This is a genomic window from Bradyrhizobium sp. U531, assembly GCF_051710265.1.
Classification (GTDB): Bacteria; Pseudomonadota; Alphaproteobacteria; order Rhizobiales; family Xanthobacteraceae; genus Bradyrhizobium.
On the sequence record NZ_JASVEN010000005.1, the window covers coordinates 57,672 to 113,653 of the forward strand.

A 55,982-nucleotide genomic window follows, 5' to 3' on the forward strand; every position below is an offset into this window, starting at 1 on the left:
AACAGATTGGCACCCGCGACCGTCACCGTCGGCCCTTCCAGGAACGGCCTGCCGGGATGCTCGGCCGAGGCGGTCGCCACATTCTTCGCACCGCCCTTGCGGCCGCGCAGCTGATCGAGCAGATCGGAGGTCTGCGCCAGCGCCTGGCGGTGGGCGATGACGTCCGCAATCGACAGGCCCGCCATCAGCAACAGCCCGCCGGTCACCGCGACGTAGAGCACGACGGCGATCAGCGGCGAAGCCGCCAGCGCCCGCGACACCGCATTGCCGCTGCCGATCCCCGCACGGCTCATCGTGCTGCTCATGGCGCGTTCCTCGGCTCGATCTGTGCCTCAATATGGAAGCGCTCGCCGGGATCGGACGAACTTCGCGTCGTCGGCGCATAGAAGGTCGCGCGGGTGAAATGCTGCGACTGCTCGATCAAGGGGATCAGCGACGGTGCATCGCGCGTGATGCCGCCAATCTGGATCTTGTTGCCGGCCAGATGCAGCTCGGTGACATAGGTATGATCGGGCAAGATCCGGCTGAGCGATTCCAGTACGATCACGCTCGCCGCCGTCTCGTATTTGCGCCGCTCCAGCAGCGCCAGTGGCGAGCGCTCGCCGCTGTCGCTGCCGCGAAGCGCGGCGCGGCGCTGGGTGATCTGCCGATCGAGCTCGCTCTCCTGCGCGCTGAGACTGTCGGCCAGATAGCCGGCCGCGACTGACCCGACCACCGCAGCGACCGCGGCGAGCGCCAGCACCGCCTGCAGCGTCCGGCTCAGCCGCGCCGGATCGACGGCGCCGCGCGACTTCTGCTCGAACACCTTGATGTGGGCGCCCTCGGGCCCGTCGGTCGCGATCGCGATCGCCGCCGGATGGAAGCCCGACAACGCCTCGACATAGCCCATCGCCAGCCGGCGCGGTGCCGCGGCGATCTGCGTGGTGATGCTCTCGCTGCCCTGCGCCGACGGCCGGCTGCAACCGAACACCGCCTCGCTTGCGCTCCACGGCGTCAGCCGGTCGATCTGCGCCCGCACGATGCCGTCGAGGAAATCCGCGGCGCGGGCCGGCAGCTCCAGTGGACGGAACAGGAAGCGCTGTGGCCGCAGCACGATCTCGACACGGCTGCCGCGGACGATCTGCGCGAGATCGGGACCGGCAAACCGGCCGTCCGCGAACGCGATCTCCCGCGGAATGTTCTCCGACTTCGCAGCCTCCAGCGCGAACGCACCGCTCTCCCCCTCGACCAGCCGCACCACGCGCGGCGACACCACCCGCTCGAAGGCGGCCACGGCCGAGCCGGCCACGGTGCCGGTCCAGGCGTCGAGAATGGCGCGAAGGGAACTGAGCGAGCTCATCTCACAGAGGCTTTCCGGCGGAGCCGTCGAAGGCGTTGTGCCACGACAATACACGATAGGGCTCATCGCCGCTTTCGAGAAGCAGGATGACGACCTCGGCCGAACTCAGCCGGTGCGAGGGCGCCTCGACAGCGACCGTGAGCCGGTAGGCCTTCGAGCCCTCGACCGTCGCGGCGGTGCCGCCGGCGAGCCCGATCAGGGACCGCGGATCGATGTTGGGATCGGCGCGATTGCGCAAAACCTGCTGCAGGATCTGCGGCGTCATGCCCGGCAGCGCCGCCACGACCTGCGGCGCGGCGTCGAGCACGTTCACCGTCGGCATGTTGCTGAACACGGTGACGAAGGGCAGCACACGCTCGACGACGGCAGGCGGGATTCCGCGCACCAGCCAGAGCTCGTCGCTGTGCGGAAACGGCGCATGACGCGGCAGATAGGGCGCACCGAGCGTGCGGTAATAGGAGTCTTCCGGATTTTCCAGGCCGGCCTCCATCGACGAGCGCCAGGCCAGGATCCGGTCGGCGTAGACGGGTGCATTGTCGGCGGAAACGCCCAGCGCGGTCATCAACCCCGCGAGCACTGCCTTCGGCGCCCTGTTGAGATCGATCCGTGCAGCCTCGGAGCGGAATGTGACATTGACCCGGCCCGCCCCGACACGGGCATTGAAGGTGCCGCTGGTCGGGCGTGCCGCCTCGTCGCGCGCCGTCAGCCGGTAGGCAGCGAGCTCGATGCCGGCCTTCATCAGCGCATCGGCCTGCAACCGGTCGGCGTTGACCGCGACCGTGACCGCCGTGTTGGTGACGTAGGTCAGGTAGATCAGCGCGAGCGCAGCCAGCGCCGCCAGCATCCACAACACCACGACGACGATGAAGCCGCGTCCATCGCGAAGTCCGCCGATACCGTGCGTCTCGCCGCTCACAGCTGCTGCTCCTCTTTCTCGGCCTGTTGCGGCCGGCCTCGCGCCACGCAGGTCGCCGGGTTCTTGGCGCGCGCGCATTCCGCCGGCGCCGTGATGTGCGGGACCGCGGCGGCCGAGACCGCCAGCACCTGCCCGCTGGCCCCGTCGCGCACGGTGATGCGGATCCGATCCGGCAGTTCCCGCTGGCCGCGCCAGATCGGCTGCCACTGCCCGTCGGGGCCGGCATAGGCGAAGCTGACGCGGAACGGCGTACGGATCAGCACAACCTGGTCGGCGAAGCGGATCTGCCCGTCGCTGGGCATCGGCTGGAACGGCGCGCGCTCGCGCACCAGCGCCAGCCCCTGCGCATCGGCCTTCTCGACGAAACGGATGAATTCGAGCCCGGGTCGTGCACTCGGGCCGAGCGCGGTGCGCAGAAAGGTCACCGACAATTCGGCGCCGTCGAACAGCGGCACCTTGGCGTCGCCGTTGACCGCGATCTGCTCGGCGACCGAGAGATCGGCGACAATGCGGTCCAACCCCGTCGCGAGGCGCTCGGCCCGCTGCACGCGGGCGATGCCGCGATTCCAGTTCGGCAGCCATTGCGCCGTCACCGTCGCCAGCGCGCCCAGGATGACTGTCATGAGCAGCGTCGCCAGCAGCACCTCGAGCAAGGTGAAGCCGGCCTCGCTGGCGAGCGCACGGCGCAGGCGTTGTCGCGCCGGGCCCTTCATTGCGTCGCCCTCGGCACCAGCTTCACGGTCGTGACCTGGATCGCAGCTCCGTCGGCGCGCTGCAGGCGCAGATTGACCGCCAGCGGCACGAAGCGATCGGTGGCGGGATTGCCGCCCGCGACATTCATGGGCGCGACGTCGATGCGCCATCGGCTGCCGGCGAGTTCGCCGCTCTGCCGGCCGGGCTTCAACAGCCCGCGCGCCGGCAAGTCCGCCAGCAACCGCTCGGCGGTGCCCGCCAGCGCCAGATGCTGGTCGATCGAACGCGTGCCCTTTGCCGTCGTGGCGATGACCGATCCGATCGTGCCGAGCACGACCGCGATGATCGCGAGCGCGACCAGCGCCTCGATCAGGGTAAAGCCGGCGGCGTCAGAGCAGCTTCTGCGAGACAATCTCGACGCCTCCGGTCAGCCAGTTGACGCGCACCTCGTAGCCCATGCCGGGCCGCGCCAGCGCGATGGTCCCGCCGCACGACATGCCCGACGGAAAAAAATCGATCGACCGCCCGGTCGCGCGATCGGCGCAGCGCGCGGCCAGCGTCGCCCGCATGACCACGTCGCCCGGCAGGCGGATGGTCCGCCCGGTGACGCCGGAGCGGATCGCGCGCGCCTCGGCATCGATCTGCGTCACCACGCGCACTTGCCGCCGCAGCGCCGCGTTGCGGTCGGCCTTGAGCAGTGCCGCGGTCTCGACCGCATAGGCCTCCAGCCTGGCGCGCGTCGTCGAGCGCGGGATCGCCGGCAGGATGATCGCCGCGAGCAGCCCGATGATCGCGAGCACGCACAGGATCTCGATCAGCGCGAAGCCGTGTGCCTCGCGAAGAGCCTCAGCGCCCGCCGCTGACGATGTCGGCTGCCGTTCCACTGCCGCCTTCCTGGCCGTCCGATCCGAGCGAGATGATCTCGTAGGGCGCGCTCGCGCCCGGCGAACGATAGACATAGACATGCCCCCAGGGATCGTTCGGCACCACGCCGCCGCGCAAATACGGCCCGTTCCAGCCGGCCTGGTTGTTGGTGCGCGTCAGTCCCGTCAGACCCTCATTGGAGGTCGGATAGCGGCCGACGTCGAGATAATAGAGGTCGAGCGCGCTCGAAAAGCTCTCGATCTGGATCTTCGCCGCCTTGGCCTTGGACTCGCTGAGATAGTTCAGCACCCGCGGGCCCACCAGCGCCATGATCATGCCGATGATGGTGATGACGACCAGCATCTCGACCAGGGTGAAGCCGGCCTCCCCTCGCCGCGCCCGCCGCCGGCCGCGCCTGAGCGATCGCTTCTTGCTCACCTCAAAATTCCTCCCTACCCGACAATCTGGCTCACCGACATCAACGCCGTCATCACCGAGGTGATGAGGCCGCCGACGACGAGAGAAATCGCAATGATCGCTGCCGGTCCCGCAATACCGACCGCACGGTCGAGCGTGCGCTGCAATTTGGCTTCATAAAATTCCGCGACACGTCCGGACAGCATCGGCAATTGCCCGGTCTCGTCGCCGAGGCGAAGCATGCGCACGGCCATCGGCGGCAGCGCTTCGGTCTCGGCCAGCGCGTCGGACAGTTTCGAGCCATGGCGGACGCGGTCGGCGGCATCGCTCCAGACCGCGGACGGGCCGGTCGTCGCCATCATGTCGATCAGGATGCGCAGCGTCGTGGTGAGATTGACGCCGCTGCCGAGCAGCAGGCCGAGATTGCGGCAGAACAGCGCCGTGCGATACGCCCGCATCACGTCGCGGATCACGGGCAGCCGCACGATCGCGTTGGCGATGCCGCGGCGAATGCGCTCCTGCCGAAGCAGCAGCCAGACGGCGGCGATGGTCGCGGCAAGTCCGCCCAGCACAGTATCGGAATTGCCGCGCAGGAAGGTCGAGATGTTGAGGAAGATCCCGACGATCGGATCGACCTTGGCATTGAAGTCCTGCAGCACGGATGCGAACTGCGGCAGCACGAAGGTGAGGAAGAACAGCAGCACGCAGCCGGCCGCGCCGAGCACGAACAAGGGATAGCGGATCGCATCCGACAGCCGGCGCCGCAGCGCCTCGCTGCGGGCGCGCTCCCCGGCCAGCACCTCCAGCACCTGGTCCAGCGAGCCCGAGGCCTCGCCGACTCGCACCAATGCGATATACATCGGCGGAAACAGGCCTTCGTGCCGCGCCAGCGCTTCGGCAAAGCTCTCGCCCGAGACGACGCGCGAACGGATGTCGGCCACGACCGGACGCAGCCGGCCGAAATCGGGATCGGCCGCGAGCAGTTCCAGCCCGTCATTGATGCGCGCTCCCGCGCGCAGCAGCAGCGCCAGATCGCGGGTGAAGATGGTGACGTCTTCCGGCTTCGGCCGGTTGAACATGCCGAGCACGCTGCCGGTCGCGCCGCCCTCTTCCGGCGTGACGTTGTCGACCAGCACGAGGCCCAACTGCTCGATCCGCTGCGCGACGTCGCCGGGCGCGGGCGCGGCGATGGCCCCGGAGACCAGTTCGCCGTTGGCATTGAGTGCGCGGTAGCGATAGTTCGGCATGCGTTAGCGCACCGTCGTGACGCGGAAGACCTCGGGCACGGTGGTCAGGCCGGCCCGGCATTTGGCGACCGCGTCCTCCAGCATCGTCGTCATGCCGCCGCGGATCGCGGCAGCATCGATCGAGTGGGAGTCCGTCTGCGGGCCGACCAGCGTGCGCACCTCCTCGGACATTTCTAGGATCTCGAACACGCCGTTGCGGCCGCGATAGCCGGTGCCGCCGCAGCGTTCGCAGCCGCCGGCCTCGTGCACGACCTCGCCGCACTTGAAGCCGATCACGGCAAAGCGCGGGTCCTTGGCGAGATCGGCCTCGGTCAGCGTGTGCGGCACCTTGCAGCGGTCGCAGAGCATGCGCACCAGGCGCTGGGCGACCACCGCTCGCAGCGTGGATTTCAGCAGAAAGCCCTCGATGCCGAGATCGATCAGGCGCGGCACGGCGGCCGCGGCCGTCTCGGTGTGCAGCGTCGTCAGCACGAGATGGCCGGTCAGCGCGGCATGGATCGCGATGTGCGCGGTCTCGGCGTCGCGGACCTCGCCGACCATGATCACGTCGGGGTCCTGGCGCACGAAGGCGCGCATGGCGGAGGCGAAGGTCAGTCCGATCGACGGCTTGACCTGGGACTGATTGATGCCGGGAATCTCGTATTCGACGGGATCCTCGATCGTGAGAATTTTTCGCGTGGGCTCGTTGAGAATCGACAGCATGGTCGCGAGCGTCGTGGTCTTGCCGCTGCCGGTCGGGCCCGTCACGACGATCATGCCGTGCGGCATCGCCAGCAGCCGCGTCATCGCGCTCTCGTCGCGCGCAGCAAGGCCAAGCTTGCTCATCTCGAGCAGGCCGCGGTCGCGCGGCAGCAGGCGGATGACGGCGCTCTCGCCGTGTTGCGTCGGCATGGTCGCGACGCGCACGTCGATCTCGTTGCGCCCGACGCGGACGCGCGCGGCGCCGTCCTGCGGCAGCCGCCGCTCGGCGATGTTGAGGCTGGCGAGAATCTTGATGCGCGAGATCAGCGCCTGCGGCGGGATGCCGTGCGGCGACGGCAGCGCGCGGAGCAGACCGTCGATACGCATCCGCACGGTGAGACCGGCGCGAAACGGCTCGACATGGATGTCGCTGGCGCGCAGGTCCACCGCGCGCTCGAGGAGATCGTTGAGTGCGCGGACCACGGGTGCGCCGCTGGCGAGATCGCGCAGGCTCTCGATGTCGTCGTCGGACTGCTGTGCGATCGTCCGCACGCCATCCTCGGCCTTTGCATCGCTGGTGTCAGTGCGCTGATCGAGCACCGTCGTGATGTCCTCGAACGAGGCGACGACGACCTCGACGCTCTCGCCGAACACGATCTCGGCGGCGCGGACCGCAGCGGTGTCGGAAGGATCGGCGATCGCCAGCCGATAGCCGCCGTTCGGCGCACGAAACGGAAAGATGGTGGACTCGCGCAGGAAGCGGCGGGAGAAGCCGTCGAGGCACGGCGTCGTTGTGAGCAGTTGCGGCAGACCGAGCCGCGCAAGGCCGAAATAGTCGGAGACCTCGTCGGCGAATTCGGCGGCCGACAGATCGGTCGCCTCCCACAATTCCAGCAGCGGGCGGGTCAGCGCCGGATTGGCCGAATTATCCACATGGGCGCGCGCCCTCGGCGGCAAGGAATATTTTTCGAGGAGATGTTGCCGGAAGCTCTCTGCGGATAGGTCTCGCATCGCACTCACAGCTTGCATTGTTACCTGAAAGCAACAGCTCCCGCAGTTGACGGAAGGCCTTTACCCTTGACTTATTTATTAGCAAAAACATAATCGTGGCGCAAATTATTGAGCGTCCGAACCAAGGGGGATCGGATGCAATTTCCAGTCACATCCAGCGTTGGTAGGCGTATTTTGTTTGAAGTGGTCCAGCCGCTTTTGCGCCGCCGCTCAGCGTTGACTGGAACGCTCGTTCTATTGTCTTCCGCCTTCCTGCTTGCGGCCTGCATCGTCACCGCCGATCAGTCGATCGAGGCCGATCCAAAGGACCCGCGCGCGCAGGACATCGCCGACAAGATCCGCTCGCTCGATCTCCAGCCGCGGCAACCGGCGGATACCGGATCGGGCGGCATCGCCCAGGCGAAGTCGTCGAAGCCGGCCATCTATCTGAGCGATGGTGCAACGCCGCAAGGCGGCGCGCTGGCCGAGCGCGACGATTCCGGCGGCAGCGGTTACGACCTCAATTTCGAGAACGCGCCGGTCGCCACCGTCGCAAAGGTCATCCTTGGTGACGTATTGAACCTCGGCTACACGATCGACCCGCGCGTGCAGGGAACCGTCACCCTCGCCTCGGTGCGGCCCGTGCCCAGGGCCGACGCGCTCTACGTGCTCGAGAACGCGCTGCGCATGTCGGGCGTCGCATTGGTCCGCGACCGCACCGGCTATCGCCTGCTGCCGGCGCCGGAGGCCGGTCCCGGCGGCATCGACCGTTCGCTCAACGCGGCGGCCGGCCAGGGCGTCACGGTCGTGCCGCTGCGCTACGTCTCGGCCCAGAACATCTTCAAGCTGCTCGACGCGTTCGGCGTCAGGGCCTCGACCGTGCGGCCCGACACCGCGCGCAACACGCTGCTCGTCAGCGGCAGCGGCACCGACCGCGCCGCCGCGGTCGACACCATCCTCTCCTTCGACGCCGACTGGATGCGCGGACAATCCGTCGGCATCTTCCCGGTGCGCAATTCCTCGCCCGAGCCCGTGATCACCGAGATCGAGAAGATCATGGATTCCGGTGAAGGCGGCCTGAGCCAGAACGTCATCAAATTCCAGCCGATCTCGCGGCTCAACGCCATCCTCGTGGTGAGCCAGAAGCCGGAGCATCTCAAGCGCGCGCAGACCTGGATCGCGCGGCTCGACCGCTCCGACACCGAGGGCGTGAATCTGAAATCCTATCCGCTGCGTTACGGCAATTCCAAGCTGGTCGTGGCGATGCTGAACGACATGCTGTTCGGCCAGGGCGCGGCGGGCGGCTCGACGCTCGACAGCGCGTCGAGCCAGGTCGCCCCCGGCGCCGGCATTTCGAGTTCCTCGTCGGGCAACCCCGTCGCCGCGCTCAGCGGGCTGCCGACCGCCGCCGCCGGCGCCGCAACCCCGGTTTCGGGGCCGGCCGGATCGGCGCTCGGTGCCCGTCCGGCTGCGGCCGCCTCGGCAACGCCGGCGCAGGACAACAGCGCGACCGGCATTTTCAGCGGCGGGGCGCGGCCCGGCATCAACGGCATCCTCCAGAACGTGCGGATCACCGCCGACGTCACCAACAACGCCGTGCTCGTCTACGCCAACCAGGAAGCGCAGCGCATCGTCGAGCAGACCATCCGGCAGATCGACCGGCCGCAGCGCCAGATCGCGATCGAGGCGACGATCGCCGAGGTGACGCTGAACGACCAGCTGAACTACGGCGTGCAGTTCTTCCTCGCCAGCAAGAAGGGCTCGATCTCCAACACCTATTCGGGCGTCAGCAATTCGAGCACGATCGGCAGCAACATCGAGGGGACGAGCAACGCGGTCAACGCCGCGGCGGGGGCGCTGCTCGGCCGCGCGCTGCCGGGCTTCAACTTCCTGATCGGCGCCGAGAACTCGCCGCGCGTCGTGCTCGACGCGCTGCACGGCGTCACCAACGTCAAGGTGCTGTCGAACCCGTCTCTGGTGGTGCTGGACAACCAACCGGCAACGTTGCAGGTCGGCGACCAGGTACCGTTCTCGACGGGTACTGCGACCGTGCTGACCGCCAACAACACCGTAGTCAACACCATCGACTACAAGAATACCGGCATCATCCTGCGGGTGCTGCCGCGCGCCAATGCCAACGGCAACGTCGTGCTCGACATCGAGCAGGAGATCTCGAACATCGCCGCCGGCAGCGCCAATACGCTGACCCCGACGATCTCGCAGCGCCGGGTCAAGAGCTCGATCGCTGTCACCAGCGGCCAGACCGTGCTGCTCGCGGGCCTGATCAGCGAGACCGAGAACCGGCAGCGCCAGGGCTTGCCTATCCTCGATTCCATTCCGGGCGTCGGCGATGCCTTCTCGCACCAGACCAACACCCGTGCCCGCACCGAGTTGATCCTGTTCATCCGCCCGACCGTCATCAAGGACGGCGTCGATGCCCATGTCATCGCCGAGGAGATGCGCAGCAAGATGAACAACCGCCTGGTCGGGACCAGCAACCCCGTCGTCACCGTGTCCCCGCCGAAGGCGGCGCGCTGACGGCGTGACGGATGCGGATGTGAACGAGGGAACGGGCCCCGCGCTCGCACTCAGCGTTGCCCTGCTGCTGGGCGTGTTCGCGAGCCTGGTCACCGCGCCGGGTGCCGAAGGCCTGTATGGCGCCTTCCTCGCCGCCCTGATGGTCGCGGTCGCCGCCAACGATGCCCGCCACTATCTGATCCCGAACGAGCTGACGGCCGTGGCCTTCGCGCTCGCTTTGCTCCGGGCCGGCGCGTTCGTGCCGGACATCGGCATCGAGGCGCTGCTGTGGCCGGTCGTCCGCGCGGCCGCCGTCGCGGTCCCGCTGCTGCTGCTGATGGCGTTCTACCGGCGCTGGCGCGGCCGTGACGGACTGGGCATGGGCGACGTCAAGCTGGGAGCGGTCTGCGGCGCCTGGCTGGACCTGGCGACCGTGGTCGCGGTGATCGAGCTTGCCGCGCTCGCGGCGATCGCGGCCTATCTCGCCAGTGCTGCGCTGCGAAGACAGCGCGTCCGCGGCACAGCCTTTCTGCCGTTCGGGCTGTTCCTGGCGCCTTCGATCTGGATCGGCTGGCTGGGCGAAACCTGGTACGCGAACTGGTTCGGCGGCTGGCCGGGCTAAGGCAATGTGGGGCCTCCCCACAAAATCGCGAAAACAACCTCATGCACAGTAGCCAAGGCCAGCTGGATCAATGGCTTAATGGCGAGCGCGCGGCCGTGTTGGGGCGACTTGACGTGTCGGGCAAAACACCGGCGCGGCGTCGCCATGGCGGTCAAGCCTTCAGCGCCTTCCCATCCTCGACATCTGATCGGCTTCCGAGGCGCGTTCGGTTAGTGTTCGCGGCTCGGCGCCCATTCCAAGGCCCGCAGGCGGGCCTGCGCGATCTCGCCACGTGTCATCTTGGTGGTGACGGCATCGCGGATCCGGGCCCGCGACTCGCGCACCGGCGGCGGCGCCGCGGCCGTCGACAGGTTGAGCCATTTGGAGGCCTCGACGATGTCCCGCGGCACGCCTTGGCCGCGGTCGTAGAGCAGCCCCAGCGAATATTGGGCGCGGCTGTCGCCCTGCTCCGCCGCGCGGCGGTACCACATCGCCGCTTCCGTGTAGTTTAGCGGCACGCCGCGGCCGGTCTCGAACAGTAAGCCGAGATAGGTTTGCGCCGACCGGTCGCCGCGCTCCGCCAGTGTAATGAATATCGCCGAGGCCTGCTGATAGTTCTGCCGATTGAAAGCAGCGATGCCCTGGTGCAGAGATTGTGCTGTGGCGGGCGCCACCGTCGCAAGAAGCAGCATGGCGATGAGCGCAGAGCGAACCGCTCGCAATACATAGCCCGACGGTGGCCGACGCGCGCGAACCGTACAGCGCCGCTCCAGATCGCGGCTGTCTTCGTTCCTCATCGAGGCCCTATATCGTTGTGATGACCGTCCTTCCCCCGCAAGACTAGTGCCGCGTCGACGAAGAATCCATCCCTTGGAGTTACCCTAATTAGACGCCGGCACCTGGGCTGGACGCTAAACGCTCAAGATGCAAGCAAGGCTTGGACGGCGGATGCCGTCGAGCCTTGCTTAATTCTGCCGCGGCGCCTCGCGCCCGGTGGAATGTTCCGGCTATTTCAGTGCCGGAGAAAGCAGCGTCACCGCTTCACCAGAACCATTGCCAAGAATCTGGTTGGTTCCGAAGGAAGACACGGTGCCGCTGATGCCGACCGAATTGGCGTTGATCTCGGTCTGGCCAATCCGGGCGAAGGTATTGGCGCCTGCACTTATACCAGTACCGTTGCCGACAATCGCCGATTTGCTTATCATGGCAACCAGCGCCGCACCGCCCGTGGCCAACGAAACCCCGGCCCCGGTGTTGTTGCCGAAGTTGCTGTTGCGAATCGTGGCATTGACGGAACTGCCGCCGTTTCCATCGATCACGATACCGGCGCCGTTCTTGTAGGCGACGAGATTTTCAAGCAAGCCCGTGAGCAGCGCGCTGGCGGCACTGGGCCTGAGTTGTACGCCACCGAGGGCGTTGTTGGTAACGGTAACGCGCGAGATCATGATGGTCGAGGCCGCACCGTTGTTGATCTGGATCCCGAACTGGCTGGTGTTTTGGATAATACAATCCTGGACTGTCACCGCTCCCGCCGACAGCACCCGAATGCCATTTAGGCCGGTATTGACGCCGTTGATATCGAGGCCCTTCAGGACGATCTCATCGGTGGCTAAAGCATTTATGATTACGCCGTTGGTACCGGCCGACAGAATGCCGCCGATCACGCCTTCACAGATGATGCTGATGGATTTGGTAATAGTGACGGCGCCGAAGCCGGCTGAATCAAGGCAGTTGATCTCGCCGGAGGCGGCGGTCTTGGAGATCGCACCTGCGAAGGTCTTGCATGGTGCGGTGCGGCTACAGGGGTTGACGTCATCACCGACACCGGAAACCCAGGTTCGGGTCGCTTGGGCGTGGGCGGGCGCCGACGCGAGGACAGGCAGGAATAATCCGACGGCCAAAGCCATAAAACCAATGCGACGCATGCTATGTCTCCTCAATGGTGAGATTTGCTCAGTAATGCAGTCTTTCCGCGAGCAGGTACTCGTAGCTCGAGGAGGCACGGGAAAACGGAAGCGTTTTAAGAAACTGGGCAGGCCCCTGTCGAAATTTGCGCGATCCGTTTGCGGTCGGCTTCTTGTTGTTCGCAGGCACTATATCAGGTTGGCATTGGAGCAATACGACAGTCGTGGGCATTTGTCCGCGTTGCCCACAATCGTCCGGCGTAAACGAACCGCACGCAGCAACCTCCTTCGATTTGTGCTTGCAACCTGAGGGAGGTTCAAGACCCGGACTGCTTTTTTGCGCCGTTTTGGGACGGCGAGGTGAGCACCAAAAAAGGGCGGCAGCCGTCATCCGCACTCTAACTATTGAAATCCCTTTGGCTTTTGCGCAAGTGTTCACTTTCGCACAATCGGACTGACGATTTTCTTCAATCGGCACAACTGCGCGGAACAAGGGTATCGCGCAATTCCGAGCTGTGAAGGAAGCCATGAAGATACTTCGACTGCCAGCCTGTATGCTCGGCGCGTTGCTCACTATCGCCTGCTCCGGAGGACCAGCCATTATGCATTCCAAAGCGAAGGCGGCTGAAGGCACAAGCGGGATGCGCGCGCCGACGGTTCCACCCGCGCGCGATCCAGCCGTCGCCGTGGCGGAGGAATACGACGCGGCGCGCCGCAAGGACACGGTGGAAGCCTACGAGCTTTTCATCGCGCGCCATGGTGACGACCCGCTGGCCGCAAAGGCGCGGGACGATCTCAGGCGCCTGTCGCGCTAGGGTCCGGACTCAATTGAGCCAATAGGTAACGGCGGCGGCGATGAAGGCTGCGCTGAGGTAGTTCCTGGCGAGTTTGTCGTATCGAGTTGCGATGCGACGCCAGTCCTTGAGTCTGCACCACATGCGCTCGACGCGGTTTCGTTGCTTGTAGGCGCGTTTGTCGTAGGGGATCGGGCTGCGCCTTGATGCGGTCGAGGGGATGACCGGTTCTGCCCTGCAGCTTTTGATCAGGTTGCGCAGGTGGTCGGCGTCGTATCCGCGGTCGGCAATCAGGCGGCGGAAAGGACCGATAGCGCGGACCAGATCGGCAGCAACGGTGATGTCGTTGACGTTGCCGGCAGTGAGCAGCAGCACCCGAGGGCGCCTTTCGCGTCGGTCAGGCCGTGGAGCTTCGTCGTGCGCCCGCCGCGCGAGCGGCCGATCCCTTGCGCGAAGTCCCCCCTTTTGCGCCAGCGGCGGACCGGTGGGCTTTGACGTGGGTGCTGTCGATGGCGACGGTGCCGAAGATGCCACTATGACCGGTCAGAGCCTTAAAGATGTCGTGCCAAATCCCCTGACGGCTCCAGCGGTTATAGCGATTGTAGACCGTCGTGTAGGGACCATACCCCGTCGGGCAATCGCGCCAACGACCACCCGAGCGTAGCATATAAACGATCCCGCTGATCACCCGGCGGTCGTCCACCCGATGCGCCCCACGCCGACCACGGGGTAACAACGGCTCGATCCGACGCCATTCCGCATCGTTCAAAAGGAAGAGCGCCTTCGCCATTCCGGCCTCCAAATCATCTTTAGAGGACCTTGAATCACAAACCGCGCTCTGCCGGAATCCTTATTGAGTACAGACCCTAGGCGGCACCACCGGTCGAAGGCCACGCATGCGGCTGACCTGCAGCTCCTCAACGGCGCGCATCGCGATTTTCAACCCCGGCGCATAGCTGGCTGCGCGGGGCCGGACTTGCTGCCCGATCTTTCGCCACTATGGTAGGCCCGCCACTGTCCCGGAGCCTTTCACGATGCCTTTTCCGCATGCCTCGGAAGCCCTGTCGCGCTTCACCGTGCTCGATCTGACCCGGGTCCGTTCCGGCCCCACCTGCGTGCGGCAGCTTGCGGACTGGGGCGCCAACGTCATCAAGATCGACGCGCTGCTCGAGGATGCCGGCGGCGAGCAGATGGGCGGGCCACGGCAGGGCGCGGACTTCCAGAATTTGCACCGCAACAAACGGGCGATGACGCTGAACCTCAAGGACGAGCGCGGCCTTGCCGTGTTCAAGCGCCTTGCCGCCAAGGCCGACGTCGTGGTCGAGAACTTCCGCCCCGACGTGAAGAAGAAGCTCGGCATCGACTATGACAGCCTTGCCGCGATCAATCCGGGCCTCGTCTATGGCAGCATCTCCGGCTTCGGCCAGGACGGCCCCTATCACAAGCGGCCCGGCTTCGATCAGATCGCCCAGGGCATGGGCGGGCTGATGTCCATCACCGGTGCGCCGGGCGAAGGCCCGATGCGGGTCGGCATTCCCGTGGCCGACCTCACCGCGGGCCTGTTCTGCGCCATGGGCATCCTGACCGCGCTGCTCGAGCGCGAGGTGTCGGGCAAGGGCCAGTGGGTGCAGACCTCGCTGTTGCAGGCCCAGATCTTCATGCTCGACTTCCAGGCCGCCCGCTGGCTGATGGAAAAGGACGTGGCCAAGCAGGCCGGCAACAACCATCCGACCAGCATTCCGACCGGCGTGTTCAAGACCTCTGACGGCTACATCAACATTGCCGCGACCGGCGGCCGGATCTGGGAGCGCTGTGCTCAGGCGATCGGCGCGCCGGAGCTCTACAGCCATCCCGACTACGCGACAGCCCCGGCCCGCTCCAAGAACCGCGACGCGCTCAATGCCGAGATCGAGAAGCGCACGGTGACGAAGTCCACCGAGACCTGGGTCCGCGAGTTCAACGACGCCGGCGTGCCGTGCGGGCCGATCTACGCCATCGACCAGATGTTCGACGACGCGCAGGTCCGGCATCTCGGCATCGCGCAGGACGTGCCGAATGACGAGAACCGCCACATCCGCCTGGTCGGCCAGCCCGTGACGCTGTCGCGCACGCCGAGCAAGATGGTGGCGCGGCCGCCGGAATTCGGCGAGCAGACCGAGGAAGTGCTGAAGGAGTTCGGCCTCAGCGCGGACGAGATCGCGAAGCTCCGCGACGCCAAGGTGGTGTGAGCGCCTCGACCCGACGTCGCGGACGAAAAAGCCCGGCGATTGTGCCGGGCTTTTTGATTCCGGGATGAGCGGCCCCGGTCAGGTGCCGCTGAAGCGATAGTTCACGCCGAAGCGCAGGATGTTGTCGGTGATGTGCGAGCGATAGCCGACGACCAGAGGCGCGCCGCTGAGCGCGATCACGGGCGTTGCGAGCGAGCCCGAGACGGTTCCGAGATCGACATAGAGATATTCGAGCCTGGCGCTCCAATTGTCGGCGAAGGCGCCTTCGATACCCGCGCCCGCGCTCCAGCCGACCTTGGTCGTGCTGTTGCTGAAGCTTGCCGATACCGGCGTGAACGTTCCACCGTCGGCACCCGGAGTGCCGCCGACATTGATCGCGCTCACACTGCCCGAGGTCGAGACCCGGCCATAGGCGAGACCGCCGGTGCCGTAGAACAGCACGCGCGGCGTCACCGCGACGCCGAGCCGCCCGCGGACGGTGCCGAACCAGTCGAGCTTCTGGATCAGGCTGAGCGTGACGGGCAGCGCCGGATCGAACGTGTTGTCGCCGCGGTGGCCGAGCGTGCAGACGCCGTCCTGCAAGCCGGCAGGCGCGCCGGCGCACAGCGCCTCCAGGCTGCCCTTCTGGCCGCTCCCCTGGAAATCGGCTTCAAGACCGACAACGAACATGTCGCGCTGCCAGTTGTAGCCGATCTGTCCGCCGCCGGTGACGCCGTTGAGATCGAGCGTACCGGCGCTCGTGCTCAGCCGCGCACCATTTGCGCTGTCGATGAAATCAGCCGTCGTGGACGAGCGGCCCCAGCCGTAGCCGACGTTGAGGCCGGCATAGAAGCCGCTCCAATTATAGCCGGGATCCACGGCCACAGGCGGCGCCTTGGTGTAGATGCGCGGCACCGCAAGATCGGCGGCGAAGGCACCTGGTGCCAGCAGCATTGCGATCGCGGCCAGCAGAGTTCGTATCATCAGTTCTTCCCTCGAGTGACGGCGTTGCCAGTTCGCCTCCGCGCAAAGACGCGGGCGATTCAGTGCCGCGACACTAGGAAAGCGCGGATCGCTCCGCGTCCTGCGTTCGAAGGTCAGCCGTTTGCACGATGGCGGCAGCGCGCGGCGCGTGCACGGCATGCGCCGGCCAGCGCGGCGAAGCGCGGAATCGCTGCTATTTCAGCGTAGTTTGATGATCGGGATGTTCTTCCCGGAACGCCGTGATGGCGTCAGATGCCACCCGACACGCACGATGTCCGGAGTTCGCGTCGCGCAGATCAGGCTGCGGATGTGGCGCGATCGCAACAAAACGATCGGTGCGTCCGTTCGGCGGTGCTGCTGCATTGTCCTGAAGTCAGGACAGGAACGACAAAGCCCGGCGCGAGGCCGGGCTTTGCTTGTTGTTGACGCCCTTTTTGATTCAGTACTTCGCGATCACCGGGCTGTCGAACTGGTAGTTGATGCCAGCGCGCAGAATGTGGTCGGTGAAGTGGGTCGAAACATTGGCGCTGATCGGAAGCACGGGCGCCAGCGTGAATGTGCCGGTCGTGTAGCGACCCAGATCCATGTAGAGATATTCGAGCTTGGCGCTCCAGTTCCGGGTGATCTTGCCCTCGACGCCTGCGCCGGCGGTCCAGCCGACACGCGTCGTCGAGCTCGAGCCGACCGACGAGATCGGGCCGAAGGGCGCGACGGTGCTGAAGCTCGACATCGTGCCGGTGGTCTTGATCTCGCCGAAGGCCACGCCGCCGGTGCCGTAGAACAGCACCTTCGGGGTCGCGAGGATACCGACGCGACCGCGAACCGTGCCGAACCACTGGAGCTTCTGGTCGATCGCCAGGGTGGTGCCGGCAAGGCCGCCGGGCGGAAGGAAGGTGAAGGTGGGAAGACAGGGGCCGGCGACCGGAGCTGCGGCGGTGCCGACGCAAGAGAAGCCGGCACGGCCCTTCTCGTCCGACCATTGCAGGTCACCCTCGACGCCAAACACCCAGTTGGCGCGCTGCCAGTTATAACCGGCCTGGCCACCGGCAATGGCGCCATTCATGTCGAACGATGCACTGGTGATGGAGCCGGCGGGCGGTGCGATCGGCGCACCAGTCCCAGAGTCGAAGAAGGAAGCGTTGGAGCGCGAGCGACCCCAGCTGTAGCCGGCATTGCCGCCGACGTACCAGCCGGTCCAGCTCCAGCCCGGATCGACCATGACCGGCGCCTTGACGTAGGGCTTTGCCCCGAGATCAGCAGCCACGGCACCCGTCGCGAACAGCGACATCGCCGCCGCCATTCCAATCACAATCCGCCTCATGGAGACTCCCCCTGTCGCACGATTTCGTGATGAAAATATACGTCGGAGGCTGCCCGAGGGCTGTGCCGGACCAGCAACAATGGGAAACAATCGGGGCGTGTAGCGAACCGGACTGGGACGACACCAGCCCGTTATGCCGTTGAATCGGCGAATTATTCGGGTTTATGGCGATGTCGCTTTGGTCCTCTGCGACAATCCGACACGGGTAAGCACACCGTCGATCACCGGCCAGAACAACAGAACAATCGCCAGGGTTGTAATCGACCCCACCAGCCCATTCGACCAGAACACCCCGAGGTTTCCGCCGGAGCCGATCATCGAGAGGCGAAAGGCATCCTCGGCCCGGTTGCCCAGCACCAGCGCCAGCGTGAACGGCGCCAGCGGAATGCCGATCTTCTTGAAGACGTAGCCGACGATGCCGAAGCCGAGCATCAACCAGATGTCGAACATCGCATTCTGGATCGCGTAGGCACCGATCGCGCAGGACACCACGATCATCGGTGCCACCGCGGCGAACGGCACGCGCAGGATCGAAGCGAAGATCGGCACCGTCGTCAGCACCAGCACGAGGCCGACGACATTGCCGAGATACATCGAGGCGATCAGGCCCCAGACGAAATCCTTGTGCTCGACGAACAGCAGCGGACCGGGATTGAGCCCCCACACCATGAGACCGCCGAGCAGGATCGCAGCGGTGCCGGAGCCGGGAATGCCGAGCGCCAGCATCGGCAGCAGCGCCGAGGTGCCCGAGGCATGCGCCGCGGTCTCCGGCGCGAACACGCCTTCGATGCGGCCCTTGCCGAAGCTCTCGGGCTCCTTGGCGAAACGCTTGGCGAGATTGTAGCCCATGAAGGACGCCGCGATCGCGCCGCCCGGCGTGATGCCGAGCCAGCAGCCGATGAAGGAGGAGCGCAGCAGTGTCACCCAGTATTTCGGCAGGTCCTTCCAGACGCTGAGCACGACGCGCAGCGAAATGCTCGCGGCGTGACCGCGCAGCGCCAGCCGCTCCTCCATCGTCAGCAGAATCTCGCTGATGCCGAACAGGCCGATGACGGCGACGAGGAAGTTGATGCCGCGCAAAAGCTCGGACGAGCCGAAGGTCATGCGCAGATTGCCCGACACGGTGTCCATGCCGATGCCGGCGAGCAGAAGTCCGAGCGACATCGAGATGACGGTCTTGTGCTTGGCCTCGCGGCCGAGACCGACGAAGGAGCAGAAGGTCAGCAGATAGACCGCGAAGAATTCCGGCGGACCGAACTTCAGCGCAAAGGACGAGATCATCGGCGCGAGGAAGGTGATGAGAAGCACCGCAACGAGCGATCCGATGAAGGATGAGGTGAACGCCGCGGTCAGCGCTTCGGCCGCCCTGCCCTGCTGCGCCATCGGATAGCCGTCGAAGGTGGTCGCGACCGACCAGGCCTCGCCGGGGATGTTGAACAGGATCGAGGTGATGGCGCCGCCGAACAGCGCGCCCCAGTAGATGCAGGACAGCATCACGATGGCCGAGGTCGGATCCATCGTGAAGGTCAGCGGCAGCAGGATCGCCACGCCGTTGGGTCCGCCGAGGCCAGGGAGCACGCCGACGAAGATGCCGAGCACGAGCCCGACCATCATCAGCACGAGCGTCTTCCAGGTCAAAAGGACGGCGAAGCCGTGAAGGAGGAGACCGAGAGCTTCCATCGCGGCCTCGCCTAGCGACCGAGGGCCGCTTCAAGCGGTCCCTTCGGCATGATGACATCGAAGGCGACGTCGAAAGTGACGAACATGACCGCCGTGAACACAAAGGCGGTGAGCAGCGACTTCCACAGCGCGATCTTGCCGACGAGGCGCATGAAGCCGGCGATCAGGAGGAAGCTCGCGACATAGAGGCCGAGGAACTGCATCGCGAGGCAGAACAGCAGCGTCGGCACGAACACCGCCAGCACACGGCGCGCCTGCGCGCGCGTGACGAAGGTCTCGGCCGCCTTGCGGTGTGCGACCAGCGCCGCGACCAGACCGTAGAGGCTGCCGCCGCCGAGGATGATGGAGAGATAGAACGGGAAATAGCCGGGCTCCGGCCCGGTCGAATCCCAGGAGGCGCCGGTGCGCCAATTGTCGTAGCCGAGCGTGACGGCCAGGGCGAGCAACAGGAGGCAGACGAATATCTCGATGGTTCCGGACGAGACGACGGCGGGCGAGTCGTCTTCAGGCGCGGTCGGATCGTCGACGACGATTTCAAGATCGGTTTGGGACATGCTTTGTCAGGTACGGAGTGCGATCAATTCCCCCTCTCCCCGCTTGCGGGGAAAGGGTTGGGGTGAAGTGAAGTCTCCACGGAGACGGTGAAAGCTGAACTCGCGGAGAGTCCCCCTCACCCGCATCGCATCTTCGATGCGATGCGGCCTCTCCCCGCAAGCGGGGAGAGGCGAAGAAGACGGCTACTTCGCGACGAAACCGGCTTCCGTCATCAGCGCCTTGTTGGTGGCATCGTCCTCCTCGAGGAACTGCACCATGTCCTTGCCGGTGAGGAAGATCGGCTTCAGCGCCTGCTTTTCCATGTATTCCTTGTACTCGGCGGTCTGCGTCACCTTGTGGAAGAGGTCGACATAGAACGCTTGCTGCTCCGGCGTGACCTTGCCGGGCAGGAACATCGCGCGCAGCATCAGATACTGGACGTCGACGCCCTCTTCCTTGCAGGTCGGGATGTCGGCCCAGGACTGCGTGTCCGTCACCTTGGTGGTGTAGGAGATCCGCTCCTTGTCGAACACGCAGAGCGGACGCACCTGGCCCGCGCGCCAGACCTCGAGGTTTTCGCTGGGATTGTTGACGTTGGCCTCGGTGTGGTTGCCGACGAGCTGGGTCGCGGCCTCGCCGCCTGACTTGTAGGGCAGATAGGAGAACTTCGCGCCGGTCTTCTGCTCGAGGAAAACGGTCAGCACGTGGTCCTCGCGTTTGGAGCCGGTGCCGCCCATCTTGAACGGCGCGCTCGCCGCCTTCGCGGCCACGACGAACTCCTTCACCGTCTTGGGGCCGGCGCTGTTGTCCCAGAGCACGAACTGGTCGAGCGCGATCACCGAGACCGGGGTCAGCTCACGCCAGTTGAACGGGATCTTCGCCGACAGCGGCAGCATGTAGATCAGCGAATAGGCGATCAGCACCTTGTTCGGATCGCCCTCGCTGGACTTCATGTACATCAGCGCTTCCGCACCCGAGGCGCCGCCCTTGAGCGAGACGACGATCGGCTGCTTCATCAGATTGTTCTTCTGGATCGCGGCCTGCATCATCCGCGCCATCTGATCCGAGGCCCCGCCCGCGCCAGCGGCGACCACGATCTCGACCGGCTTTGCCGGCTCCCAGCCGGCGAATGCCGGCGTGCCGGACAGCGCCATTGTCAGCGTAATCGCGGCCTTCATTCCATGTCCCACGCGCGTCTTCCCTATGGTCTTGTTTCGATTGGAAATTCAGAGATGAATTCAGGACCATTGTGCGGGCGAATTGGGCTGAGTTCAAGCCATCCCAGGTCATTCCCGTTATGACTTTGGAATGAGATGCGCAATGAGACAGGACCTGCGCAACTAAGCTACAAGCGCCCGTCGGCTCAGAGGCGCGGAGAAAGAACTGAAGGGCATACCCGGGGCCAGCAAGTTACCAATGGACGGGGATCAATTCCGTTATTTGGAATTTCAATTAGAAGCTGAGAGTGATGAAGCGATGCCGCGCCTGCTCTACATCAACGAGAAGTTTGGTCACGACGCAACGATCATCTTGGACAGCGGTGACGCTTGCTGGGTCTCCGTCGGCAAGAGGGGCGTCTCAGTACGTTCTCACAAGCCCAGCTTCTGGGGCGGATTGCTGGGGAGTCTCTTTGGTCCGAAGCTTTATCAGGAGCGGAATATCTACCAGGCACTAACCGTCGCTCAGGCTCTCACGGCCACGTTTCGGCCGGTTCCACAAATCAAATGTAAGGACATGATGCTGAGGGCGTTTTGCACAGCCGTTTGGCAGTGCTCTTCACCTGAACATGTCAGGGCCATACTGAATGATCCGGAGTTGCTCGCGGCCTAGACTGTTTCATGTCCAAGCTCATTTTGCTTCCATACCGCGCTTGCAATTTTCTTATCTGACCATATTCGTGAAAGTATGAATACGCGTAGAAAAGTAAGCTTAGACCTCGACCACGAGCGGCGGAGAACGCGGTGGAAAGTCCAGTGGGGAGTTCCCGCCCGTGCTGCGGGCGGCACCGCAAGGGCAGCTGCGCTATCAAGTGACGAGCGACGGGAGATTGCTCGGAAGGCGGCCAAGGCGCGTTGGGCGAGGAACTTGCCGCAGGCGACGCATCAAGGCGCCCTTCGGTTTGGAGATTTCGAAATCGAGGTTGCCGTTCTCGACAACGGACAGCGTGTGATTACTCAAGGTGGCCTTATGGCCGGCCTTGGTCGCATTCGGCCAGTCAAAGGAAAATGCCGTCAATATTACAGGAACAGCGCCAATCTCCCTGCTTTCTTGACAGCACAAAATCTAAAGCCTTTCGTCAATGAAGACCTTTCCATAATAGCTAACCAGATCGAATTCCGGACCAAACAGGGCGCTAAGATATTTGGTTACGCCCCGAACTTCCTCAAAAAGATCTGTGATGTCTTTGCGCGGGCCCAACATGCTGAGGTCTTGAAAGCCACTCAGCACAACATCGCCAACCGCGCTCAAATTATCGCCGAGCAGTTGGAACGGTCATGCACAATGCGCCTCATAGATGAAGCGACTAGTTACCGAGAAATTCGCGAGACACAGGCGCTACAGAATTCTTATCGGCGCGAAGAGTAACTATATGGCGCTCTCCAAATTTTCGGTGCTGCGGTATGGATCTAGGAGTGGGCTTTATCGGCGCCGAGCCGTATCGAGATTGGGAAAACTGCAAACGCGAGTATTTGCTGCCCCTATGAGGACTACGCATGAGCTTCCTTCAGGGTGCCCTGGTTGTCTTAATGCTGGTCGGTACTGGTACCATCGTGTTTGCCATGGCCGTGCCGCAGGATCCAAAACCCAAATCGCGATGCCTCGTAAATGCCTCTGAATTGCCCCCGGGAACATCAGATGTCGTGTGTCCAACTCGCAGTTCACCCGGAAGCTTTTGCGTCTGCCCAAGATTCAATATAGACGGCGAGGCAGACGGATACTTTGTTGGGACGGCAAGATAGACAACTGCAACCCCAGGCTACTTGCCCTTCCAGACGGGCGCGCGCTTGTTGAGGAAGGCGTCCATGCCCTCGCGGAAATCTTCGCTCATATAAGCCTTGAGGATCAGGTCCTCGCCCTCCTCACGCGACAGCGTGCGGCGGATGCGGCGGACCGCCTCCTTGGTCGCCTCCAGCGTCAGCGGCGCATGGCTCGCAACGAGCTTTGCGGTCTCGTCGGCGCGGCGCTGCAGCGTCTCGACATCGGGCACGATTTCGTTGAGCAGACCGAGCGACAGTGCTTCCTGCGACTCGACTAGGCGCGCCTTGAAGATCAGGTCCTTGGTGCGGGCGGGACCGACCAGCGCGACCACGCGGCTGATGTTGGACATCGACAGGCAGTTGCCGAGCGTGCGCGCGATCGGGAAACCCATCCGCGTCGTCTCGGTGCCGATGCGAAGATCGCAGCAGGCCGCGATGCCGGCGCCGCCGCCAGTGCAGGCGCCGGCGATCGCCGCGATCACGGGCACGCGGCACTGCTCCAGCGTGCCGAGCACGCGGTCGATGCGCGCCTCGTAGTCGAGCGCGTCCTGCGCGGTCTTGAAGGCGCGGAACTGGGAAATGTCGGTGCCGGAGGCGAACGCCTTGTCGCCGGCGCCGGTCAGGATCAGCGCCTTGATGGAGCGATCGGCGTTGATCTCGGTGCAGATCTCCGCCATGCGGTCATACATGGCGAAGGTCATGGCGTTGCGCGCCTGGGGGCGGTTGAAGGTGATCCGCGCGATGCCGTCGGTGACGGAGTAGAGCAGGTCTTCGTTCGTCGTCGTCGGTGCGTTCATCGCGCGCTCACTTCTTCTTTGGTTCTCTGGCCTGATCGATCAGGCCGCCTTGAGCCCTTAGGCCACCTGAGCCTTGGTCATCGGCACCACGTCGCGTCCCTTCAGGACGTCCATGGCCGCCAGCACGCCGCCGCTCCGGTGCGGAATCTTTGCAAGATCAAGGCCCATCTCGACGCCCGCGAGCGTGCCCATCAGCATCAGATCGTTGAAATGGCCGATATGGCCGATGCGGAACACCTTGCCCTTGACCTTGTTCAGGCCGGTGCCGAGCGACATGTCGAAGTTCTCCAGCACCACCTTGCGGAAGGCATCGGCGTCGTGGCCATCGGGCACGCGCACGCCGGTCAGCGCCGGCGAATGCGCGGCGGGGTCGGCGCACTGCGTCTCCAGGCCCCAGACCTTCACCGCCGCGCGCGTCGCAGCGCTATGGCGCTTGTGGCGGGACCAGACGTTCTCGAGGCCTTCCTCCTCCAGCATCTTCACGGCCTCGCGCAGGCCGTAGAGCAGATTGGTGGCGGGCGTGTAGGGGAAGGTGCCGAGCTTGTTGAAGCTGATGACTTCCTGCCAGTCCCAATAGGAACGCATGCCCGGGTTGGCCTTGGCGACGGCAAGCGCCTTCTCCGAGACGGCGTTGAAGCCGAGGCCGGGGGGCAGCATCAGGCCCTTCTGCGAGCCCGCAACCGAGACGTCGATGCCCCAAGCATCGTGCTCATATTCCATCGAGCCGAGGCCGGAGATGGTGTCGACCATCAGAAGCGCGGGATGCTTGACTCGATCCAGCAGCTTGCGGACTTCGAGCGGCGGCGTCACGCAGCCGGTCGAGGTCTCGTTGTGCACGACGCAGACCGCCTTGATCGTGTGCTGCTTGTCGGCGACGAGACGCTTCTCGATCTCAGCGAGGTCGGCGCCATGGCGCCAGTCGCTCGGGATGAAATCGACGTCGAGCTTGAACTTGTCGGCGATGCCGCGCCACAGCACGGCGAACTGGCCGGTCTCGCACATCAGGAGCTTGTCGCCGGGCGAGAACACGTTGACCATCGCCGCTTCCCAGGCGCCGGTGCCGGACGAGGGGAAGATGATCACGGGCTGCTTGGTGCGGAACACACGCTGCATCGCGGCAAGCACGGCGAAGCCGAGCTCGGCGAACTCCGGACCGCGATGGTCCAGCGTCGGCATGTCCATCGCCCGCAGCACCCGGTCGGGCACATTGGTCGGTCCTGGAATCTGTAGGAAATGCCTTCCAGTATGCACGGTCATCGGCGTCCTTCCCGGTCTTTGAAGCTTGTCTTGGCGTGCGCGTGGGGCAACCCGAATTCGGGGCTCCCGCGAGCCGCTCGCATATCACTATTCGCCGGGCTTGTCCCTCGCCCAAGGGGGGCCGTCAATGCACAAGAAGCAGGGCTCGCTTGCCAAGCGCCGTGACGGGAGGCAAGACGGGGCCGACGAACAGGCAAAAGCGGATTATGGCAACGGAAGTGGCTGGAAAATCACCGAAATCGACCCAAAAGGACGGCCTGGCGGCGCGTCTGGCCCGGGAAATCACGGGTGATGTCCTGTTCGACGGCTTCAGCCGCGGCCGCTATGCCACCGACGCCTCGTTCTATCAGATCATGCCCACGGGCGTAGTCGTGCCCAAGAGCATGGACGAGGCGCTGCGGGCCCTTGCGATCGCCCGCGACGAGGGCGTGAAGGTCACCCCGCGCGGCGGCGGCACCTCACAATGCGGCCAGACCGTCAATGACGGACTGGTGGTCGATCTCTCGAAGCACCTGAACCGGATCCTGTCGCTCGACGTCGCGGGCCGCACCTGCGTGGTCGAGCCCGGCATCGTGCTCGACGACCTCAATCGCCAGCTCAAGAAGCACGGCCTGTGGTTTCCGGTCGACGTCTCCACCGCCTCCCGTGCCACCATCGGCGGCATGGCCGGCAACAATTCCTGCGGCGGCCGCTCGCTGCGCTACGGCACCATGCGCGACAACACCCTTTCGCTGGAGGCCTCGCTCGCCGACGGCACGCTAAGCCGGTTCGGCGAGGTCTCGTGTGACCTCTCGGACAGCGACGCCGGCGACGACATGCGCGCCCTGTTCCGCGACATGCTCGATCTCGGGACGCGCGAGGCCGACGAGATCGCGGCGCGCTTTCCAAAGGTGCAGCGCCGCGTCGGCGGCTATAATCTCGATGCCCTGGTGCCGCGCAACGCCCGCAACAACATGGCGCATCTCCTGGTCGGCTCCGAAGGCACCCTCGCCTTCACCACCAAGGTCGAGCTGAAGCTCTGGCCCGTCATTCGCAACAAGGCGCTGGGCGTCTGCCATTTCGGCAGCTTCTACGAGGCGATGGACGCGGCCCAGCATCTGGTCAAGCTGAAGCCGATCGCGGTCGAGCTGGTCGACCGCACCATGCTCGCGCTCGGCCGCGACATCGCGATGTTCAAGCCGATCATCAATGCGGCGATCAAGGGCGATCCGGATGCCGTGCTGGTGGTCGAATTCGCCGAGGAAGACCAGGCGGACAATCTGTTGCGCCTGGAGCAACTCACCGAGCTGATGGGCGATCTGGGCTTCGGCTGGACTAACGACACGCGCAAATGGGGCGGCGTGGTCGAAATCACAGAACCGGCGCTGCAGAGCGGCATCGCCGATTTCCGCGCCGCCGGCCTCAACGTGATGATGTCGATGAAGCAGGAGGGCAAGCCGGTCTCGTTCGTCGAGGACTGCGCCGTGCCGCTGCCGCACCTCGCCGACTACACCGCGCGGTTGAACGAGGTGTTCGCCAGGCACGGCACCAGCGGTACGATGTACGCACACGCCTCCGAGGGCTGCCTGCATGTGCGCCCGGTGCTGAATCTGAAGCTGGAGAAAGACGTCAAGACAATGCGCGCCATCGCCGAGGAGGCGTTCGCGCTGGTGCGCGAATACAAGGGCTCGCATTCCGGCGAGCATGGCGACGGCCTGGTGCGCTCCGAATTCCATGAGACCATGTTCGGCGAGCGTCTCGTCGCCGATTTCCGGGAAGTGAAACACCGCTTCGACCCCGATGGCGTGCTCAATCCCGGCAAGATCGTCGACGCGCCCAAGATGGACGACCGCTCGCTGTTCCGCTTCAAGCCTGACTATCGTGTCAAGGAGCTGCGGACGAAGCTCGACTGGTCGGCCTACCCCGGCGCCGGCGGCGGTTTCCAGGGCGCGGTCGAGATGTGCAACAACAATGGCGCCTGCCGCAAGCTCGAGGGCGGCGTGATGTGCCCGTCCTACCGCGCCACGCGCAACGAGAGAGACGTCACGCGCGGCCGCGCCAACACGTTGCGGCTTGCGATCTCCGGCCAGCTCGGCCCCGATGCGCTCTCGTGCGACGAGATGATGGAAACGCTCAAGCTTTGCGTCTCCTGCAAGGCCTGCCGTCATGAATGCCCCACCGGCGTCGACATGGCCAAGATGAAGATCGAGGTGCTGGCCGCGCGTGCCGCGAGCCACGGCCTGACGCTGCGCGACCGCCTGGTCGGATATCTGCCGCGCTATGCCGGCCTCGCCGCGCGCTTTGCGCCGCTAGCGAATTTGCGCAACAACAGCTCCTTGCTGCGAAAGCTGTTCGAGCGCTTTGCCGGCATCAGCGCGCGCCGCGCCCTGCCCGCCTTCCGCAGCGACGTGTTCGTGCCACCGACAGCAGCCATCGGACCTGAGACTGGCCGCGAGGTCGTGCTGTTCGCGGACACCTTCAACCGTATCTACGAGCGCGAAAACCTCGAGGCCGCGTTGCGCGTGCTCGCGGCCGGCGGCTATCGCGTGCACATGCCGAAGCCTGCGACCGGTAGCCGTCCGCTGTGCTGCGGCCGCACCTTCCTCTCGGCCGGACTGGTCGACGAAGCCAGGTCCGAGCTCGATCGCCTCGTCGCGGCGTTCGCGCCCTTCGCCGCGCGCGGCGTTCCGATCGTAGGCCTCGAGCCAAGCTGCATGCTGACGCTGCGCGACGAGCTCGCTTCGCTACGCAAGGACAATGATGCCAAGGCCGTCACCGCCCATGCGCTGACCTTCGAGGAGTTTCTGGTGCGCGAGGCCGAGGCCGGCCGACTGCAACTGCCGCTCGGCAGCGTCGCCGAGAAGGCCGTCGTCCACGGCCATTGCCATCAAAAATCCTTCGGCGCCTTCAAGCCGGTCGAGCAGGTGTTGCGCCTCGTACCCGGCCTTCAGGTGGAGACCATCGAGTCCAGCTGCTGCGGCATGGCCGGCGCGTTCGGCTATGGGGCCGACACGTACGATGCCTCGATCGAGATGGCCGAACTGTCGCTGCTGCCCGCCGTACGCCGCGCCGACCACAACACCCTCGTGGTCGCCGACGGCACCTCATGCCGCCATCAGATCCGCGACGGCGTCCAGCGCGAGGCGCTTCACGTCGCGCGTGTGCTGGCGATGAGCCTCGATCGCGCCGAAACGAATTCCACATCTCCAGCTGCAAAGGACCCCATCCATGGCTGACCTCACGCTCGACACCGCCCGCAAGATCCTGGACGCCGCCTTTGCCAAATCCGTCGAGCTGAAGCTGAAGCCGCTTGTCGTCACGATCCTCGACGTCCGCGGCGTGCTCAAAATCGCCGCCGCGCAGGACGGCACCAGCCTGATGCGCGCCGAGATCGCTCACGGCAAGGCCTACGGCGCGCTCGCGATGGGCATGGGCTCGCGCGCTCTTTACCAGCGCGCCCAGGAGCAGGCCTATTTCATCGACGCCGTGAACACGATTGCGAAGGGCGCGCTGGTCGCGGTTCCCGGCGGCGTGCTGATCATGGACGGCACGACCTTGCTCGGCGCCGTCGGCATTTCTGGCGATACCTCCGACAATGATGAAGCCTGTGCGGTGGCAGGCATCCAGGCCGCGGGGCTGAAGGCCAACGCGGGATAGCTGTTCTCCAAATCGAAGCACCGGTCTGTTTGAAGGTTCGAATGCCACGAGATCGGCAGCGTGAACTATCGCCTGCTCCTGGCTGCGGCCTGTTTCATCGAGTTGATGGCCTGTCTCTCGTCGGCAAATTTCAACCGGCTCTTGATGCGCGTAACCTGTTCGAGCAAGGGAGCCGGCACTTCCTCTATTTCGTTCTTGAGCCAGTAAGGACGCCGTTTCTGATAATGCTTGGCTTTTTTGTCGCTAGGAACATAGTTGGTTAACGCAGCAACCTCCTCGCGGTCGTAACGCGATGCCATGTTCGCGATAAACTGGTAACGCAAGCTCCAGAGCGTGTAAGGCAGAGCCATCCGCGGGAAGATCTCGTCGCAGATCGAACCCAGCAACTTCGCTACTTCTCTCTGCCAGATGGCGAATCGATTGAATGACGTCCAGCTCCTGGATAGCTCGACCATACGCTCGACAGCTTGCTGTGCTTCGGAACTGAAGGTCGTGATATCCAACGACCGGTAGGCATGCTCTTCCTCGTCGCCTCGCAGGGCTACGACATGCAACCATATCTGCGAACCGTCTTTGTGCGCGATCCTCTCGATAAACGCCGTTTCCCATTCCATCGGTCGGAGGCCGGTGTGCATGCCGGCATTCAGCCAATTCCACAAGGCGAAGCGCACCTTGCTGGGCTTCAAATCAAGGACCGCCTGCCTCAGCCGCAAGAAGTGCAAGCGGTCCATTCGCTTGGCGAAGCATCCGTCGGTCTCGCCGTCCAAAGGGGTCCGCGAACGCCCTTCATCCGCTCCGACCTGAAGATCTTCATTCAGCAACCCAATCGCTTCCTCGATATGGATCGAAGGGATGGTGCGAATGACAGCTACTGCCGCCTGACGATAGTTGCGCCATGTCCCCGCCGTCGATGTGGACTTCGATGCGAGGACCCAATTGGCGAAAATACGCGGGTCGACGTCTTCGGTTGGCGCACGAATATTGAGCTCATGTTTGTAGCGCGCCAGCAGTCCAATTCCGCGGCTCAGATATCCTGCGTAAGTATCGGGCTTCGCCTCATTCACTCGGCCCTCGCCGGCAAGAAGTCCGTCCTGATTCTCCTGCGCTTCTTCGCCTAGATCGAGATTGCGCAGGCGCCATGAAGCGCGCCGCCGCAAATTTCGCTGCGTGATAGCAGTCACAACCATCTTCAGCTCTTCAGGATGGGGACCGCGAGGTCTGACGTGATCGCGAACGGATCGACACGCTGGCAAGGCGATGGCGGGATTGGATATGGAATCCATGGGTGTCGGAAAAGGCTCCCAGGCAAATTCGCTTGCAGTAGCAAGCTGCTGCCCCGCGGGGGTGCCAAAAGCATCATTCTCGGTCGGCTTGGGAAACTTCTGCAGATTGAGCGCTTGCCTCAGGGGCTCGACCGGTCGCGGGGCGAGCCGCAAGTCGCGAGTTTTGGGAGTTTCCTGCTCGCTCATCTGACGCCAAGGGTTACAACGGGCACGTAGAGTAGGCCCATTCGGGTCGACACCCCCCGTTACTTGGCCCCTCTTGCAACAGTTGTAAGGTCGGGCGAACGAAGACTCGTTTCCCGCCAGTGTGAGTGTCGACGGCGCAATCGGCGTGTTGCGATTGTGCCGTCGAAGCCCAATTGAGCGACGCAGGGTTAGTGCGGGCTCTGCGAAGTCACTTCAGAGGTATCGGTGCTGCGCTGCTGTTGCAGGCCAGCCCGGAGACGCTCGCAGAACAGCGAGGTGATTGCTCTGGTCCCCTTGCCGACCAGGAGGATAACATTACGGACATCGTCCTCGTCGAGTGCGTCCAAAAGGCGCGCTGCGAGCTTATCGACATCCAGGACGGACGAGGACGACTTTTCGGACTTTGTGGCCGCGATACGCGATTCGACATCGCTGTGACTCGGCGCCCGCCCCGCGCGCGCTTCCGTCATCACCTCTGCGATCACCTGCGGGGGCGTGTTCGTCTTTGCCAGCATGTAGCCCGTCCGTGCCGCGAACACATGGGTCTGGGAGTGCGAGCGCGCGAAGCGCGCGAGCCGCATGCACAGCTGCGCTCTGCGGGGGTTCACCCGAGCTTCGGCCCGGCAGTATGCTCCGAACGTACCGTGGGGGAGTTTCGCCTTTGCAGAAATCAACCGCTCCCCAATATCGATGAGCAGCGGTGTCATGCGGTTTACGAGCTCGCGTACTTCCGCTGCGATCTTCCGCAGATCTGCGGCGTCGCTCGGCGAAATCGCCGAGTAGTCGAATCTGGTGCCCATGGCAACCTCTCGCTGAGCCTGCTGCAACGCGGAAGATCCGCGAGACGCTGCAAAAACAGGCAATTACGGGGGTACAACGCGCCTACGACACCACGACGAGAAGCCGCTTGGCAGGCGGCTCTCGATTAGAGGCTGCCCAATAAAATCCCAATTTGCAAGGGTTAAATGCGTGAGCGGAATAACCATCGTCAGCCATCTTCAGGTAGAACTTCGGTCCAAGCACGCGGAAGCCGTCAAAAGCGAAACCGTTTCGTATTTGGCCTGCAAACACAGCTCCGATCCGGCAGGGTCGCCACCGGAGCCGGTCATCGACAGGGCTATGGCGTCCGGGGCGCGCTTACCGAGCACGGGCGCCAGCGTTAGCGGCGCCACGGAGTGCCGATCTTCTTGAAGGCGTAGCCGACCACCCTGAAGCCGAGTATCAGCCAGATGTCGAACATCGCATTCTGGATGGCATAGGCGCGGATCGCGCAGGACACAATCATCGGCGCGACGGCAGCGAACGGCACGCGCAGGATCGAGGCGAAGATCGGCACGTCGTGAGCACCAGCACGAGGCCGACGACATTGCTGAGATACATCGAGGCGATCGGGCCCCAGACGAAGTCCTTGTGCTCGACGACAGCAGCGGCCCCAGATTGAGCTCCCACACCATCGGCCCGCCGAGCAGGATCGCGGCGTGCCGGAGCTAGGAATGCCGAGCGCCAGGATCGGCAGCAATGCCGAGCAGCAGGAGGCATGTGCCGCCGTCTCCGGCGCGAACACGCCATCCATGTGCGGCCCTTGCCGAAGCTCTCGGGTCCTTGGCGAAACGCTTGGCCAGATGATAGCCCATGGAGGATGTCGCGAGCGGGTGCCACCCATCTTGAACGGCGCGTTCGCCGCCTTTGCAGCCGCGATGAAGTCCTTCACCGTCTTCGGACTAGCGCTGTGCCGTGCCCGGCGGAGTACTGATCATGGACGGCATCACGCTCCTCGACGCCGTTGGCGTCTCCGCGACTTCTCCGACAATGACGAGGCGTGTGCGTTGCAGGCATCCAGGCCGCGGCCTTTGAGGCCAACGCGGGGCGGCGATGTCCCCTCTAGCGCTGCGCACACTAAAAAACGTCACAGATAAGGTTTGCCGAGAAGACGCTTGCTCCTCCCCCTGCCTCAAGGGAATTTACCGCTCCTGCCGGGTGGGCGGCCGGCCGCTCGACTTGTCTGGGTCGTCGAGCCTATCGTGATTGCGATGGATGGCCGTTCAAAGCTTCGTTCGCGGTCCCCACTATTGCGAGCGAAGATATCTCGGACCAAGATCCCACTATCCCAAGGCCGGCCGGTAGCGGGATGTCGCCTCGTCGAGCGAGCTGCGCAGTTCAAGGACGATGCAAATCGGCGGGACAATTTCGGGAAAATAAACGAATCTTTCACTTTGCGGTGGCGCACGGCCACATTTTGTTCTATATTTGTCCGGCTTGCGCAATGAAGCGCAGGGCGGCCGCCGCCGATGGATCAGATCGGACGGCGACCTAACCACCGCAGACTGTAAAGGAGTCTACCAATGGCTATCAGCCAGTATATTGCCGATTCGTCGGCGAATTTCGCTTTTGATCTTCCTGTTCCCTCTCGGATGGCTATCCCGTCGCGCCAAGCGCGCTGGGAGCTCATGGGCGCGTTGGGCCGTCCGGCGCGCACGGACGGCGGCCATTCGCTGTCGTGGATCGCGATCCGCTAGCCTTCGCCCCATCGAGCTTTCCGAACGGCACAGCTTCTCGGCACTTGAGGCGTCGAGGGCTCATGCGGTTCGGATTTCAACGGACATTCGATCGAACAGGAGATCTTCAACATGTCTTACTTCAAGGACAAGCCGCTCATCAGCACGCGCACCACGAGCCATGTGCACCGCCCGTATGGAGGTGTTGCAGACGTTCGCGAAATCATCGACCGCGCCGCCCATGTCAGGGTTCTGGTCTTCCCCATGAGCCTCGGCCCCAAGCTCGTGGCGAGCGAACTCGCCTGCCCGGCCTTTTATGCCATGACCGGCGACGCTCAGGATGGCAGCGTCCCGATCTATCTCGGCGAGACGAATTGCTTCAGCCGGCGGTTGGGCGAACACCTTGCCGATCCGCAGAAGGCGTGGGCCCGCCTGATGGTCGTGGTGCGCGGGACATCGAAGGAGGTGCGCTTCACGAAGGAGACCGCGGCCTACCTGCAGTTCTGGCTAACGCATGCGGCCGATCGCTGCGGCGTCATGAAGGTGGTCGCGGGCAGCCCGCCGCGGATGCCCGAGATCGATCCGCTGGACCTGCCGCTGCATGAGCGGATGCTCGAAGACGCCAAACGCTTGCTGTTCGATGCCGGAGTGACCGCCTTCGAACCGCTGCCGGGCGGCGTGCCGCAGGTGGACGCGCCGGCGCTGTCGCCGGAGGCGACTGACGATGTGGAGAGCGGCCCGATGGAGATCGACGTGCACCTGGCACCTGGCGGCGCGGAGTTCGAGTTGCGTTATGATGAGACGATCTGGGCGCGCGGCTATCCCGCCAACGACCGTTTCGTAGTGGCGGCCGGCTCGGATTTCCGCATCGCCACCAATCCGAGCGCGAGCCCGGTGACCCGGGCGCGTCGGGCCGCCTTGTTCGAGGCAGGCGTGCTGACGCCGATCCCGGGCGCCATCGATCGCATGCGCGTCACCGTCGACATCGCCTTCCCCTCGATGGCGACCGCCGCCAAGGCCGTCTGCGGGGCGCATGTCGATAGCTCGAAGTGGCGGCCCGTCGATCCGACGCAGCGCCCGGTGATGCAGCTTTAGAGCTGAGCGCGACTGGACGCTGCGGAAAGTTTTCTGCGGCGTCCATGTTCGTCATTTGCGTAGGCGGGGCCTTGCCCTCCTCCGCAATGGCAAAAGCGATCCGCAATTTTTTCACAGTAGGAACGGCTGCCGCCGTGTTTCGGCGTCGACGCGAGCCGAGCAATGTCATGATCGATGACCTGGATGACCTGCCGCCGAGCGACCTCGATGAGGATGTCATCGAGGGCGCGGCCGAGGATTCCGCATCCGGCGAGCAGGCCCCTGCCAGCTTGCCACGCGTACTGCGCTACGCGATCCTGGCCTCGCGCGCCGACCATTCGGTCTACCAGCGCCTCGCCGCCGAAATCGAGACAGTCTGCCCCGGCATCGCTTTGATGGAGACATGGATCGACACGCCCGATGCCGCAAGCGGATGCGCGCTTGCCGCCGAGCTCGACCACCGGGCGGTCCGCGAAGATAAGTCCGAATGCCGAAGCCTTGCCGATTGCGTGCGGCTGATCTCGCTGGCGCTACCCCGCGACAGGGGGCTCGGCGAAGAGCACCGCCGTGTCGCAGGCGCGCTTGTTGCCGCCTTTCGCAAACTTCCGCAGTCCATCCCCCTCGACCTCGCCGCTGAGGTGGAGGCCGTAGTTTATGGCTGGGCGGCGCTGCCAGTCTGCGCGCACGAAGTTATAGGTGCCTTTCAGACGCCCGCAATCCGGGCAGCTGCGATGCTCGGCGCCCGCATGGCGCGGCGCAGGATCGATGAAGCCGAGGAGACAGCGTTCGCCCGCTCGCGGGAGCGTCTGCGTAAAGCCGACGAGCGGGAGGCCATGCGTAGCGACGCCGATCCTGAGAGGCCGCTGCTGGCCGTCCCCGAAGGGCATGTCGTCGTGGTGCGAACGAATCCGGTCACCATGACGGGCTATAAATTGAAGGAAATCGTCACGCCGTTAAAAGGCCTGATCGATGTACCCTTGCCGTTGATCAAGACGCCGGCGCTTGCGGACGTGCGCCGTCAGTTGATGGCGGAATTCAGCTACGCGGCCAACGTCGTCGATTTCGTGCTGTCCGATCTCGTCGGCCGCCCCACGATCGCCTTCCGCCCGGTGCTGCTGGTGGGACCACCGGGCAGCGGCAAGACTCGTTTCGCGCAACGACTGCAGCAGCTGCTCGGTGTCGGCATGTGGCGGACTGATTCCAGCGGTGCCGATGGCGCGGCCTTCGCAGGCACCGACCGCAGATGGGCTACAGCGCAGCCGTGCCATCCGCTTCTGGCGATCGCCCGTGCCCGGCATGCCAACGTTATGATCCTGCTCGATGAGCTGGACAAAGCCGCGACGGGGCGAGACCATGGCCGCTTGTTTGACTGCCTTCTCGGGTTCCTCGAAATCGACTCGGCGCGGCAATATCCGGATCCCGCGCTGCAGACCACCGTTGACCTGCGACACGTTTGCTACGTTGCTACGGCGAATTTCATCGACAATCTGCCCTCTCCCTTGCTCGATCGATTCCGCAAGATAGACTTTCCCAAGCCGACGGAGGCCGACCTGCTGGCTCTAATCCCCGCGGTGGTCACCGACATCCTCCGCGACAAGGAAATGGACCGGCGCTGGATCGAGGGCCTGAGCCCGAGCGAAACCGCCGTCATCGCGCACCATTGGCGCGGCGGATCGGTGCGACGGCTCCGCCGCGTCGTCGAGATCGTGTTGCGCCAGCGCGAAAGCAACGCAAGCCGCCATTGAATGATCGCACCCGATCGCCCGGTGCCACAAGGTACTGCTCCGGGCGTTGTCATCCAAAGTCCCCCGAGGGATCAACCCTGCGTCTTGAGGACGCTTTCAAAAACTCTCAACCGCAATGAACTTCCGTCACCAAGATTCCAGCCGGGAACTCGCGCATCTTCGATGTCCCGTGCTGCGCGATCTCAATCTTCGGCGGAATGTCCTTCTGCGGCACGACGGTCTTCGCCGCGGCTTGCATCATATCGAGCTCCGGTCTGACCATCCACCCGAGCGGGCGAGTAGTAGTAACGCGGACACCGCATCCCTCGGCACGGCGATCACTCTCCATCGTCTTGGGTACCCACGGCCGGTGCGCTGCCCTGCTTGATCTCGTTTGAACAACTGATGATGCTTGCGTGGGATCCGCGAACTCTCACCTCCCCGTCCAGACCGGCTTGCGCTTCTCGCTGAACGCCTTCAGCCCCTCCTTCGCGTCCTCGGTCATCGCGAGCAGTGCGATCTGGCTTTCGGTGTAGGCGATGCTCTCGTCGAACGACATCGCGGCGATGGCGCGCATGGCGTATTTGCCGCGGCGGATCGCGGTCGGCGATTTGTCGACGATGCGGCCGATCAGCCAGTCGACCTTGGCATCCAGCTCGGCCGTCGGCACCACGTAGTTGAGCAGGCCCGCGGCCTGCGCCGCCCTGGCGTCGAACGGCTCGCCGGTGAGCGCCCATTCGCTGACGAGGCGCGGCGGCGCGATGTTCTGCAGGAGGCTGAGCACCTGCATCGGGAACACGCCGACCTTGACCTCCGGCAGGCCGAAGACGACGTGATCGGCCGCCACCGCCATGTCGGTCATGCAGAGCAGGCCCATGCCGCCGGCCATGCAGACCCCGCCAACCCGCGCAATCGCCGGTTTGGTGGCGTTCTGTGACAAACGTAACAGATCGGCATAGTCGACATTTGGTTTGGAATGGTCCATCGCGAAAGCGGCGCCGGAATTCTGCAAGTCGGCGCCCGCGCAGAACGCCTTGTCGCCCGCGCCCGTCAGCACGATGACGCGGACGTCCTTGTCGTCATGCGCGTCGCGATAGCCCTTGGTGATGCCGGCGATGACGTCTCCGTTCAGTGCGTTGCGTTTCTCCGGCCGGTTGATGGTGATCCAGAACGCCTGCCCGCGCTTCTCGGTGATGATTGCTGTGGTGTCGGTCATGGTCCACTCGTTTCCTTGCCTGTCGATCTGCCGCCATTTGCGGCAGGACGGGCGGCGCGCGCAAGGGCAATCTGCTACGCTGTGTCGGCGCAGCGTGTGGGCGCAAATTCGCGTGCCGATTGGACGACCGGTGACGGCCGCTATCCTGACTGGAGCTTTTGATCACCAATGAGCCACTTCATGCGCACCGCGATGATGTTGTTGCTGGCAGGCTTGCTCGCGGTCGGCGCGAGCCCGGTAAGCCGTGCGGCCGATGCCGCCAAGCTTGCGCTGGTGATCGGCAACGCGAAATATCCCGACAACGAATTCGTGCTGAGCGAGGTCGCCAACGACGCTCAGGACGTCACCGAGGAATTGAAGCGCGACGGCTTCGTCGTCGACCGGCAGAGCAATCTCACGGCCGACACCATGCGGCAGGTGCTGGACCGCTTCTACGCCCGCATCGAGCGCGGCACGGTGGCGCTGATCTTCTTCGACGGCTTTGCCATCCAGTCCAACCGTCAGACCTATTTGCTTCCCGTCGACGCGCAGATCTGGACGGAGCCGGACGTGGCGCGCGACGGTTTCAGCCTCGACGCCATTCTCGCCGAGATGAATACGCGCGGCGCGGCGATCAAGATCGCGCTGATCGACGCCTCGCGCCGCAACCCGTTCGAGCGGCGCTTCCGCCGCTATTCGGCGGGCCTCGCGCCGGCGATCGCGCCGAGCAATTCGCTGGTGCTCTACTCGGCCGCGCTCGGCGCGGTCTCGGCCAGCGGCAAGACCGATCACGGCCTGTTCGTCGCCGAGCTGCTCCGCGAGATGCGCGCGCCGAACATCACCGCGGAGCAGGCATTGGCCAACACCAAGAACGGCGTGGTCGCCGCGACCAACCGCGAACAAGTGCCGTGGCTGTCGTCCTCGCTGACCACGGAATTCTCGTTCGCAGGCTCGGTGACCCGGCCGTCCGACGGCAAGACCGATGTGCCGACGCCGACGAAACCCGAGAAGCCGGCGTGCGAGGTGCCGCAGGCGGAGCCCGCGCCGAACGCCGACGATCTCGCCAGGGATCCGGTCATCGCCGATCTCAGCCGCAAGATCGCCGCGAACGCCAATGACATCGCCTCGCGTTACAAGCGCGGCCAAGTCTACGCGATCAAGCGCGCCTATGCGTTCGCCATGCAGGATTTCGACCTCGTGATCCGCAGCAATCCTGGGGATGGCGAGGCGCTCAACAACCGTTGCTGGACGCGCGCTGCGACCGGCGACCTGCAGGGCGCGCTGGCCGACTGCAATCTGGCGCTCCGGATCAATCCCGGCTTGAGCGATGCGCTCGACAGCCGCGGCCTGGTCAACCTCAAGCTCGGCCGGACCGCCGAGGCGATCAAGGACTACAACGACGCGATCCAGCGCAACCCGCGCTCGTCATCGTCGCTGTTCGGCCGGGGCATCGCCACGCGCAGGGGCGGCGGCGACGGCGCCACCGATATCGCGCAGGCCAAGTCCATGAACCCGAACATCGCGAAGGAATTTGCCGGCTATGGCGTCACGGAATGCAGCCCTTAGAGCAGGGCCGCCTTCCTGATCCAGACCTTATTGTCGTGGAATGCGGCTCCGCCGATCGGCGCGACGGCTTCGGCGCCCGTCAGCATGTTGATGCCGCGTCCGCCGATATGGTTCTTGTTGGGATGAACGGATTCCGCTATCAGCACGCCGCGCCGCACGCCGTCGAACAGCGCCGCGGTGAGCGTGGTCTCGCCGCGGGTGTTGCCGAGCGTCACGGCATCGCCGTCGGCGATGTCGAGGGCGGCGGCATCCAGCGGGTGGATCATCACGCTCGCGTTCCCCTCGCGTGCCTGCGAGGACGGCGTCTCGTTGAAGGTGGTGTTGAGGAAGCTGCGCGAGGGGCTGGTCGCGAGCCGGAACGGATGCGCCTGGTCGGTGTGCTCGATCACGGCCCAATGGTCCGGCAATGACGGCATGTTGTCGACATCGCCCATCGTGACGCCGAACGGCGGGTGCGCCCAATCGGCCTTGAAATGGAACTTCCGGTCGGCATGCGCGAAGCCGTCGAGATAATGCGAGGTACGGAAGTCCGGTTGCAGGTCGCGCCAGAGATCGGCTTCGAGCCCGCCGATGTCGCCATGGTTGCTCAGCTTCAAGCTCGCGTCGATCAATTCGCGCGGCGTCATCTCGAAGCCCCGATGCTTCGCGCCGAGCCGCGGCGCCAGCGCCTGCAAGACCTGATGATTGGAGCGGCATTCGCCGGGCGGGTCGATCAGCTTCGGCCCGACCGAGATGTGCTGATGGCCGCCGCCGTAATAGAGATCGTCATGCTCCATGAACATGGTCGCCGGCAGCACGATGTCCGCCATCAGCGCCGTCTCGGTCATGAACTGCTCGTGCACCGCGACGAACAGGTCCTCGCGCGCGAAGCCCTCGCGCACCAGCGCCTGCTCCGGCGCCACCGTCATCGGGTTGGTGTTCTGGATCAGCATCGCCTTGACCGGGCCCTTGCCATACAAGGCCTCGGCATCGCCGGTGAGGATGCGGCCGATCTTGGACTGGTCGAGCGCGCGGACGCTCTGCTCGATCGCATCGTGGCCTTCGATGATGGATTCGTTGAAGTGCCACAGCGCGTAGTTGTTGAAGAAGGCGCCACCGCCTTCATATTGCCAGGCACCGGTCACCGCGGGAATGCAATTGGCCGCGTGCATCTGCGTGGCGCCATTGCGGCTGCGCGTGAAGCCGTAGCCGAAGCGGAAGAAGGTGCGCTTGGTCTCGCCAACCGCCTTGGCAAAGGCCTCGATCTCCGCCACCGGGACGCCGCAAATCGCGGACGCCCATTCCGGCGTGCGCGTCTGCAGGTGCGCTTCGAGCTCGGCGGGGCAGTCGGTGTATTTGTCCATATAGGCGCGGTCAGCGTAACCGTCGCGGAACAGGACGTGCATCACGCCACAGGCAAAGGCGCCGTCGGTGCCCGGCCGCAGGATGATCTTGATGTCGGCCTGCTTCATCGTGTCGTTGTCGTAGATGTCGACCGCAGCGATCTTCGCACCGCGCTCCTTGCGGGCGCGGGCGGCGTGCGTCATCACGTTGACCTGGGTGTTGACGGGGTTGGTGCCCCAGATCACGACTAGATCGGACAATGCCATCTCGCGCGGATCGGCGCCCGCGATCTTGCCGGTGCCGATCGCGAAGCCGATGCGTGCGACATTGGCGCAGATGGTCTGATAGAAGCGCGAATATTTCTTCACATGGGTGAGACGGTTGAGACCGTCGCGCATCACGAGGCCCATGGTGCCGGCGTAGTAATAGGGCCAGATCGATTCCGCGCCGAACTCGCGCTCGGCCGCGTTGAAGCGCCGCCCGATCTCGTCGAGCGCCTCGTCCCAGGAGATGCGCGCGAACTGGCCAGACCCCTTCGGTCCGGTGCGGCGCATCGGGTACATCACCCGCTCAGGGTGATGAATGCGCTCGGCGTAGCGGGCGACCTTGGCGCAGACGACGCCGGCCGTGTAGGTCTGCTGCTTCGAACCTCGGACACGACCGATGCTGCGGCCATCGACCACCTCGACATCGAGGGCACAGGCCGACGGGCAGTCATGCGGACAGGTCGAATGGCGAATCTCGATCTTGCTGTCGATCTTGGCGTGCTGGTTCATGTCCCAGTTCGTAACACCAAAATACCTGCCAGCCGAGAGCATTTTGCCGGCATTTCCCATGCGAAATGCTCAAGGCGGATGCGCCGGAGGTTCCTGCCGCGCCTGCGAAATGCAGCGCAACCACACCGAAATCCGCCCGATATTCCCTGCCCGCCCAGTTTTGTAAGCCGTCGACAGTCCGCAGTCCCTGCCGCTACAGTGCCGGCCAACAAGAACGACATCAGGGAGGTGGGCATGACGGCCCGAAGATTCATGCTGGCGCTGGCGGCCGGCCTGCTTGCTGCGTTCTCCGCACCCCCCTCATTCGCACAGGATTATCCCAGCCACGCGGTTCGGATCGTGGTGCCCTTCGGCGCCGGCGGCCCGGCCGATGTCGCGGCCCGGCTGATCGGCAACGTGCTGCAGGAGAGCTTTGGCCAGCCCTTCGTGATCGAGAACCGCACCGGCGCCGGCGGCGTCATCGGCACCGTGGAAGCTGCGAAGTCGCCGGCCGACGGCTACACGCTGCTGATGATGTCCAACACCCAGACCGCGAATGAATCGCTGCTGAGCCCGGACAAGCGCAAATACGAGCTGATGCGCGACCTCGCCCCGATCGCGCCGGTGAACTATTCCGATCTCGTCATCGTGGTGAACCCGCAAGTCCCGGCGAAGACGCTGGCCGAGTTCATCGCCCTCGCCAAGACGCAGCCGGGCAAGCTGAACTATGCCTCATCAGGTCAGGGCACTCCCTATCACATGGCCGGCGAGCTGTTCAAAGCCATGGCGGGAATCGACGTCGTGCACGTCCCCTATCGCAACAGCGGTGAAGCACGCAGCGGCGTGATCGGCGGACAGGTGCAGATGATGATCGACGCGGTCCCGGCGATGGCCCCGAACATCGCCGAGAACCAGGTCCGCGCGCTCGCCACCACCGGCAAGCAGCGCTCCACCGTGCTGCCGAACGCACCGACCGCGATCGAGGCCGGAGTCCCGGGTTATGAGGCGACGATCTGGCTCGGCTTGATGGCGCCTGCCGGCACGCCAAAGCCCGTGATCGACAAGCTCAATGCGGCCGTCAACGCGATGGTGAAGCGGCTCGACATCGTCAAGCTCTGGACCGAGCAGGGCGCCGTGCCCATGTCGATGACGCCGGAGGAGTTCGACAAATTCCTGCGCGGCGACATCGAGAAATGGGCCGATGTCGTCAAGAAGTTCAACAAGTCCTGAGGTTGCCCGGCGATCATGCCCAACGTTCAATTCCAGCTCAACGGTGCGGCAGCCGCCGTGGATGCCGATCCGGATCAGGCGTTGCTCGATGTGCTGCGCAGCCAGCTCGGTGTCACCAGTCCGCATTTCGGATGTGGCGCCGGCGAATGCGGCGCCTGTCACGTGATGGTCGATGGCCATGCGATGAGCTCCTGCGACATGCCGATGTGGTCGGTCGCGGGCAAGGACGTCGTCACGGTCGAAGGCCTCGGGACCGCAGAGCAGCCGCATCCGCTGCAGCGCGCCTTCATTACCGAACAGGCGATGCAGTGCGGCTATTGCGTCTCGGGAATCCTGATCAGCGCAGCGGCGCTGCTGCAACGCAATCCATCCCCGACCGAAGCCGATGTTCGAGCGGCGCTCGATCGCAATCTGTGCCGCTGCGGATCGCATAACCGCATGGTCCGCGCCGTGCTGCGTGCGGCGGCGGAAATGGCGGCGTCATGAGCAATTCGTCCCCTGCCCCGAAATGGCCGGTCAGCCTCGCGGCCAATCCAAAACTGTCGTCCTGGGTGCGGCTCAGCGGCGATGGCCGTGTGGCGATCTCGCCCGGCAAGGTCGAGATCGGCCAGGGCATCGTCACGGCACTGGCGCAGATCGCCGCGGACGAGCTCGACGTCGATATTGGCCGTATCGACATGGTCCGCGCCTCGACGGCGATGAGCCCGAACGAAGGCGTCACCTCAGGCAGTCTCTCGATCCAGCAGTCCGGCCGCGCGCTGCGCCAGGTCTGCGCTGAGGTGCGCCGGCGCTTCCTCACCGTGGCATCGGAGCGTCTCGGCGTCGACGCGGCATCGCTCGAGGTGGACGACGGCACCATTTCGGGCCCGGGCAATGTCAGGACCAGCTATTGGGAGCTGGTGGATGACGTCCCGCTCGATCTCGACGCCACCGCGACCGCAAGCGCGAAGAGCATTGCGAGGCGTAGCGTGGCAGGACATTCGGTCCAGCGCGTCGATATTCCCGACAAGGTGTTCGCGCGGCCGCGCTTCATCCACGATCTCGCACTTCCGGGACTGGTGCACGGTCGCGTGCTGCGGCCGGAGATTTCGGGCGCCAGATTGATCGCGCTTGATGAGAAGGCCGCGGGCGCGGTCCCCGGCCTCGTTGCGATCGTCCGCGACGGCGGCTTTGCCGGCGTGGTCGCCGACAGCGAGATTGCGGCAGACGCCGCGCTGAAGGCCTTGCGCAAGGGCGCGACATGGTCGGCCGGGGAGCCGCTGCCCGATGAAAACGATCTCGCGGGCTTTTTGAAGAGCCAGCCGGTCGAGACCACTGTCATCGACAGCAGAACGGCGGAGCCGGCGCGAGAAGCCGCCCAAACCCTCCGCCGGCAATATACTCGCCCCTATATCGCCCATGCCTCGATCGCGCCGTCCTGCGCCATGGCCCGATGGGACGGCGATCGCGTCCATGTCTGGACCCACAGCCAGGGTGTCTATCTGCTGCGCGCCGATCTCGCGATCGTACTCAAGCTGCCGGCGGAGAACATCGTGGTCGAGCACATGGAAGGCGCCGGCTGCTACGGACATAACGCGGCCGACGACGTCGCGCTGGATGCCGTGCTGCTGGCCAAGGCGGCAGGAGGCCGTCCGGTGCGGGTGCAGTGGTCACGCCACGACGAGATGTCCCAGGCGCCGTTCGGCGCGGCGATGGCCATCGAGATCGAAGCCGATCTCGACGCCAACAACGAGATCGTCGGCTGGCGTCACGCGATCTGGAGCAATGGTCATGCCGCGAGGCCAGGACGCGCGGCACAGCCGGCGCTGCTGGCCGCAACCGAGATCGCCAATCCCTATCCGCGCATGATCTCGACCAACCCGCCGGCGGCCAATGGCGGCGGCGGCGACCGCAACTCCGTCCCGCTGTACGATCTGCCGGCCTGGACGATCGCCAGCCACCGGCTGCTGACCATGCCGGTGAGGACCTCGGCGCTGCGGACGCTTGGCGGGCAAGGCAATGTCTTCGCCATCGAGTCTCTGCTCGACGAGATCGCGGCCTTGCGCGGCGAGGATCCGGTCGCATTCCGCTTGCGGCATCTGCGCGACGAGCGGGCGCGCGATGTCATCAGCGCCGCGGCACGGCGCGCCGGCTGGAAGCCGCAGAGGCGTCCCGGCATCGGTTACGGCGTCGGCTTTGCACGCTACAAGAACATGGGCGCTTATTGCGCGGCCATTGCCGAGATCGAGGGCGCCGACGATATCCGCGTGAGGCGGTTGACGCTCGCGGTCGATGTCGGCGAGGCCATCAACCCGGACGGCGTGATCAACCAGATCGAGGGCGGCGCCATCCAGGCCACGAGCTGGGTGCTGAAGGAGCGCGTCCGCTTCGACCGAACCCGCATCACCTCGACTTCCTGGACAGATTATCCGATCCTGACCTTCAGCGAGGTGCCGGCGGTGGACGTCGAAATCATCCAGCGGCCGGAGATCGAGCCGGTCGGCGCCGGCGAGGCCGCCCACGGCCCAGTCACGGCTGCGATCGCGAATGCGGTCCACGATTGCCTCGGCGTCCGCGTGCGCGACCTGCCGATCACTCGGGACAGGATCATTGCAGCGATGGAGCGTGCGACTTGACGACAGTGAACATCCTCAGCGGCGGCGCGGCGCAAGGCCTGGTCCGCGGCGTCACCGACGCCTTCAAAGCGCAAACCGGCTTCGGCATCGAAGGCGAGTTCGGTGCGGTCGGGATCATGGCCGACAGACTGCGCGCCGGCACCGCGGCCGATCTCGTGATCCTGACACAGGCGCTGCTGGCGAAGCTGGCCGACGAGAAGCTCGTGATCCCCTCCTCCGTGGCCGATGTCGGGCGGGTCGAGACTGCGCTCGCGGTCCGCAGTCGCGATCCCAAGGTCACGGTGAAGACCGAAGCCGATTTGCGCGACATGCTGCGTTCCGCCGACGCGATCTACGTCCCGGACACCAAGGCTTCGACGGCGGGACAGCACGTCGCGAAGGTGCTCGATCACTTGGGGATTGCCTACGAGGTTGCCTCGCGCCTCAAGATCTTTCCGAACGGCGCGACCGCGATGCGCGAGCTTGCGAGCTCGACCGCGGCGCGGCCGATCGGCTGCACCCAGGCGACCGAGATCATCGCGACCGACGGCATCGCGCTGTCAGGCTCGCTGCCGCCGGGCAGCGAGCTGGTGACGATGTACACGGCCGGCGTGACCACGCGCGCCGCGCATCCGAAGGAGGCCGCGGGGCTGGTCGCCCTGCTCACCGGCGCAGATCGGAAGGAGCTGCGCCAGCGCGTGGGCTTTGCCGGCTAGAGCGCTGCCGGACTATTTGTGCAGCTGGGTGAGACCGGTCGGCGGACCGTCGACGGCGGTCCAGCCGCCATCGACGAACAGCGTGCTGCCGCTGACATAGCTCGCGGCATCCGAGGCGAGATAGGCCACGGCCGTCGCGACCTCGTCGGCGCTGCTCCAGCGGTTGAATACGGTGTGGCCGGCATAGAGGTTGTAGATGTCGGGCCGCTGCTTGAACGGACCTGTCAGCGCGGTCTCCGCGATGCTCGGCGCGATCGCATTGACGCGCACGCCGGCATGGCCGACCTCGGAGGCAAAGCCCTTCACGAGCAAGCCGATCGCCGCCTTGGTCGAGCCGTAGACGCCAAGGCCCGGCTCGATCGTCACCGCGCGCACCGAGGAGCAGGCGATGATGCTGCCGCCCTTCTGCGCGACCATGATGCGACCGAAGGCCTGGAAGAACCAGACGGTGCCCTTGACGTTGAGATTGAGGACGCGGTCGAGATCCTCCTCGGTGTAATCGAGGATGGTCTTGCGGATGTTGAGCCCGGGCGTCGTCACGGCGATGTCGAGCCGCGAAAATTTCTGCATCACCGTCTTGGCGAGCGCATTGACGTCCGCGGCGCTGGCGGCATCGCAGGAAGCGGCTTCCGCCCAGCCGCCCTTCTCGCGAATGCCGGCGGCGGTCGCCTCCGCCGCGTCGAGCGCGCGATCGGCGCAGACGACGCGGGCCCCGAGCCCGGCCAGCGCCTCGGCCGACGATTTTCCGATCCCCGAGGCGGCGCCGAGCACCACGGCCGTCTTGCCGGTGAGATCGAAGAGCTTGCGATAGTCCGTCACTGAGTTGTCTCCTGCGTTGCTGCTAGCCCTTGTAGCCCATCAGCAGGCGGGGCAGCCACAGCGAGAACGCAGGCACGTAGGTCACGAACATCAGAGCTGCGATCAGCGCAGCATAGAACGGCAGGATGGTGCGCATCACCGCGCCCACCGAAATGCCGCCGATGGCGCAGCCGACGAACTGCGTCGTCCCGACCGGAGGCGTGTTCAGCCCGAGCGCGCAGTTGATCAGCATCAGCATGCCGAACTGCACCGGATCCATGCCCGCCTTCATCGCGATCGGCAGGAAGATGGGGGTGCAGATCAGGATGGTCGCCGCCATGTCCATGAACGTGCCGAGCACGAACAGGATGATGTTGATGAGCAGGAAGATGACCCAGGGCTGCGAGGACACCTTGCTCATGAGGTCGCCGGCGAAGTCGGCGACTTCATAGAGCCCCATCAGATACTGGAACATGGTGGAGACGCCGATCAGCAGCAGCACCACGCCCGTCGTCTTCACCGCCTTGGCAGCGGCGCGCAGGAAGTTCTGCAGGGTCATGGTGCGGTAGATGAAGAACGTCAGCAGGATCGTATAGGTGACGGCGACGGCCGCGGATTCCGTTGCCGTGAAGACGCCGGACAGGATGCCGGCGAGGATGATGCCGACGATCAGGAGACCCGGCAGCGCAGCCGCGAACGAGCGGAAAACCTCGGCCCAGCCTGGGAATTTGCCGGCGGGATAGCCACGCTTCACCGCGACCGCGTAGGCGGCGACCAGCATGCACACCATCAGCACGATCGCCGGCAGCAGGCCGGCAGCGATCAGGGCGCCGATCGAGACCTTGCCGCCGGCAGCGAGCGCATAGATGATCATGTTGTGGCTGGTTGGCATCAACGCTCCGACCAGCGAGGCATGGGTGGTGACGTTGACGGCGTAGTCGGTGTCGAAGCCTTCCTTCTTCATCATCGGGATCATCACCGCGCCCATCGCCGACACGTCGGCCACGGGCGAGCCGGAGACGCCGCCGAACAGGGTGCAGGCGACCACGTTCGACATGCCGAGGCCGCCGCGGATGTGCCCGACCAGATTCTTGGCCAGCTGCACGATCTTGTCGGCGACGCCGCCATGCAGCATCAGCTCTCCGCTGAAGACGAAGAACGGAATGGCGAGGAAGGAGAAGATGTTCATCCCCGACATCATCTGCTGGAAGATGACGGCGACCGGCAGGCCTTCGTAGAAAATGGTGCAGATCGCCGAGAGACCGATCGCGAAGGCGACGGGGACGCCGAGGATCAGGAAGCCGAAAAACGTGGCGCCGAGGATGATCAGTTCCATGAGGGGACGACCTCTTCGCCGCGCAGGAGAGCAATGATGTGCTCGATGGAAAAGGAGACGATCAGGACGCCGGAAGCGATCAGCGGCACGTAGCGGATGACCTCGGGCAGGCCGAGATTGGGAATCTTCACGGTTCCCACAGAAGCCCCGAGGATCCAGCCGTTATAGGCCATGGCGACGCCGAACATCGCAACGAGAATGTGGATCACGAGCTCGATCTTCTCGCGCGCGCTGTCAGGAAGCATCACCAGGAGACTGTCCATGCCGATGTGTCCGGCATCGCGCACGCCGACGGCGGCGCCGATCAGCGTGACGTAGAGGATCAGAACCAAAGCGAGGTTCTCCGTCCAGGTCGGGCTAGAATTGAGCACGTAGCGTCCGAACACCTGGTAAAAGACGATGGCGACGATGACGAGTAGTCCGGCAACGGACAGATACATGCCCAGGCGCGCGATGGGCGCATTGATCCGCGACAGCAAGACGGTGGACGGGCGTCCGGCGTCCTGCTCGTGATCTGCGACATGTGGGTCCGTCATCCCGCGTCTCCCCTCGCGAGGGTCCGGTGTCACCTCGCGGCGACGCCGGACCCGCTACCGCTTTGGCTTACTTGGTGTCCTGGATGCGCTTGACGAGGCCCTTCAGCTTCTCGTCGCCGGCGAACTTGTCGTACACCGGCTTCATCGCATCGACGAACTCCTGCTTGTTGGCCACCGTCACGACCTGGGCGCCGGCCGCTTCGACGGTCTTGCGGGAGGCCTGCTCGCGCTCGTCCCAGAGCTTGCGCATGACGGGCACAGATTCCTTGGCCGCCTTGCGGACCATGGCCTGTTCTTCCTTGCTCAGCGCATCCCAGACCTTCTTGGACATCACGAGGACTTCGGGCGCCAGCGAGTGCTCGGTGACGTTGTAGAACTTGGCGGCCTCGAAATGGCGGGAGGATTCGTAGGACGGCCAGTTGTTCTCGGCCGCATCGACCAGACCGGTCTTGAGCGCGGTATAGACTTCGCCGTACGGCATCGGCGTCGGGTTGGCCCCTAAGCTCTGGATCATGCCGACCCACAAATCGGATTGCTGGACGCGGATCTTCAAGCCCTTGAGATCGGCCAGCGACTTGACGGGCGCCTTGACCGTGTAGATCGAGCGTGCGCCGCTGTCGTAATAGGCAAGGCCGACCAGGCCCGCGGGCTCCATGGCCGCCAGAATCTCGTCGCCGATCGGGCCGTCGAGCACGGTGCGCATATGCTGCGTGTCGCGGAACACGAACGGCAGGCACAGCGCGATGGTTTCCGGCACGAAATTGTTGAGGGGCGATGCGTTGATCCGCATCATGTCGAGCGCGCCGATCTTGAGCTGCTCGATGGTGTCCTTCTCCGAACCCAGGGCTCCGTTCGGGAACACCTTCACGCCGAGCTTGCCGCCGCTCGCCGCCGCGAGCTGCTTGCCCATGAACTTGACGGCCTCGACGGTCGGATAATCGGCGGGATGGACGTCGGCGGAGCGGAAGTCGCGCGCGGTCGCCAGGGGCGCTGAGAGCACCAGCGCAACGGCTGTGACGATACCGGTCAGTGTCTTCATCTTGGCTTTCCTCCTGGGTTGATTATGTCGTTGTCGGCAGGCTGCGGGCCGCCTTGGGTCGCTCTACTCAAGGTGTGAAGTCAAGCGCCAATCTCGTCCCTAGGGCGCGCGGCATTCCCTGTCCAAGCCTAATCCGGCATTGATCGATGCAACAGTTGCATCGATCAATCTGACCCAATTCGCCGCGTTGTGGAAGCGGCGGGAGGGCTCGCCTCGACTGCACGCGACTTGACGCGACCGAAGGAGGCCCGCCAAGATGCCGGAAACAGCGGACCCTCTCGAAGGAATGCCCATGCCGCGAAAGCTGATCGATATCTCGGTGCCGCTCAGAAACGACGTGACGGCCGATCCGCCGGGCAACCATCCGACCATCCAGTACATCGATCATCAGCAGGGCCTGCCCCGCATGCTGCAGTTCTTCGAGGGACTGAAAGCGCAGGACCTGCCTGACGGACAGGGCTGGGCCGTCGAACAGGTCTCGCTGTCGACGCACAACGGCACGCATCTGGACGCGCCCTGGCACTTCCATCCGACGATGAACCGGGGCGAGCGGTCATGGACGATCGACGAAGTCCCGCTGGAATGGTGCTTTCAGCCCGGCGTGAAGCTCGACTTCCGGCACCTGCCCGACGGCTATGTCGTCAGCGCCGGCGACGTCGAGAAGGAGCTGAAGCGCATCGGGCACAATCTGTCGCCGCTGGAGATCGTCGTCGTCAACACCAGCGCGGGTGCGAAATTCGGCCAAACCGATTACGTCAATTCCGGTTGCGGCATGGGTTATGAAGCCACCATGTATCTGCTCGAACGCGGCGTGCGGCTGACCGGCACCGACGGCTGGAGCTGGGACGCGCCGTTCGTCTACACCGCGAAGAAATATGCCGAGACGAAGGACGCCGGCCTGATCTGGGAGGGCCACAAGGCGGGACGGCACATCGGCTATTGCCATCTCGAGAAGCTGCACAATCTCGACCAATTGCCTTCGACCGGGTTCACGGTCTCATGCTTCCCGGTCAAGATCGAACGCGCTTCGGCAGGCTGGACCCGCGCGGTCGCCATCATCGAGGATTAGGGCGCGATCACTCGCCGTCGAGGCCGCTCTCGGCGAGTTCGCGCAAGGCATCGGTGTCCAGCACGACGATGGCGCCGTGCTCGAGGCGAACCCAGTTGCGGCCGGCCCAGGCGCGCAATTGCTTGTTGATGCTCTCGCGCGTCATCCCGACCATCTCGCTGATCTCCTGCTGCGTGATGGCGAGCGTGCCGCTGCCGGAGTCGAACTTGCGCTCCTCGGTGAGACCGAGCAGCGCGCTCGCCAGCCGTCCCGGCAGATTTTGCAGGATCACCTGCTCGACCTGCTGGCTGGTCCAGCGCAAACGCGCGCAGAGCAACTCGATGAATTTCATCGCCAGCGCCGGCTGGCTCTTCACGAACGGCAGGAAGTCGCGGCGATCGATGATGTAGAGTTCGCAATTGGTGTTGGCGGTCGCGTCCGCCGACCGCGGCGCGCCGTCGAGCACTGCGATCTCGCCGAAGATCTCGCCGGGACCGATCAGATTGAGGATGGCGTTGCGGCCGTCCGGCGAGGACGAGGAAATCTTCACCGTGCCCGAGATCACCGCGAACAGATTGTTGCCGGGGTCGCCCTTGGCAGCGATCGTCGCGCCGCGCTTGACGGTGGTGTGCTTGGCATAGCGGCAGAGCTGATCGAGCGCTTCCGGCTCCAGATCCGCGAAGATCGGGTGCTTGCGCAGGACCGATAATTTGTTGCCCGCCGACTGTCGGGGGTCGCCGGTCTTGTCCTGAGGCACGCCGCGGGGCTCCTAAGACTGCGAGGCACTGTCATCCCTGCGTAGTCAACGTTATCAGGCTTTTCAACCGGAAAGCACAGGCTGGGTTTGAGGCAAATGCCGCGAAAAAGCCGCGGTCGAGCCGAAGGGCCGCACCCGAAGGATGCGCCGATGCGTTTTCATCGATGCTGAGTTGCAGGCCGCGCAAGCTGCGATTGCGTTGAGGCGCTAACGAGCGGCGGCGCCGGCTGGACCGGCGCCGGCCTGTTCGAGCGGATCAGAGGCCTGGAAACGTCAGCGCTTGGACTTCGGGTCGAGCCGGCCAGAGCTGGTCTGCCGGTCCGCGTAAGCCAAGGCCGCGGCAAAAGCGACGAAGATTGCAACGACGACAACGGTCACCAGCATCGCATCAGCGGGCATCATCCCCTCCCGATCGTTTGTTTGGGGCATTATTTTGCCGCAGCCGGACGGCGTCATTGATCGAGATCAAAAACGTCAGGGCAGCCGGAGGGAATGTCAGGCCGCGGCCAGCGCCTCGGCGCGGGCGGGATCGAGCAAGCTGATCCCGCCGTGAATGATCTCGATCACGCCGTGACGTTCCAGCTTGGTGAAGGTGCGGCTGACGGTCTCGATGGTCAGCCCGAGATAATCCGCGATGTCCTGACGGCTCATGGGAAGCGGAACCGTGTCGGACCGCCCCTTGAGCGCGACCAGCCGTTCGCGCCAGCCGAGCAGGAAGGTCGCGACCTTCTCGTCGGCCGAACGGCGACCGAGCAGCACCATATGGTCGCGTGCCTGGCTCAATTCGCGAATGGCCAGCTCGTTGATCCGCTTGAGCAGCTGCGGCCGGTCTTCGATGAAGCGGCCGAATGGGGCCTTGGCGAACTGACACACGGTGACGGCGCCGATCGCATCGGCGGAGAAATTGTGCCGGCCGGATATGTTCATCCCCAGGAAATCGCCGGGCAAGGCAAAGCCGACGATCTGCCGCCGGCCGTCGGGCAGCAACTTGTACAGCCGCATGACGCCTTCGAGGACGTTGCAGAACGAGGTCGTGATGTCCTCCTCGGAGAACACGGTTTCGCCCGAGTCGAAATGAACGCGGCGCCCGAGATGCTCGAACTCCCTGAGCTCGGACGCATTCAGCGACGAACAAACCGCGGCTCCGCGCACGGCGCAATCGCTGCAAAAATGTCCGTTCGGCTCAATCATGACCACGGAAGGCTTCATCCACCGCTCCCCGCGCCGGCTGCGTCCGGCTCCAGGCCGAGTCCACCGCGCGGACGCATTTTACTGCACTGCGCCAAAGCCAGTTGACTCAGATCAATTTTGGGTGGCATCCCCGCTTTATTCTGCTTCCTTGGTTCGACGGGATCACTTCCATGCTGCAAGGCGCCCTGCGTCACGGCCTGATTGGGCTGCTTCTGATGACACCTGCGCTGGCGGCCCCGACCGCCGAACAGCGTGGCAAGGCCTTCGCAAGGGCGAACTGCGCGCGCTGCCACGCGATCGACCGCGCCTCCCGCAGCCCGCTCGAGGGTGCGCCCCCGCTGCGCACCCTGCATCGGCGGTACCCGATCGAGACCCTTGGCGAGGCGCTGGCCGAAGGGATCTACACCGGTCATGCCGACATGCCGGCCTTCGAGCTCAATCCGGACCAGATCCACGACCTCTTGTCCTACCTGAAGACGCTGGAGTAGACGGCCCTCACACCGCCTGCACGGTCCAGCCGATCAGCTCCTTGGCGATGCGGGCAAAGGCCGCATCGAAGGCGGCGACCGAAGCGGCCGGCTCGACCTTGTCGAGCTTTTCGCTGGTGTCGATCAGGCGCGAGGCGACCACCTTGCCGTTCTTGTCGACGATCCGCGCCGACAGCCCGATCTCGACCCGTGCCTCGCCCTCCGTGACGATCCGAAAGCTCCGGATGTCGATGAGGAGCTGGTAATCGGCCTGACCGAGATCGCTCGCGCGCAGCGGCGCGTGGGCGATGTCGTAATTCTCGAAACTGTCGATCAGGCGCGCCTGCACCAGTTTCGGAATGCTGTCGGCCCAGAGGAAGTCGGCAAAGCCCGGCCGGTCCCCGACAGGCGCAAACAGCATGCGCTGGGTCTGCAGCATGGCCACCGCGGTCGGCTCGGGAATGGCCAGTGAGGCCGAGAGCGTCTTGCCGGCCGGTCCGAGGTTCTGGGGCGTGCGCAGGTCGTAGGTGACCTTCTGCGCGGGGGCGCCGCCGCCGGTCATCTTCTCCAGGCCCGCCAGAATGCCGTCGATCTTGCCGGTGTTGCGCGCGAGGCCGTCGGAGAACGTCTTGAGATTCGCCATGGTGTCCTTCAGCGGGCCGGAATTGTCCTGAAGCACCGTGTCGACCCGCCGCAACGCATCGCGCGCCGCCTGCGTCATGCTCTGGCCGGCGCTTGCGTCTGCGATCAAGGTCAGGGGCTCGCCCGACTTGGCGATGATCAGTCCGCCCTCCAGCGTCACCACCGGCACCCCGGTCAGGCCCTGGAATTCGAGGCCAACCTTGGTGTCGGAACGGACCGGCGTCGCCGTCGCAACCGAGATCGTCGCGTTGACGAAACGCGGGTTGTCAGGCGCGAGCCCAAGCTGGGTCACCTCACCGACCCGGATGCCGTTGAACAGCACCCCGGCGCCGACCAGGAGGCCAGGCACCGGCCCCTGGAATTGCACCTGATAGTTCGTGCGCGGCCCGATGCCGGCAGTGTTGTTCAGCCAATAGACGAAGCCGAACACCGCGAGGATCGCGGCCAGCACGAAACTGCCGATCAGCACGTAGGGAGCGCGGGTTTCCATGTGTCTTATCTCATCTCGTGTTGCAGCATCTGCGAGCGCTTGCCGTGGAAATAGGCGCGCACCCAGGGATGCTCGGATTGCAGCAATTCGCGCATCGGGCCGATCGCCACGATCTTGCCGTCGGCGAGCGCGGCGACGCGGTCGCAGACCGTGGTCAGGCTCGCAAGATCGTGGGTCACCATGAACACCGTCAATCCCAACGTCCTTTGCAGGGTCTTGATCAGCGCGTCGAAATCGCCGGCGGCGATCGGATCGAGGCCGGAGGTCGGCTCGTCCAGAAACAGGATCGGCGGGTCGAGCGCGAGCGCACGCGCCAGCGCCACGCGCTTGGTCATGCCGCCGGAGAGCTCTGACGGATATTTGTCGGCATCCTGAGCACGCAGGCCGACCATTTCGAGCTTGGCGATGGCGATCTCGTCCATCAACTCCTGCGACAGGACGAGATTTTCACGCAATGGAAATTGCACGTTCTGGCGGACCGTCAGCGAGGAGAACAGCGCGCCCTGCTGGAACAGGATGCCCCATATCATGGCCGCGCCCCGACCGTGACCGCCGGTGGGCTGCCCCATGACCTCGATGGTCCCGCTTCGGCGCGGGATGAGGCCGATGATGGTTCGCATCAGCACCGACTTGCCGCCGCCGGATGCTCCCACCAGCCCGAGGATCTCGCCCCGGCGGACGTCGAGCGATAGATGATCGAGCACGGTCTGGCGGCCGAACCCAACCACGAGGTCACGGACGCGGATCGCGAACTGGTCTTGCGATGCATCCATCGTCACATTCCGATCGAGGCGAAGAAGACCGCAAACAAGCCGTCGAGCACGATCACCAGGAAGATCGACTTCACCACCGACGTCGTGGTCTGCCGCCCGAGCGATTCCGCGCTGCCCTTGACGCGCAATCCTTCGCTGCAGGCCACGATCCCGATCACCAGCGCCATGAACGGCGCCTTCAGGATGCCCACCTCGAAATGCGTGACGGAGATGGCCTCGTGCAGCCGCGCGATGTAGATCGCCGGACCCATGTCGCCATAGAACTGCGCGACGAGACCGCCGCCATAAAGCGCGGCAACCGATCCGATGAAGGTGAGGATGGGCAGCGCGATGATCAGGGCCGCAACGCGCGGCAGGATCAGGACGTCGACGGGATCGAGTCCCATGGTCGAGAGCGCGTCGATCTCCTCACGCATCTTCATCGAGCCGAGCTCGGCGGTGTAGGCGCTGCCCGACCGGCCGGCGACCATGATGGCGACGATCAGCACGCCGAGTTCGCGCAGCACCAGGATGCCGACCATGTCGACAGTGTAGGATTCCGCGCCGAATCGGCGGAAATGGAAGAAACCCTGCTGCGCGATGATGGCGCCGATCAGGAAGGTGATCAGCGCGACGATAGGAATCGCCTGCCATCCGATGCGGTAGAGCTGATAGACCAGCGAGGTCAGCCGCAACGACCGCGGCCGGCGCAGCACGCCGATCACCGCCATGAACAATGCGCCGAGCATCTGCAGGAAGATCGTGAAGTCCTCCCGCGCGTCGACCGTGGACTTGCCGAGATCTCCGAGCCTCGCCAGGACCGGATTGGGCGTGGCTGCCGGGACGGGAGTGTGGCGGTTGACCTGGCGCACCTCATCCATCAACCCGCTGAAATGATCCGCGAGACCGACGAACTCGGCGGATCGGCCTGAGGATGCGGCCCGGCGCGACAGCTTTTCCAGGACCCAGGCGCCGAGCGTGTCGAGCGCACTGACGCCGGACATATCCAAGGTGACGGAGCGCGAGCGATCCACGTCGGCTCCGACCGCGCGGGACAAGGTCTCGAGCGTCACCACATTCGCGGCGGTCCAGGGCCCTTCGGGCCGCAAGTTCAGCACGTCGCCGGACGGCGTTGCGAGCAACAGCGGTTCGTAATTCACGCTTTCACCTCGTCGGGACGATTGGTCCCCGTTCAAACGGTATTTCTAGGCGAGCATATGGCGCCCGGCTTGACCTGTCTCAAGACCAGAACTGCGCCGCCGATTGACGCAAATCAAGCGCGATCGTGCGCGCGGGTCCTAGGCTCGCGTGCATCCAATGGAGATATCAGGTCCATGTTCGACACCGACAGGATGAGCGACGAATTGCGTGCATTGAAGGTCGATGTGACGCGCTTGCTGAGCACCGCGGGTGAGGAGATGTTCGAGAGCTCGAAGGATCGCGCCGAGGCCCTCGCCGATCAGATCAGGGCCGCGCTGACCGAGCTCGGTGAGACCGTCGAGGAAGAGCAGGAACAGCTTCAGGGCCTCATTGCCGACCGTCCGATCACCTCGCTCGCCTCCGCTTTCGCGCTCGGCGTGGTTGTCGGCTTCATGCTGAGGAGACACTAGGTGAATACCGAGAATGTGGTCAAACATCTGCGCGCGCTGTGGCGCACCGACAGGATCATCGCCGACATCAGGCTGCGCCATTTGCTGGTCGGGCTCGGCCTGCGCGCCTTCGCGGCGTTGATCGCAGCGTTTGGCTTGCTGATGCTTGAGCTGTCGGCCTATTTCGCATTGGTCCAGATCTGGAGCGCGATTGCCGCGGCGGCCATCCTCGGTGCCGTCAATTTCGCCATCGCGGCAGCTCTGTTCGCCATCGCCGGCCGCGCTCCGTCCGGACGCGACATCGAGCTCGCCAGTGAAATTCACGATGCGTCCATCGAGGCCCTTCAGCTCGAGGCGCGCGCGCTGCAAGCCCAGGTGTCGGGCGCGGTGCACCATCCGCTCAGCACGATCGTGCCCGTGCTGGTGCCGCTGATCGCGATCATCGTGAGGAATTTGCGATCGACGGCCAGGACGTCTGCCAAGACATCCGCAACGGCAGGGTCTGCCGAAGCGCATTCCTGACGGGCGCGCTCAAAGCTTCAGCTTGACGTCGCAGATATCGGGTTCGGCCGGATCCGGCTTCACCTCGAAGCCGAGGTGCCGGCACATCTCGAGCATCACTGTGTTCTCCTGGAGCACATCGCCCGATATGACCTTGAGGCCTTCCGACTTGGCATAGTTGATGATGAGCTGCATAAGGGCCCAGCCGAGCCCCCTGCCCTTGAGGTCGGAGCGCAGCAGGATTGCGTACTCGCCGCTTTCGTAGATCGAATCCGAGTGGAGCCGAACCACGCCGACCATTTCGCCGGTGGCCTCGTCGAACGCAATGAAGGCCATCG

Annotated in this window: 54 protein-coding genes and 3 pseudogenes (2 of these 57 cut by a window edge); 21 read left to right on the plus strand and 36 right to left on the minus strand. The window is 64.7% G+C overall.

Annotated elements, in window-relative coordinates; translation table 11 throughout:
* The 9 genes in view from gspM to QRQ56_RS22795 are tightly spaced (at most 14 nt apart) and all read right to left on the minus strand, a layout consistent with a single transcriptional unit that may run on beyond the window.
* Positions 1-305, minus strand: the 5' portion of a protein-coding gene (gene gspM / locus QRQ56_RS22755; RefSeq protein WP_438743095.1) for a type II secretion system protein GspM. It extends 289 nt beyond the left edge of the window; the window shows 305 of its 594 coding nt (coding positions 1-305); the start codon lies at positions 303-305; its stop codon lies beyond the left edge, outside the window.
* Positions 302-1,339 carry a PilN domain-containing protein gene (locus QRQ56_RS22760; protein WP_438743096.1) on the minus strand — a complete coding sequence of 346 codons (1,038 nt, stop codon included), beginning with the start codon at positions 1,337-1,339 and terminating at the stop codon, positions 302-304. Before QRQ56_RS22760 ends, gspM begins: the two co-directional genes overlap by 4 nt.
* A 1-nt stretch (position 1,340) precedes the next feature.
* Positions 1,341-2,255, minus strand: a complete 915-nt coding sequence (locus QRQ56_RS22765) for a general secretion pathway protein GspK (protein ID WP_438743097.1) — start codon at positions 2,253-2,255, stop codon at positions 1,341-1,343.
* Positions 2,252-2,968 carry a hypothetical protein gene (locus QRQ56_RS22770; protein WP_438743098.1) on the minus strand — a complete coding sequence of 239 codons (717 nt, stop codon included), beginning with the start codon at positions 2,966-2,968 and terminating at the stop codon, positions 2,252-2,254. Before QRQ56_RS22770 ends, QRQ56_RS22765 begins: the two co-directional genes overlap by 4 nt.
* Positions 2,965-3,360: a PulJ/GspJ family protein gene (locus tag QRQ56_RS22775; protein ID WP_438743100.1), complete on the minus strand. Its 396-nt coding sequence runs from the start codon at positions 3,358-3,360 to the stop codon at positions 2,965-2,967. The genes QRQ56_RS22770 and QRQ56_RS22775 overlap by 4 nt, the downstream gene beginning before the upstream one ends.
* Positions 3,338-3,832, minus strand: coding sequence for a pilus assembly FimT family protein (locus tag QRQ56_RS22780; RefSeq protein ID WP_438743101.1), 495 nt, complete (start codon positions 3,830-3,832; stop codon positions 3,338-3,340). Before QRQ56_RS22780 ends, QRQ56_RS22775 begins: the two co-directional genes overlap by 23 nt.
* Positions 3,795-4,250: a type II secretion system major pseudopilin GspG gene (gspG, locus tag QRQ56_RS22785; protein ID WP_438743103.1), complete on the minus strand. Its 456-nt coding sequence runs from the start codon at positions 4,248-4,250 to the stop codon at positions 3,795-3,797. Before gspG ends, QRQ56_RS22780 begins: the two co-directional genes overlap by 38 nt.
* Positions 4,251-4,264: 14 nt before the next feature.
* Positions 4,265-5,476 (minus strand): type II secretion system F family protein, encoded by a 1,212-nt coding sequence (locus QRQ56_RS22790; RefSeq protein WP_438743105.1) that lies wholly within the window; start codon positions 5,474-5,476, stop codon positions 4,265-4,267.
* A 3-nt stretch (positions 5,477-5,479) separates the two neighbouring features.
* The gene (locus tag QRQ56_RS22795; protein ID WP_438743106.1) at positions 5,480-7,168 is read right to left on the minus strand and encodes a GspE/PulE family protein; all 1,689 of its coding nucleotides are present in this window, start codon (positions 7,166-7,168) and stop codon (positions 5,480-5,482) included.
* Between the two features lie 135 nt (positions 7,169-7,303).
* Here QRQ56_RS22795 and gspD point away from each other — a divergent pair, with 135 nt between their 5' ends.
* Together gspD and QRQ56_RS22805 are read left to right on the plus strand one after the other, a co-directional pair.
* Positions 7,304-9,685: a type II secretion system secretin GspD gene (gspD, locus tag QRQ56_RS22800; RefSeq protein ID WP_438743108.1), complete on the plus strand. Its 2,382-nt coding sequence runs from the start codon at positions 7,304-7,306 to the stop codon at positions 9,683-9,685.
* A 19-nt stretch (positions 9,686-9,704) separates the two neighbouring features.
* Complete coding sequence (locus tag QRQ56_RS22805; protein ID WP_438743110.1) at positions 9,705-10,286, plus strand: prepilin peptidase; 582 nt, start codon at positions 9,705-9,707, stop codon at positions 10,284-10,286.
* 209 nt (positions 10,287-10,495) lie between these two features.
* Here QRQ56_RS22805 and QRQ56_RS22810 read toward each other — a convergent pair whose 3' ends face one another.
* Positions 10,496-10,957, minus strand: coding sequence for a tetratricopeptide repeat protein (locus QRQ56_RS22810; protein ID WP_438743725.1), 462 nt, complete (start codon positions 10,955-10,957; stop codon positions 10,496-10,498).
* Between the two features lie 315 nt (positions 10,958-11,272).
* Positions 11,273-12,190, minus strand: a complete 918-nt coding sequence (locus tag QRQ56_RS22815; RefSeq protein WP_438743112.1) for a right-handed parallel beta-helix repeat-containing protein — start codon at positions 12,188-12,190, stop codon at positions 11,273-11,275.
* A gap of 506 nt (positions 12,191-12,696) precedes the next feature.
* On the opposite strand from QRQ56_RS22815, the gene QRQ56_RS22820 reads away from it, so the two are divergent.
* Positions 12,697-12,984, plus strand: a complete 288-nt coding sequence (locus tag QRQ56_RS22820; RefSeq protein ID WP_438743114.1) for a hypothetical protein — start codon at positions 12,697-12,699, stop codon at positions 12,982-12,984.
* 9 nt (positions 12,985-12,993) lie between these two features.
* Here QRQ56_RS22820 and QRQ56_RS22825 read toward each other — a convergent pair.
* Positions 12,994-13,753, minus strand: a pseudogene (locus tag QRQ56_RS22825) (IS5 family transposase).
* A gap of 244 nt (positions 13,754-13,997) precedes the next feature.
* Between QRQ56_RS22825 and QRQ56_RS22830 the strand changes: the two are divergent.
* Entirely contained in the window at positions 13,998-15,191 is a 1,194-nt protein-coding gene (locus QRQ56_RS22830) for a CaiB/BaiF CoA transferase family protein (protein WP_438743116.1), read from the plus strand.
* Positions 15,192-15,269: 78 nt separating this feature from the next.
* Here the strand turns inward: QRQ56_RS22830 and QRQ56_RS22835 are convergent, their stop codons facing one another.
* The 5 genes from QRQ56_RS22835 to QRQ56_RS22855 form a co-directional block, all read right to left on the minus strand.
* Positions 15,270-16,154, minus strand: coding sequence for an outer membrane protein (locus QRQ56_RS22835; RefSeq protein WP_438743118.1), 885 nt, complete (start codon positions 16,152-16,154; stop codon positions 15,270-15,272).
* Between the two features lie 439 nt (positions 16,155-16,593).
* A complete protein-coding gene (locus QRQ56_RS22840) occupies positions 16,594-17,475 on the minus strand; it encodes an outer membrane protein (RefSeq protein WP_438743120.1) in 882 nt (293 codons plus the stop codon).
* A 162-nt stretch (positions 17,476-17,637) separates the two neighbouring features.
* The gene (locus tag QRQ56_RS22845) at positions 17,638-19,155 is read right to left on the minus strand and encodes a tripartite tricarboxylate transporter permease (protein ID WP_438743122.1); all 1,518 of its coding nucleotides are present in this window, start codon (positions 19,153-19,155) and stop codon (positions 17,638-17,640) included.
* A gap of 11 nt (positions 19,156-19,166) precedes the next feature.
* A complete protein-coding gene (locus QRQ56_RS22850) occupies positions 19,167-19,709 on the minus strand; it encodes a tripartite tricarboxylate transporter TctB family protein (protein WP_438743123.1) in 543 nt (180 codons plus the stop codon).
* 183 nt (positions 19,710-19,892) lie between these two features.
* On the minus strand, positions 19,893-20,867 hold the full coding sequence (locus QRQ56_RS22855) for a Bug family tripartite tricarboxylate transporter substrate binding protein (protein WP_438743124.1): 975 nt from the start codon (positions 20,865-20,867) through the stop codon (positions 19,893-19,895).
* A gap of 238 nt (positions 20,868-21,105) precedes the next feature.
* On the opposite strand from QRQ56_RS22855, the gene QRQ56_RS22860 reads away from it, so the two are divergent.
* Positions 21,106-21,519: a hypothetical protein gene (locus QRQ56_RS22860; protein ID WP_438743125.1), complete on the plus strand. Its 414-nt coding sequence runs from the start codon at positions 21,106-21,108 to the stop codon at positions 21,517-21,519.
* A gap of 255 nt (positions 21,520-21,774) precedes the next feature.
* Entirely contained in the window at positions 21,775-22,275 is a 501-nt protein-coding gene (locus QRQ56_RS22865; RefSeq protein WP_438743126.1) for a hypothetical protein, read from the plus strand.
* A 391-nt stretch (positions 22,276-22,666) separates the two neighbouring features.
* Here QRQ56_RS22865 and QRQ56_RS22870 read toward each other — a convergent pair whose 3' ends face one another.
* A complete protein-coding gene (locus QRQ56_RS22870) occupies positions 22,667-23,464 on the minus strand; it encodes an enoyl-CoA hydratase/isomerase family protein (protein WP_438743128.1) in 798 nt (265 codons plus the stop codon).
* 57 nt (positions 23,465-23,521) lie between these two features.
* Positions 23,522-24,721 (minus strand): pyridoxal-phosphate-dependent aminotransferase family protein, encoded by a 1,200-nt coding sequence (locus tag QRQ56_RS22875; RefSeq protein WP_438743129.1) that lies wholly within the window; start codon positions 24,719-24,721, stop codon positions 23,522-23,524.
* Between the two features lie 206 nt (positions 24,722-24,927).
* Between QRQ56_RS22875 and QRQ56_RS22880 the strand changes: the two genes are divergently transcribed.
* Both QRQ56_RS22880 and QRQ56_RS22885 read left to right on the plus strand, forming a co-directional pair.
* Complete coding sequence (locus QRQ56_RS22880; RefSeq protein ID WP_438743131.1) at positions 24,928-27,936, plus strand: FAD-binding and (Fe-S)-binding domain-containing protein; 3,009 nt, start codon at positions 24,928-24,930, stop codon at positions 27,934-27,936.
* Positions 27,929-28,357 carry a GlcG/HbpS family heme-binding protein gene (locus QRQ56_RS22885; RefSeq protein WP_438743133.1) on the plus strand — a complete coding sequence of 143 codons (429 nt, stop codon included), beginning with the start codon at positions 27,929-27,931 and terminating at the stop codon, positions 28,355-28,357. Before QRQ56_RS22880 ends, QRQ56_RS22885 begins: the two co-directional genes overlap by 8 nt.
* Before the next feature lie 65 nt (positions 28,358-28,422).
* On the opposite strand, the gene QRQ56_RS22890 is transcribed toward QRQ56_RS22885, so the two are convergent.
* The 3 genes and pseudogenes from QRQ56_RS22890 to QRQ56_RS22900 all read right to left on the minus strand — a co-directional run.
* A complete protein-coding gene (locus QRQ56_RS22890; RefSeq protein ID WP_438743135.1) occupies positions 28,423-29,826 on the minus strand; it encodes a hypothetical protein in 1,404 nt (467 codons plus the stop codon).
* 188 nt (positions 29,827-30,014) lie between these two features.
* On the minus strand, positions 30,015-30,626 hold the full coding sequence (locus QRQ56_RS22895) for a DUF3102 domain-containing protein (protein ID WP_438743136.1): 612 nt from the start codon (positions 30,624-30,626) through the stop codon (positions 30,015-30,017).
* 288 nt (positions 30,627-30,914) lie between these two features.
* A pseudogene (locus tag QRQ56_RS22900) lies at positions 30,915-31,475 on the minus strand (tripartite tricarboxylate transporter permease); the annotation flags it as partial.
* 85 nt (positions 31,476-31,560) lie between these two features.
* On the opposite strand from QRQ56_RS22900, the pseudogene QRQ56_RS22905 reads away from it, so the two are divergent.
* The 4 genes and pseudogenes from QRQ56_RS22905 to QRQ56_RS22920 form a co-directional block, all read left to right on the plus strand.
* Positions 31,561-31,711, plus strand: a pseudogene (locus QRQ56_RS22905) (heme-binding protein); the annotation flags it as partial.
* Between the two features lie 457 nt (positions 31,712-32,168).
* On the plus strand, positions 32,169-32,342 hold the full coding sequence (locus QRQ56_RS22910) for a hypothetical protein (protein WP_438743137.1): 174 nt from the start codon (positions 32,169-32,171) through the stop codon (positions 32,340-32,342).
* Between the two features lie 111 nt (positions 32,343-32,453).
* A complete protein-coding gene (locus QRQ56_RS22915; protein ID WP_438743139.1) occupies positions 32,454-33,416 on the plus strand; it encodes a hypothetical protein in 963 nt (320 codons plus the stop codon).
* A 167-nt stretch (positions 33,417-33,583) separates the two neighbouring features.
* Positions 33,584-35,140: an AAA family ATPase gene (locus tag QRQ56_RS22920; RefSeq protein WP_438743140.1), complete on the plus strand. Its 1,557-nt coding sequence runs from the start codon at positions 33,584-33,586 to the stop codon at positions 35,138-35,140.
* A 106-nt stretch (positions 35,141-35,246) separates the two neighbouring features.
* On the opposite strand, the gene QRQ56_RS22925 is transcribed toward QRQ56_RS22920, so the two are convergent.
* Both QRQ56_RS22925 and QRQ56_RS22930 read right to left on the minus strand, forming a co-directional pair.
* Positions 35,247-35,381, minus strand: a complete 135-nt coding sequence (locus QRQ56_RS22925) for a hypothetical protein (protein WP_438743141.1) — start codon at positions 35,379-35,381, stop codon at positions 35,247-35,249.
* A 171-nt stretch (positions 35,382-35,552) separates the two neighbouring features.
* Complete coding sequence (locus tag QRQ56_RS22930; RefSeq protein WP_438743142.1) at positions 35,553-36,335, minus strand: enoyl-CoA hydratase/isomerase family protein; 783 nt, start codon at positions 36,333-36,335, stop codon at positions 35,553-35,555.
* A 168-nt stretch (positions 36,336-36,503) separates the two neighbouring features.
* Between QRQ56_RS22930 and QRQ56_RS22935 the strand changes: the two genes are divergently transcribed.
* On the plus strand, positions 36,504-37,880 hold the full coding sequence (locus QRQ56_RS22935; protein WP_438743144.1) for a caspase family protein: 1,377 nt from the start codon (positions 36,504-36,506) through the stop codon (positions 37,878-37,880).
* On the opposite strand, the gene QRQ56_RS22940 is transcribed toward QRQ56_RS22935, so the two are convergent.
* On the minus strand, positions 37,877-39,979 hold the full coding sequence (locus QRQ56_RS22940; RefSeq protein WP_438743145.1) for a molybdopterin oxidoreductase family protein: 2,103 nt from the start codon (positions 39,977-39,979) through the stop codon (positions 37,877-37,879). The two genes, QRQ56_RS22935 and QRQ56_RS22940, sit on opposite strands and share 4 nt — an antisense overlap.
* 234 nt (positions 39,980-40,213) lie before the next feature.
* Between QRQ56_RS22940 and QRQ56_RS22945 the strand changes: the two genes are divergently transcribed.
* Genes QRQ56_RS22945 through QRQ56_RS22960 form a run of 4 tightly spaced genes read left to right on the plus strand, consistent with a single transcriptional unit; the run spans position 40,214 to position 44,498 of the window.
* Positions 40,214-41,188 (plus strand): Bug family tripartite tricarboxylate transporter substrate binding protein, encoded by a 975-nt coding sequence (locus tag QRQ56_RS22945; protein WP_438743146.1) that lies wholly within the window; start codon positions 40,214-40,216, stop codon positions 41,186-41,188.
* Positions 41,189-41,203: 15 nt separating this feature from the next.
* Positions 41,204-41,674: a (2Fe-2S)-binding protein gene (locus QRQ56_RS22950; RefSeq protein WP_438743147.1), complete on the plus strand. Its 471-nt coding sequence runs from the start codon at positions 41,204-41,206 to the stop codon at positions 41,672-41,674.
* On the plus strand, positions 41,671-43,803 hold the full coding sequence (locus tag QRQ56_RS22955; RefSeq protein ID WP_438743148.1) for a molybdopterin cofactor-binding domain-containing protein: 2,133 nt from the start codon (positions 41,671-41,673) through the stop codon (positions 43,801-43,803). The genes QRQ56_RS22950 and QRQ56_RS22955 overlap by 4 nt, the downstream gene beginning before the upstream one ends.
* Positions 43,800-44,498, plus strand: a complete 699-nt coding sequence (locus QRQ56_RS22960; protein WP_438743149.1) for a molybdate ABC transporter substrate-binding protein — start codon at positions 43,800-43,802, stop codon at positions 44,496-44,498. The genes QRQ56_RS22955 and QRQ56_RS22960 overlap by 4 nt, the downstream gene beginning before the upstream one ends.
* 12 nt (positions 44,499-44,510) lie before the next feature.
* Here the strand turns inward: QRQ56_RS22960 and QRQ56_RS22965 are convergent, their stop codons facing one another.
* The 4 genes from QRQ56_RS22965 to QRQ56_RS22980 form a co-directional block, all read right to left on the minus strand.
* Positions 44,511-45,317 carry an SDR family NAD(P)-dependent oxidoreductase gene (locus QRQ56_RS22965; RefSeq protein WP_438743150.1) on the minus strand — a complete coding sequence of 269 codons (807 nt, stop codon included), beginning with the start codon at positions 45,315-45,317 and terminating at the stop codon, positions 44,511-44,513.
* A gap of 22 nt (positions 45,318-45,339) precedes the next feature.
* Positions 45,340-46,632 (minus strand): TRAP transporter large permease, encoded by a 1,293-nt coding sequence (locus QRQ56_RS22970; protein ID WP_438743152.1) that lies wholly within the window; start codon positions 46,630-46,632, stop codon positions 45,340-45,342.
* Entirely contained in the window at positions 46,623-47,168 is a 546-nt protein-coding gene (locus QRQ56_RS22975; protein ID WP_438743153.1) for a TRAP transporter small permease, read from the minus strand. Before QRQ56_RS22975 ends, QRQ56_RS22970 begins: the two co-directional genes overlap by 10 nt.
* A 67-nt stretch (positions 47,169-47,235) precedes the next feature.
* On the minus strand, positions 47,236-48,207 hold the full coding sequence (locus QRQ56_RS22980) for a TRAP transporter substrate-binding protein (RefSeq protein ID WP_438743155.1): 972 nt from the start codon (positions 48,205-48,207) through the stop codon (positions 47,236-47,238).
* A gap of 292 nt (positions 48,208-48,499) precedes the next feature.
* Between QRQ56_RS22980 and QRQ56_RS22985 the strand changes: the two genes are divergently transcribed.
* Entirely contained in the window at positions 48,500-49,276 is a 777-nt protein-coding gene (locus QRQ56_RS22985; RefSeq protein WP_438743157.1) for a cyclase family protein, read from the plus strand.
* 7 nt (positions 49,277-49,283) lie between these two features.
* On the opposite strand, the gene QRQ56_RS22990 is transcribed toward QRQ56_RS22985, so the two are convergent.
* From QRQ56_RS22990 to QRQ56_RS23000, 3 genes are all read right to left on the minus strand, one after another.
* Positions 49,284-50,012, minus strand: a complete 729-nt coding sequence (locus tag QRQ56_RS22990) for a Crp/Fnr family transcriptional regulator (RefSeq protein ID WP_028137643.1) — start codon at positions 50,010-50,012, stop codon at positions 49,284-49,286.
* Between the two features lie 273 nt (positions 50,013-50,285).
* Positions 50,286-50,468, minus strand: a complete 183-nt coding sequence (locus tag QRQ56_RS22995; protein ID WP_438743159.1) for a hypothetical protein — start codon at positions 50,466-50,468, stop codon at positions 50,286-50,288.
* Positions 50,469-50,507: 39 nt separating this feature from the next.
* The gene (locus QRQ56_RS23000) at positions 50,508-51,221 is read right to left on the minus strand and encodes a helix-turn-helix domain-containing protein (RefSeq protein WP_438743161.1); all 714 of its coding nucleotides are present in this window, start codon (positions 51,219-51,221) and stop codon (positions 50,508-50,510) included.
* Between the two features lie 152 nt (positions 51,222-51,373).
* On the opposite strand from QRQ56_RS23000, the gene QRQ56_RS23005 reads away from it, so the two are divergent.
* Positions 51,374-51,691, plus strand: coding sequence for a c-type cytochrome (locus tag QRQ56_RS23005; RefSeq protein ID WP_438743163.1), 318 nt, complete (start codon positions 51,374-51,376; stop codon positions 51,689-51,691).
* A gap of 7 nt (positions 51,692-51,698) precedes the next feature.
* Here QRQ56_RS23005 and QRQ56_RS23010 read toward each other — a convergent pair whose 3' ends face one another.
* The 3 genes from QRQ56_RS23010 to QRQ56_RS23020 are packed head-to-tail and all read right to left on the minus strand — an operon-like array spanning position 51,699 to position 54,714.
* Positions 51,699-52,802: an ABC-type transport auxiliary lipoprotein family protein gene (locus QRQ56_RS23010; protein ID WP_438743165.1), complete on the minus strand. Its 1,104-nt coding sequence runs from the start codon at positions 52,800-52,802 to the stop codon at positions 51,699-51,701.
* Positions 52,803-52,807: 5 nt separating this feature from the next.
* Entirely contained in the window at positions 52,808-53,575 is a 768-nt protein-coding gene (locus QRQ56_RS23015; protein WP_438743167.1) for an ABC transporter ATP-binding protein, read from the minus strand.
* Positions 53,576-53,577: 2 nt separating this feature from the next.
* Positions 53,578-54,714: an ABC transporter permease gene (locus tag QRQ56_RS23020; RefSeq protein WP_438743169.1), complete on the minus strand. Its 1,137-nt coding sequence runs from the start codon at positions 54,712-54,714 to the stop codon at positions 53,578-53,580.
* Between the two features lie 174 nt (positions 54,715-54,888).
* On the opposite strand from QRQ56_RS23020, the gene QRQ56_RS23025 reads away from it, so the two are divergent.
* Both QRQ56_RS23025 and QRQ56_RS23030 read left to right on the plus strand, forming a co-directional pair.
* Positions 54,889-55,164 (plus strand): hypothetical protein, encoded by a 276-nt coding sequence (locus QRQ56_RS23025; protein WP_438743171.1) that lies wholly within the window; start codon positions 54,889-54,891, stop codon positions 55,162-55,164.
* Entirely contained in the window at positions 55,165-55,665 is a 501-nt protein-coding gene (locus QRQ56_RS23030; protein WP_438743173.1) for a phage holin family protein, read from the plus strand. It begins immediately after the preceding gene.
* Between the two features lie 9 nt (positions 55,666-55,674).
* On the opposite strand, the gene QRQ56_RS23035 is transcribed toward QRQ56_RS23030, so the two are convergent.
* A protein-coding gene (locus tag QRQ56_RS23035; RefSeq protein WP_438743175.1) for a bifunctional acetate--CoA ligase family protein/GNAT family N-acetyltransferase crosses the window boundary here: on the minus strand, positions 55,675-55,982 show its final stretch. The gene runs 2,386 nt beyond the window's last position; 308 of the gene's 2,694 nt are visible here — the last part of the coding sequence; the start codon falls outside the window, past its right edge — the gene reads right to left on this strand; the stop codon is at positions 55,675-55,677.

Coding starts and splice junctions, on each gene's coding strand:
- QRQ56_RS22760 (WP_438743096.1), bottom strand. CDS start 1,339: ATGAGCTCGCTCAGTTCCCTTCGCGCCATTCTCGACGCCTGGACCGGC.
- QRQ56_RS22770 (WP_438743098.1), bottom strand. CDS start 2,968: ATGAAGGGCCCGGCGCGACAACGCCTGCGCCGTGCGCTCGCCAGCGAG.
- QRQ56_RS22790 (WP_438743105.1), bottom strand. CDS start 5,476: ATGCCGAACTATCGCTACCGCGCACTCAATGCCAACGGCGAACTGGTC.
- QRQ56_RS22795 (WP_438743106.1), bottom strand. CDS start 7,168: ATGCGAGACCTATCCGCAGAGAGCTTCCGGCAACATCTCCTCGAAAAA.
- gspD (WP_438743108.1), top strand. CDS start 7,304: ATGCAATTTCCAGTCACATCCAGCGTTGGTAGGCGTATTTTGTTTGAA.
- QRQ56_RS22810 (WP_438743725.1), bottom strand. CDS start 10,957: ATGCTGCTTCTTGCGACGGTGGCGCCCGCCACAGCACAATCTCTGCAC.
- QRQ56_RS22815 (WP_438743112.1), bottom strand. CDS start 12,190: ATGCGTCGCATTGGTTTTATGGCTTTGGCCGTCGGATTATTCCTGCCT.
- QRQ56_RS22820 (WP_438743114.1), top strand. CDS start 12,697: ATGAAGATACTTCGACTGCCAGCCTGTATGCTCGGCGCGTTGCTCACT.
- QRQ56_RS22830 (WP_438743116.1), top strand. CDS start 13,998: ATGCCTTTTCCGCATGCCTCGGAAGCCCTGTCGCGCTTCACCGTGCTC.
- QRQ56_RS22835 (WP_438743118.1), bottom strand. CDS start 16,154: ATGATACGAACTCTGCTGGCCGCGATCGCAATGCTGCTGGCACCAGGT.
- QRQ56_RS22840 (WP_438743120.1), bottom strand. CDS start 17,475: ATGAGGCGGATTGTGATTGGAATGGCGGCGGCGATGTCGCTGTTCGCG.
- QRQ56_RS22845 (WP_438743122.1), bottom strand. CDS start 19,155: ATGGAAGCTCTCGGTCTCCTCCTTCACGGCTTCGCCGTCCTTTTGACC.
- QRQ56_RS22850 (WP_438743123.1), bottom strand. CDS start 19,709: ATGTCCCAAACCGATCTTGAAATCGTCGTCGACGATCCGACCGCGCCT.
- QRQ56_RS22855 (WP_438743124.1), bottom strand. CDS start 20,867: ATGAAGGCCGCGATTACGCTGACAATGGCGCTGTCCGGCACGCCGGCA.
- QRQ56_RS22860 (WP_438743125.1), top strand. CDS start 21,106: ATGGACGGGGATCAATTCCGTTATTTGGAATTTCAATTAGAAGCTGAG.
- QRQ56_RS22870 (WP_438743128.1), bottom strand. CDS start 23,464: ATGAACGCACCGACGACGACGAACGAAGACCTGCTCTACTCCGTCACC.
- QRQ56_RS22875 (WP_438743129.1), bottom strand. CDS start 24,721: ATGACCGTGCATACTGGAAGGCATTTCCTACAGATTCCAGGACCGACC.
- QRQ56_RS22880 (WP_438743131.1), top strand. CDS start 24,928: ATGGCAACGGAAGTGGCTGGAAAATCACCGAAATCGACCCAAAAGGAC.
- QRQ56_RS22885 (WP_438743133.1), top strand. CDS start 27,929: ATGGCTGACCTCACGCTCGACACCGCCCGCAAGATCCTGGACGCCGCC.
- QRQ56_RS22890 (WP_438743135.1), bottom strand. CDS start 29,826: ATGAGCGAGCAGGAAACTCCCAAAACTCGCGACTTGCGGCTCGCCCCG.
- QRQ56_RS22895 (WP_438743136.1), bottom strand. CDS start 30,626: ATGGGCACCAGATTCGACTACTCGGCGATTTCGCCGAGCGACGCCGCA.
- QRQ56_RS22910 (WP_438743137.1), top strand. CDS start 32,169: ATGGCTATCAGCCAGTATATTGCCGATTCGTCGGCGAATTTCGCTTTT.
- QRQ56_RS22915 (WP_438743139.1), top strand. CDS start 32,454: ATGTCTTACTTCAAGGACAAGCCGCTCATCAGCACGCGCACCACGAGC.
- QRQ56_RS22920 (WP_438743140.1), top strand. CDS start 33,584: ATGATCGATGACCTGGATGACCTGCCGCCGAGCGACCTCGATGAGGAT.
- QRQ56_RS22925 (WP_438743141.1), bottom strand. CDS start 35,381: ATGATGCAAGCCGCGGCGAAGACCGTCGTGCCGCAGAAGGACATTCCG.
- QRQ56_RS22930 (WP_438743142.1), bottom strand. CDS start 36,335: ATGACCGACACCACAGCAATCATCACCGAGAAGCGCGGGCAGGCGTTC.
- QRQ56_RS22935 (WP_438743144.1), top strand. CDS start 36,504: ATGAGCCACTTCATGCGCACCGCGATGATGTTGTTGCTGGCAGGCTTG.
- QRQ56_RS22940 (WP_438743145.1), bottom strand. CDS start 39,979: ATGAACCAGCACGCCAAGATCGACAGCAAGATCGAGATTCGCCATTCG.
- QRQ56_RS22945 (WP_438743146.1), top strand. CDS start 40,214: ATGACGGCCCGAAGATTCATGCTGGCGCTGGCGGCCGGCCTGCTTGCT.
- QRQ56_RS22950 (WP_438743147.1), top strand. CDS start 41,204: ATGCCCAACGTTCAATTCCAGCTCAACGGTGCGGCAGCCGCCGTGGAT.
- QRQ56_RS22955 (WP_438743148.1), top strand. CDS start 41,671: ATGAGCAATTCGTCCCCTGCCCCGAAATGGCCGGTCAGCCTCGCGGCC.
- QRQ56_RS22970 (WP_438743152.1), bottom strand. CDS start 46,632: ATGGAACTGATCATCCTCGGCGCCACGTTTTTCGGCTTCCTGATCCTC.
- QRQ56_RS22975 (WP_438743153.1), bottom strand. CDS start 47,168: ATGACGGACCCACATGTCGCAGATCACGAGCAGGACGCCGGACGCCCG.
- QRQ56_RS22980 (WP_438743155.1), bottom strand. CDS start 48,207: ATGAAGACACTGACCGGTATCGTCACAGCCGTTGCGCTGGTGCTCTCA.
- QRQ56_RS22985 (WP_438743157.1), top strand. CDS start 48,500: ATGCCGCGAAAGCTGATCGATATCTCGGTGCCGCTCAGAAACGACGTG.
- QRQ56_RS22995 (WP_438743159.1), bottom strand. CDS start 50,468: ATGACGCCGTCCGGCTGCGGCAAAATAATGCCCCAAACAAACGATCGG.
- QRQ56_RS23000 (WP_438743161.1), bottom strand. CDS start 51,221: ATGAAGCCTTCCGTGGTCATGATTGAGCCGAACGGACATTTTTGCAGC.
- QRQ56_RS23005 (WP_438743163.1), top strand. CDS start 51,374: ATGCTGCAAGGCGCCCTGCGTCACGGCCTGATTGGGCTGCTTCTGATG.
- QRQ56_RS23010 (WP_438743165.1), bottom strand. CDS start 52,802: ATGGAAACCCGCGCTCCCTACGTGCTGATCGGCAGTTTCGTGCTGGCC.
- QRQ56_RS23015 (WP_438743167.1), bottom strand. CDS start 53,575: ATGGATGCATCGCAAGACCAGTTCGCGATCCGCGTCCGTGACCTCGTG.
- QRQ56_RS23025 (WP_438743171.1), top strand. CDS start 54,889: ATGTTCGACACCGACAGGATGAGCGACGAATTGCGTGCATTGAAGGTC.